Raw genomic sequence first — 55,895 nt, 5'->3', positions numbered from 1 at the left:
CTGGACGAACGGAACCGCCCGGTGGTCGCCCCACCGCGCCAATGCCCATGCCGCTAGGGCCGTTGTGCGGCCGGGCCGACCGATCAGCGCGGCGACCTCCTCCGACCAGCGGTGGGCGGCGTTTCCCGCCGCGGCGAGCAGATGCACGACGGCCGCCTGAAGGGCTTGCGGTCCGTCGAGAGCGGCTGCGACATCCGCGGCGAGTTCGGTCGTGGCCGAGCGCCAACGCCACATGACTGCTCCCACCTCGGCCAGTGGTTGCTGCTGCTGCGTTCGAAGCGCTTGACCGATCCCGATGCGAGCCAGCGCGATCCGGGCGGTGCGGTCGGTGCCGAGTTCGCGGCCCAGCCAGCCCACGGTTCGTTGCGGCACCGCATCGGCGTACGCGTCAAGCATGTGTTCAGCCGTCACTGCGTCGTGGCCGAACCGACGGGCGGCGACGAGGAATGTGAGCCGTCGAGGATCTCCGGGTGGCGGGGTGTGCTCGGACAGCCATGCTGCAACGGCAGCCCGTCGTCCTGGCGTCATGGCGGCGGCCGCGCCGAGCGTGCCCAAGGCGAGAACGTAGTCGGCCGCGACGTCGGCGTCCGCCTCGTCGGGTTGCCGGCGCGTCAGCTCGCCGGCAACCTGGTCGGCGCGCTCACCCAGCTCGATCAGGATCCGCGCCGCGCCGCGCCGAAGGGCAGGATCCGGCTCGTCGAGAAGGTGGACCAGGCTATCGAAGGCCGCGAGCAGCGCCGCCCGGCAGGTCAGGGCGTGCGGCTTGGACTTCCACGGCTCTTGCATCTGGTTGTGCAGCGCGGCGAACCGGCGCACCAGATCCAGGATGTCGGACCGGTCGGGAACCGCCGGGTCCCGAGCAAAGCGGATCAAGAACGGAACCACCGCGGCGCCTGCTGAGTACACCGCTCCGCCCTGGTGATAGACCGCCGAGTCGAGATCATCAAGCGCGTCGCCGCTGGTCGCCGGGTCCGTCATCGCCGCCAGCCAGGACGGCACCTTCCCCGCCGATCCGTACGCGTGCCGCAGCGTCGACCAATCGACCTCGCCAACCCCGTCCAACAACTCAGCCACGCCGTATCGTAGCCGCGCCGCGAGGAAGCCATGGCAGTCCTTGACACTGATTGGTGCTCGCACATGCCGCGATCCGCTCCTGAGGTCAGGGGTCTTCGGGTCTCTCGCCTCGCGGGATGGGCTGGCTCTGCAGGGCGAGTCGGACCTGCTCGGCGGTCTGCCGGGTGTCGTCGTCGAAGAGGACGAGACGGAGCAGTTCGATGCCAGGTGGTGGCGTGCGCATGGCGGTCAGCGCCTGGGCGATGGCGTCCTGTTTCGGCCATCGGTAGACGCCGGACGACATCAGCGGGAAGGCGACCGATGTCGCGCCGAGTTCGGCGGCGACGGCGAGGGAGTTCTCGTAGCAGCGGCGCAGTAGCGGCGAGCGGTCCTCCATGGTGCTCCATACCGGCCCGACGGTGTGGATGACCCAACGGACCGGCAGGCGCCCCGCGGTCGTCGCCACGGCGTGTCCGACTGGTAGCCCGCGGCCATAGCGGCTGGCCCGCAGTGCGCGGCACTCGTCGAGGATCGCGGGCCCGCCCTTGCGGTGGATCGCGCCGTCCACCCCTCCGCCACCCAGCAGTGACGAGTTCGCCGCGTTGACGATCGCGTCCACACGCTCCGCGGTGATGTCGCCGGTGACAAGCTCAATCTGCACGAGCGACATCATGACCCACGACCGAGCCACCGGCCGAGCAAGATATCGCCGGCGAACTGCTTGATCACGTGCACACTCATGCCGCTGCGGCAGCGCGGCAGCCAGTGCATCCCCGACGGTGGGCGGGCCTGCTGTGACCGGACATCCGGTCGTCGATGTGCGGACGTTGGCGCCACGATGTCGACTTGTCGATGAGCAATCGACACATGCTGTGCTGTACTGCCGATATGAAGCGACGGACGGGTCTGACGCTGAGCGTGGCGATCCTCCTCGCTGGAACGGCCGGCGTGGCCGGCTGGCGCTGGCGGCACAACCGGCCGCCGTACGGGCCCGACGCGCTGAGCGCCCAAGCGACGCTGCAACTCGTTGACCAGGCCATAGCAGACGCCGCGCTCAAACCGGTCAACGCGATCGTGGCCGGTGACGGCGACCAGATGTTCCTCGGCCGCGTCACCTGGACCCGGCCGCCAAACCCGCAGAACCACAGTTCCTTCCGCATCGTCCTGCTGGACAAGCGCAGCCACCTCATGCCTAGCTTCCTCGCCGTGACCTCCGCCCAGCCGGACCGGGTCACCGCAGGGTCGGACGAATCCCTCGACATCGCCCAGCAGCGCTACCCGTGGCTGCAAGGCATCGGCACCCGGAAGATCAACGGATCGTTCACCAGTACCGGCACTGCCGTCTGCGTTTGGTCGGCAGACGCATCACCAGTGACGTTCCAGACCGTACTCCACCCAGCGCACCCGGGAACACTGCCCGAGCAAACGATGCCGACGGCGCCCACGGCAACGGAAGACCTGCTCATTGCCCTGATCAGCGTCGGTCCCGACGGCCAGGTCTATTGGGCCCAACGGCTTCTGCACTGACAAACGCCGGCCAGCGTCGGGCGTCGAGCATGGTGACCGCACCTGCCGCGATGTGGTTATCGCTGACGTTCGCCATACATCGAACCACAGCGTGCTTCGACACCGTCGCATCGGCGGATGCCCAGGAGTGGGACGATCGTCGGCGTGCCGGTACTGCCCCAGCCCCAGGATCGGAGCTCGCTCATCCTACGAACCGACTTCACCAATGACGCCGCCTGGGCCGAACTCCAGGCCGCCATCGGCACCGAGGGAGCCACCTACATCAGCGACGTCAGCCACACCGACGTCACCATCCAGTCCCTCATCGACGCGGATACGGCCGCGGCCGACGAGCACAAGCTGACCTACCTGTTCCTCGCCGACGCGACGACCATGACCGACGCCGAGCACACACTGCTTGCTGTCGACCTGTACCAGGAGCCCGGTCGAACGTTCCGGCTTCCACCCCGCCGGTATGCCGACGTTTCGGCCAATCTCAGCATCTCGAACATGGACTTTCACGAGTTCGCCGACGCCGTGGACGAGTCGGGCACCTATCGCGGCTTCGACGACGAGTAGCCCAAGGTCACATGCGCGGATCTGCCGCTACGGGCTCGCAGCTCGCGTCCCAGTGATCGCCACGGACGGTAGCCGGCCCGAGGACGTCAAGGCTTCCTGTCGTGTCGATGTCCGTAACGTGATCTTGCTGGTTGTGACCGTGTTGAGGGGTTTGGTGTCGGACGGCGAGTCGGATCATCGTGGGGTCCGGCGACCTTCAGGGGAGTCGCCCGCGGGCATGTGGTAGCCCACTATTGTGCCGGATCATGCAGCGCATCGAGGAACGTTTACGGACCTCCGCACCAGGCGAACCGGCCCGGAGGCTGACCCGGCTGGTGGCGTATCGGGCTGCGTCCTTCAGGTGTGTCCGGTCCGCCGTGCTGCTCGAGCTGATCACGCGTCTGGCCGACCGCCTACGCGCCGACGGCGTCCTGGTGCGCGGATCCGGCACGAGCGTGTCCGACCTCGATGTGTGGGACCTGCTGGCCGCCGAGGGGATTTCCTTCGAGCATCCGCAGGCCCGGTTCTTCGGGCTCTCGGCCTGGTTCGATGACCAGGAACCGGGGCGGCGGTCGCTCTCGGCGCTGGCCGAGCATCCGGCATTCCGCGAGGAGTTCCGCCGCTCCTGCCTCGATGAGCTGAGCAGCAGCGGATTCGGGGCCGCGCGTTTCCCCGAGTCGCTGCACCCGAACTTGCTCGCTCTCGCCCGGTCGGTGCCCGGCGTCGCCGCCGCCCTCGACGCCGAGGTCGACGCGGTGACCGCGCGAGCGGCGACGGAGCCCAGCGCGGCCCTGGGCACCGCCCTGCGCCGACTCGAGCCACTGCGCTCCCCAGCCGGCTACGCGGCGTTCGCCGGCTACCTGGATCGGGTGGCCGCGCTGGACCCCGAGGCGGCACTGACGCGGACGCTGCGCGGCGGGCTGCCGGAGGAGCTCACGTGGCCCGAGTACGAGGCAGCGGTGTCCGCGCTCAACCCGCAGGAAACCCGCATCGAGCGCCAGTGGCCGCTGCTGGCGGTTCACGACGCACGGACCGCGGTCGTGTTCGACGCCTCGGGTCCGCTGGCCCGCTACGAACTGCGCGTGCCCGAGCGGCCCGGCCTGCCCGGCCGGTTCGCCGCCCGGTGCACCCCTGCACGCAGCGCGGCTGCTGGTCAGCTGGATGGACCAGGGCGGCGAGCGCGGCTACTGGGCCGACGAGCCGGGACCGGACTTCGCGCTCGCCGACGCCGGCGTCGACCTCGGCGGGTTGATGGTCGGCTCCGTGACCCGGCTGCCCGACCGCGACGACCACGTCGTGCCCGGCGGCCGGTTCGCGCCGACCCCCGGCGGTGCGGTGCGGCGCCGCTGGCGGCGCACCCTGCCGCACAGCGCGGCCGCGCTGTTCGGGGCCGCCGGCGGCGAGACCGGGTGGGACCTCGTTGACGGGCCCGACGGGCCGGTCGTCCGCGCGGTCGACGGGCGGCAGGTCCCGCTGCCGGAGGCGGCGTGGCCGACCGGCATCGTCGGCGTGCTCCGGCTGCCCGGGGGCGACCGCCTTCTCACCGCCGATCCGTTCGAGGAGCTAACGCTGTGGGATCCTCAGACCGCGACCCCGAGCTGGCGCTCCCGCCGGCCGGCCGTGCTGCCGCCGATCGGCTGGTGGGATCGAATGCGCCCCCGCGACCCGGCGGGATCGGCGGCGCTGCGCACGGGCGACCCGGCCGGCGTGAACGATCCCGTGCTGCGGGCCGCCGTCGAGCGGGAGGCAACCGCCGCCGCCGAGCTGGGCGTGGCGATCGCCGGGTTCCGGGCGCTGCTCGGAGAGCCGGCGCCGGCGCCGGTGTCCGCGCATGCCCACGACCACAACATCCGCAACAGCCTCTTCGGGCTGCTGCCACCGTGGGGCGGCTACATCGACACGCGGGTGTTACAGCCGCGTCAGACCAGCGGCTACGGCACGATCAGCTACCTCGTCACCCTGCCCGCGGTGCTCGCCGGCCCGACGAGCGCACAGCAGCGGCACGCGCGCCGGTGGAGCGCGCGGGTGTCCGGCTGGACCCAGGCGCTGCCCGGGCTCGGTGCCCTCGCCCTACGCGCGGCCCTGTCCACCACGCCGCGGTGGCAGCGGGCGGCGCTCGCCGCGCTGCTGACCGCCGTCACCGACGCCGGGCTGGCCGACGACGCGGTCGGCCTGACGGTCGTCACGGTCGTTACGAAGGGCGACCAAGCCCCCGATCCCGCCGTGGACCTCGGGCGCCCGGCCGACCTCGCCGAAGGCATCGCCAGCGGGTTCGGGCTGTCCTGCCAACGCATCGTGGTCGCCGGGGCCGTGCCGGCGCACGAACGGTATCGGGTCGTCGAGCGGGTACCGCTTGGCGGGTGGGGCGACGCCGGAACCGTGCGCCGGTTCGTGGCGCTGCTCGCGGAGCGCGGGCCGGTCGACTGGCGCCCCGAGTGGGTGCCCGCCGCTGTCGCGGCAGGCCTCGACCTGCCGGCCGACGCGGTCGAGGCCCTACTCACCGGTGCCCGCGACGTCGGGCCGCGCAGCCCGTGGGGAAACGGCGAGGACCGGGCCGCACCGGATGCCATCGCTGAGCTTCAGCCGGAGCGGCTGCTGCAGCTGCTCAATGCCTCGATGCCGGCGGAACCCGAACGACTGTGGGCGGCGGGGCCGGACGTCGCCGCCCTCGCGGAGGCCTGGCGGGCCGCGCCACCAGATCCGCCGTACGCGTTCACGCCGTGGACGGAAGACTGACCGCCTGCCCGCGACGCGCCCAATCTCGGGCCATCGCCCTACCGTGGAGCAGCGGCTCGCCGAATCAGGAAGGTCTCCGCAGCCGCAATCGACAGCCGGGATGTGTTCGCAACGAAACTGCGCCAACAACAGCTGCAAGTCGGTGCTGAGCTGCGCCCGGTCGCCCGCGGCACGACGCGGTCGCTCGCGGCACGACGCGGTCGCCGCAGACCGTGCGACTGCTATCCGCGGCAGTGGCGACGCCAGCGATGCTCCGCCGCGATCGGGGTGCTGCCCAACAGCGAGAGCTCAAGATCACGTTTACTGATCTGGCAACCCCTCTAGAGCCACTCCACGCCGCGGTGACCGGCAAGACGCACGCCACGAGAGAGCCACACCAAACTCCAGCGGGCAGCCGATGAGAGAGCGACCCTGCCGATCACCTCGACCCAGCCTGGCCGGGCTGCGGTCGCACCGCCAGTCAACAAGATGCCGATGAGCGTGCATGTCGCCTCCGGTGAAGATGAGACGCGACAGCGGTTTCGGCGATCGGCTCGAAGCCGGACCCGGCCACGAACGTCTCCTACCCAGGGAGGAGACGCCGCTCCGACCGCCGGCCGCAACCGGGGCCTGTGGTCGGGCGCATTCGGGGGAGCGGCTCACCAGCATCTACAGGTATGACTACTGCGCTGCGCGGGGCGGCAAACTGGCACCGCCCGTTGATGATTTTCGTCGCGACGATGGCGGTGCTCGCCGTCGTCTGTGCGGTCGGCGTCTTCGCCGACCCGCGCGTCCTCACCGGTGCGCCGATTTGGCTCAAACCGTTCAAGTTCTCGGTGTCCTTCGTGCTGTACGGCGTCACCCTCGCCTGGATGCTGTCCCTGCTGCCGCGGCGTAGCCGGGTCGCGGAGTGGGCGGGCACGGTCATCGCCGCGATGTCGTTGATCGAGATGGTGGTGATCGTCGGGCAGGTGATGCGCGGCACGACCAGCCACTTCAACGGCACCACCCCGCTGAACGCCGCCCTCTTCTCGGCAATGGGTGTGTCGATCATGGTGCTGTTCGTGGCGCACTTCGTCATCGGGATCGTGATGCTGCAACGGCGGATCGCGGACCGGGTCGCCGCCCGCGCGGTCGGGTGGGGGCTCGGTCTTTCCCTGCTGGGCATGCTGGCGGCGGTACCGATGGTGCTGCCGATGCAGGAGCCGGGGATCGAGGGGATCAGCGGGGCGCACAGCGTGGGCGTACTCGACGGCGGACCGGGGCTGCCGCTGGTTGGCTGGAGCACCACCGGCGGTGATCTGCGGATCGGGCACTTCGTGGGGCTGCACGCCCTACAGGCGCTGCCGATCCTCGCGATCCTGCTGAGCCGCTTCTTCGGGACCCGGCTGGACGAGCGCACTCGGGCCCGGCTGCTGGTCGTCGCCGGCGCGGCGTACGGCGTACTCACGGTGTTGTTGACCTGGCAGGCCCTGCGCGGACAGCCGCTGCTGCGTCCGGACGCGCTCACGCTGGCCGCCGTCGCGGCCCTGGTGGTCGCGACCGCGACCGCCACCGGCCTGGTGGTGGCTCGCCGGCGCAGCCCGGAACTGGTGCTGGCCGCATGACCGAGACGCTGTTCACCCTGACGTTCGCGCTGGCCGCGCCGTTCTGGGCGCTGATGATCCTGCTGCCGCGCTGGTCCTGGACCCTCCGGATCATCAGGTCGCCGTTGATCGTGCTGCCGGTCCTAACGATCTATGCGATCCTGGTGCTCGCGGCCGCCGGAGACGTGCTGCCGGCCGTGCTGTCGCCGACCCTGAGCGGCGTGCGTGACCTGCTCGGCACCGCGGACGGCGCGGCGGCGGCCTGGGCGCACATGATCGCGTTCGACCTGTTCGTCGGCCGGTGGACCTGGCTCGACAGCCGCGAGCGGGGGGTGCCCGCGCTGGTCGTGGCTCCGGTCCTGGTGCTGACCGTCCTGCTCGGGCCGCTCGGCCTGGCCGCCTACCTCGGGGTCCGGACCAGGTGGCGGCGACCGGCGGTCGTTCGTCTCCCCGAGCCGCAGCACCTAGGCTGACCCCGTGGGGTGGGCGCGACGACTGATCGACATGCGGGACACACTCGGGCGGATGGTGCTGCTCGACCTCAGCGGGGTGGGCTACCTGGTCATCGGCACCCAGGCGCGCCCCACGCCGACGGACACGCAGTGGATCCTCGCGGTGCTCGCGTTCGCAGTGGCACCGGTGTTCCACCGTCGGCCGCTGGTCAATCTGGTGATGCAGGCCGCGCTACTCGCGGTCGCGATCACGCTCATCGACGACCTCACGATCAACCAGGTGGGCGCCAGCTGGGCGTTGCTCGAGGTGACCATGCGGGCGCATCGAGCCCGCACCATCTGGCTGGCCACCGGGCTGCTGATCGTGGTCGATCTGACCGACTCGATCGGTGACCCGGTCGACCGGATCGTCTCCGGGGTCTTCGGGCTGATCGTGGAGGTCGGCGTACCGGTGCTGCTCGGTCTGGTCATCCGGACCAACCGGGAGCTCGGTCGGCAGGCCCTGGAGCGGGCCGCGGCGGAGCAGCGCCGGCACGAGTCGGAGAACCGCGCCGCGCGCGCCGATGAACGCAGCGCCATCGCCCGCGAGCTGCACGACGTGGTCGCGCATCACGTGGCGTCGATGGTGCTGCGGGTCGGCGTAGCCCGGCACGTACTTCCCGACCTGGATCCGCGGGTGGGCGAGGTGTTCGACGACGTGCACGGCACCGGGACCGCCGCCTTGGCGGATCTGCGCCAGCTGGTCGCGGTGCTGCGCAACCCCGATGGGGTGCGCGGTGACGCGGCACTGACCGCGATCGAGCCGTCGGCACTTCCGTCGGCACTCGGCGCGGCGGTCGATCGGGCCCGCCAAGCCGGTGTCACGGTGGAGGCCGACATCGACCCGGGAGTCGGTTCGCTCGACGCGGTTCGGGGCCTGGCGGTGTTGCGACTGACCCAGGAGGCGCTGACCAACGTGGCCAAGCATGCCGGCCCGTCCGCGCTGGCACGCCTGTCGGTTTCCGTGGACGACGGGGCCGTCCATTGGGAGGTCTCGGACAACGGGCGCGGATGGGCGCCGACGGCGGTGCCGCCCGGTGGCGGCCACGGCATCACCGGCATGCGCGAGCGGGTCGAAGTCCTCGACGGCCGACTGGAGGCAGGTCCGACCGGCGCGGGTTGGCGAGTCCGCACCGTCCTCCCGGTCCCCGCGCCCGCCGCCACGCCGACGGCTTCTTCCGCCTCGCCCGCCGTCACGCCGGCCTCGTCGGCGCCCCGCGGCCCCCGGGCCTCGGCCGGGCCGCACGCGCCGGAGCCGGCATGATCCGCGTCCTGCTGGTCGACGACCAGCACCTCATCCGCGCGGGCCTGCGCATGCTCTGCGACGCCCAGCCTGACATCGAGGTCGTCGGGGAGGCCACCAACGGCCGCGAAGCGATCTCCCTCGCTGCCCGGCTCACCCCCGACGTCGTCGTCATGGACCTGCGCATGCCCGGCGTCGACGGGATCACCGCGACCAGCCGCATCCTCGCCGACCGCCCCGCCACCCGGATCCTGGTGCTGACCACGTTCGGCGACGACGACCACCTCTATCCGGCCCTGACCGCCGGCGCCTGCGGGTTCCTGCTCAAGGACGCGCCGCCCGCCGATCTGCTGGACGGTGTCCGCCGGGCCGCCGCGGGCGACAGCCCGTTCAGTCAGGAGGTGCTGCAACGCCTGGTTCAGCGCGCGATGCACGCCCGCGCCGAGACGCCGCGGCCGGCCCAAGGACTGACCGCGCGCGAACGGGACGTGCTGAACCTGGTCGCCGCGGGCCTGTCCAACACCGAGATCGCCGATCGGCTTCACATCGGCGTCACCACGGTCAAGACCCACATCACCAGCCTGATGACCAAGACCGACAGCCCCAACCGGGTACGCCTGGCCCTGTTCGCCCGCGGCGCCTGAGGGTTCGCCCGCGCTCGCCAGCGGATCACCACTGATGGCCTGAAGCCTGTCTCGCGCTCATCCCAGTCCGGATCGGCGCGCAGGTCGCGGCGGGTTGGTACGTTGCGGGCGATGCTCGCGACCGGCAAGCTGACGCCCATGACCTGGTCGGCCGGCCGGTACAGAGGATCGCCAACCGTCGCTGGCGGGGACCGATGCCCCTATGTTTTGTCAAGCGGTTCGTGGGGTTGAGCCTGCGGTGTTGAGCTGTTGGATCAGTTGATAGACCTCGCGGGCGATGTAGCGCTTGAGGCAGCGGATGGCTTCGCGGCGGGTGTGGCCTTGGGTGGTGCGTCGGTCGAGGTAGTCGCGGGTGCGTTGGTCGGTGTGGGCTCTGCTGAGCGCGATGCGGTAGAGGGCGGCGTTGGCGCGTCGGTCACCGCCGCGGTTGAGTCGCCGGCGGCGGGTTTTGCCGGAGGAGGCTTCGACGGGGCTGACGCCGCAGAGGGCGGCGAAGGAGGCTTCGGTGTGCATCCGGTCGGGGTTGTCGCCGGCGGTGACCAGGAGCGCGGAGGCGCTGTCGGGGCCGATGCCGTTGCGTTGCAGCAGTTGCGGGGCGTGGGTGTCGAGCACTGCGGTGATCTGTTGCTGGAGTTCGCGTTCCTCGGTGGTGAGGGTTTGGATGCGTCGGGCGAGGCGGCGCAGCGTGTATCGGGTGGCGGTGGCAACGTCGGTGGGGGTGGTGTCTGGTAGGTCCGCGCAGCGGCGGATCAGGGCGGTGTTGGTGCAGCCGGTGAGCTGGTCGCGCAGGGCCGGGTCGGCGTTGACGATGACGGCCTTGAGCTGGTTGATCGTCTGGGTGCGGGACTTCACCGCGGAAGCTCGGGCGAGGCGGAGCAGGCGCAGGATCTCGACCGGTCCGTCGGCGGTCTTGGCGGCGGTCGTGGCCCGTTGGGACAGCACGGCGTGCGCAGCGGCGACCGCGTCGACGGTGTCGGTCTTTCCGTGGCGGCGGCGGGCGGCGCGGTCAGGACGGTTGACCTCGATCACAGCGATGTGGTGGCGGCGCAGGAACCGGGTCAGTGCGGCGCCGTAGGAGCCGGTGCCTTCCACACCGGCGCGGTTCAGGATGCCGAAGCTGCGGGCCCAGGCCAGCAGCTGGCGGTAGCCGGTGGCGGTGGTCGGGAAGGCGGCGTCGCCGAGCTGGACGCCGAGCGTGGTGATGACCGCGGCGACGTGGATGTCTTTGTGCGTGTCGACGCCGAGGAGCACCTGGTTCCGGTCCGGATCGGGCTGCCCGGCGGGGCCTGCATGGGGCATCCTGGACATGGCGTGTTCGTCCTTCCGATGGCTCGTGGGCGGATAGCCATCGCCGGACCGGTGGGGCGGTCAGAACTGTGACGGTGCGCTTGTTCGCAGCAAGGCCCCTATCGGGACACGCTCTACCGGTCCGGTGACAGCATGCGCTCCCGCCACCGACGGTCGACAGATCGGACCAAAGGCATCGACCGAGCCAGTTGCGTTGCGGGTCAGACCGCGGCAGCCGGAGCACGGCTCCAGACTCTCAAAGCCGCAAACCGAGACTCACAGTTGCGTTGTTTGATCGGGTGGCGTGGTGAACCCGCGCTCGCGCCTGACTCAGATAGCGCCGGCGAGTTCGGTGAACGCTTCGGCCACGCGGAGCCCGCGTGGGGCGTCGAGGCCGAGCTCGTAGTGTCCGCAGCGAAGGCTCTGGATGAAGGCGTGACCGGCGATGATCGTCTGTGCGGTCCAATCTGTGCGCAGCCCGCGCATCGGTCTGAGCCGGGGCTTCAGCTGGCTGTGGTCGGCCTCGATCCGATTATTGGCATGGCATTCGATGTGATGCCACGCCGACGGAACCACGTGCGCAAGCGACGCCTACACCTCAGTCGCAGTAGGGACCCGCGGTGGCGCTTGCCCAACGGGACGGAGGAGGCGCAGTCCCGTTCTCCGCTTCGTCGCGGCGGTGGATCTCGATCAGCTCTTCACGGTACCGGTGATCCGCTGAGGGCAGTTCGTCGCGCACTTGAGCGCCGTTGTCCCACCACTGCATCAGACCGCGCCCCAGTTCCTGACCGGCGCGTGTGTGCACGCAATGGGCGTAGTCAGGGACCTCGACCAGCGCTTCTCCGAGTGCGACCTTCGTGGCGACCCAATCGGCGTGCTCGGAACTGGTGCGGTCCTTGGGCGCAGAAGCGAGCAGACGCACGGCGTGACACGCCATCATCCAGTCCCCACCCGGGGTGGCATTGAAGTTACGGTGGAGGACGTCGATCAGCACAGGCCCGAGGGGCAGACCCATCCCCACGTCCTCAACCGCGATCAGCCGCAGGCGCCGCCATAGGTGCTGAGCGACATCCGTCGAGGTTGTGAACATCTCATAGGCGGCGAGTACGGCGTTGTCGATGCGACTGCGCCTGATCTCCTTCTGGAGGACAGCGACGAGATCGTCCACCGGAATGCCGTGGGGCGAAACGACTTGTGAGTAAGGGTCCTCGGTGAAGTGCCCGGGACCATAGAGACGTGGCATGATTTGCCACTCCTTCCGGATGACGACGGCAGACGCGTCCGACGCGCGGAAGGGGTCTCTAGCCCGCTCAACGTAGCACGGCACGAGGCACCCGACGCGACCGAACTCACGCTCATGGCACCCCTTTATGTCAAGGTGCCGCTGACACCAGGGTTTAGGGTGGTTGGTGGCGGGTCCGGGAAGTGGCTTGTCCGAAGGGCCGATGTCCGGGGTCAGGTCGGTCACGCTGGATTGCAGAGTCGTCCCCGATTGCCCTCCCGGGTCCGCCGCCTGCCTGCGTTTCTGGTCGGCGGCCATGCGGGCGTAGACGACGTTGCAGAGGCGTCGCTTCAGCGCGCGGATGGCTTCCATGGAGGTCTTCCCGGCGGCCTTCTTCGCGTCGAAGTAGGCGCGGCCTTCGGTGCGGTTGCGCAGCTGGACCACGGCCATGATGTGCAGCGTGCGGTTGATCCGCCGGTTACCGGCGCGGGAGAGCCGGTGACGCTTCTGGTCGCCGGAGGAGGCGTCCACGGGTGCGGTGCCGTTCCAGGAGGCGAACCGGTCGCGGTCGGCGAACCGGCTGATGTCTGCGACGTCTGCCAGTAGGCGGGCTGCGCCTGAGGGGCCGATGCCTTGCAGCTCCATGAGGGTGGAGCCGCGGGCGGCCACCAGCTCCTTGAGGTTCTTCTCCGCGGCTTTGATCTTCTTGTCGATGCCCTCGAGTTCACTGATCAGCTCGACGGCGAGGCGGCGTCTGGTCTTACCGACAATGTCGCGGGGTTTGACCGTCGCGATCAACGCGCGGGCCTGTGGCGCGGACAGGAACTTCTTCGCCCCGCCGGGTAGCAGTTCCAGCAGCAACCGGTGCAGCCGGTTGATGGTCTGGGTGCGGGCGCGGCCGAGCTCGTCACGCCGATCGGCGAGCATGCCCAGCACCTGCAGGTCCGCGTCGATCTGGACCTGCACCAGATCCGGGCTGCGGAGCGCCACCATCGCGACCGGGTGCGCATCCACCGGGTCGGTTTTGCGGCCGTTGCCGGTGGCGAACACCCGCACCTGCGCTGACCGTTTCGCGGGCACGTCGAGCACCGTCTCACCGTCGTGCACGAGTCGGTGGGCGATGTGTTTGCCGATGCCGTTGCAGCCTTCGACCGCCCAGACCCGATCGGCGTACTTGCGGCCAGCGGCGAGCATGTCGGCGTAGCCGGCCTTGTCTGTCCCAAAGCGGCCCACCGCGAGCACCCGGCCGCGTTCGTCGACGACCTCGATGGTGGCTGAGCGCTTGTGCGGGTCCATCCCGATGATCACGCTCATCGGCGCCTCCCTTGGCTGAACTGGACGCAGATATCAGCAAGGAGGGCACCGCTACATCGAGCAGGACAAACCCCTTTCCAGCCACTCCTCGCGCGGTACCGGCGAGGCCGCAGGCCATGAGCGAGCCACACCAATGACACCGGTGGGCAGCCGCAATGTGGGAGCGTCTCGCCGAGCACCTAGACCGAGTCTGGCCGGACGCCGGTCCTACAGGAAGTCTCTATGTAGCCGCTGCGGGCGCTCGGCGGCGGCCTAAAGATCGTCACCGACCGTGGGCAGCTCTTGGCAGTGTTGGGCTTCCGGTGGTGCCGATGACAGTGAACTTGAGTTCGGCCGGCCGGGCATGAGTCGTCCGTTCGGAGCGCGACAGGACGGGCGCTCGTGACGGGGTATTAGCCTCCGACCAGCACGGACGCAATTCTCGGCAGGCACGGTGTGCGGCGGGATCGCTAGCGTGGCCAAGACGCGGCGCCATGCCCGTCGTCCGCAATGCTTCGTGACGGGGGGCGCCGCGGTACGACGAGACCGACCTCGTACGCGACGACGACCGCCTGGGCTCGACTCGACAGGCTGAGCTTGGTCATGGTCCGATTGAGGTGGGTCTTGACCGTCGCTTCGCTCAGCATGAGGTCGGCTGCGATCTCGCCATTGGTCATGCCCTTGGCGACAAGGCGCAGCACCTCTGTTTCCCGGGTGGTAAGCGGGCTCAGGTCGGGGGGCGGGTCGGACTTGGGGAGTTCGCTGTGTGTGTACGCCTCGATGAGTCGGCGGGTCACGCTCGGTGCGAAAAGCATGTGTCCATCGGCAACCGTGTGGATCGCCGCGATCAGCCGCTCCGGTGAGGTCTCTTTGAGCAGAAAGCCGCTCGCTCCACCGCGCAACGCCGCGTACACGTACTCGTCGAGATCGAAGGTAGTGAGGATGAGGATCCGGGGCGGATGCCCGTCGGTCCTCGTGAGGATCCGCTCGGTGGCCTTCACGCCGTCGAGCCCGGGCATGCGGACGTCCATCAGGATGACATCCGGACGGCAGGTCGACGCCTGGGCTACCGCGTCATAACCGTCGGCGGCCTGGCCCACGACATCGAGCCCGGTCGCGGCACCGATGAGCGCCGCGAGCCCGGCGCGGATGAGCACCTGGTCATCAACGACGAGCACCCGTATCACGCGCTGCTCCCGGCCGTCGGCCCGCCTTCGTCCGCATCATCGGCATGCACGTCATCTATTGTGACCGATGTCGGCAAGGTGAAAACGACTTCGAACCCGCCGAGCGGCCGGTGGCCTGCGACGAGCGGGCCCGCACATCAGCACGCTGCGGGATCGTGTGCGGGAGACCCCGCGCCCGCAGCGACCGACGGTTCGCCTTGGATCCGTAGGCCTTGTCCGCGGTCCGATGGTCCAACCGCGTGCGATGCCGGTCGACCCCACTGGGCCGCAGGACGGCGACCGCGTCCGACAACGCCACCAACTCCTTCGTGTCCGCGGCCTGCCCGGCGGTCAGCCGCTTGACCAGACTCCGGCCACAACCCTCGGCAAGGAGATGCACCTTCGTGGTCAACCCGCCCCGGGACCGGCCGATCGCTTGCGCGGCACGTGACGCATCCGCACTCAGCCCCCTTGCGGGCGCCCGCCGGTGCACGCTGCCGCGCCACGAGCAGCACGCTGAGGAGGCAGGTCAGGGTGTAATCGGGCAGGTCAGGGTGTAATCGGGCAGATCCATGTCGCGTACACCGGTGCCCAACATCAGGCTGACCGTGGCCATCACGCCGGCCAGCGCCACGTCGACCAGCACGGGATGGCGGCCCGGCAGTTGCCGTGCGTACGCCAGCCAGGTTGTCGATCGAGCGAGCACGCGCACACGGTAACCCCACCCCCGTGCCCGTGTGGTCAGACCGCAGTGGGGTCTTCACTACCGCGGAAGTTGTACGACCGCCGGTTGCGCGCCTTCTGCGTCTACCCGCGGCGGTAGGCGTGCCACTGTCCGGACCCGCCAAAGTTTCGGAGAACGTCAATCAGTTGCCAGACGGTGCGCCGCTCTTATATCGGTATCGTGCGGAGCGGGATGTCAATTTGGCAGACCAGTAGAAATATCCGCTCGATGGTCCAATTTCCCAGTGAGGGGCAAAGCGTGAGAGTACGCAGATTGGTGACCGCCTTTCTCCTGGCCACGGTGGCGCTCGCCGCAGGATGGGCGAGCCCGGCACTGGCGGCACCCATTCCCGGGCAGCCCGCGCCGTCAGCCATGAGTCTCGATCCGGTACAATTGGCGGCGGCGGCCAGCCCGAACGTCTGGATCAAGAACCAGTATTCGGGCGCATGCCTGGACGTTCCAGGATGGAGCCAGTCGCCGATCCAGATCGACCAGTGGGGCTGCGTGCGGCAGGCCAACGAATACTGGGACTTCGTCTGGGTCGGCAACTACGGTAGCGCCGGCGCCTACCAGATCGTAAACAAGCACAGCCACCTGTGCCTCAATGTACAAGGGAATTCACACGCGGAGAACGCCGCTATCATCCAATGGCACTGCGGCGACTACGCGAACGAGCAGTTCCAGCTGCTCAATCACAGTGGGAAATATCAGCTGGTGCCCGTCTCCAGCCTGTTGTACGGCCGCGCGATGTGCCTCGACTTGGACAGCACCAGTCACGCCTGGGGCGTCAAAATCGTTCAGTGGCACTGCTACAACACCTCGACGCAGTTGTGGACGCTGTGGAGCGTGTGATGCGCACTCTCGTCCGGTCTCGCACATGAACTGAAGACCACGCCAGATCCCGATGACGACGATCCTGGAAAGGACCGTCGTCGTCGGGACAACGCGGTGCGAGAGCCACCGGCCGGCGAACACCGTGACCGGGCACGCAGCGTGCCCAGACGGGAGCGCAAGCGCCCAGTCCTGAAGCTTCCCGCGAGATGAGGTATCCCTCGCCGCGCACGACCGCGATGGTCGCCTGGCCCGAGGGCCGATCTATACCACGAAGTTGCACGGTCCGGTGACGTGGTCGTACTTCCACCTATAAGTTACGTGGAATCTGTCCATCCGCCGTGCAGGGCCGAAGCGGAGTCATCGCCCGGCGGGGTCGGATAGGGGGTGGGCAGCGCGAGGACGACCTCGAATCCGCCCTGGGGACGGGCACCGGCGGTCAGGGTGCCGCCGTAGAGCTTCGCGCGCCCCGCCATACCGATCAGCCCCTGTCCACTCGACGCCGTGGTCACCGGCCGGCGGCCATCGTCGGTCACCGTGGCGACGAATCCGTCGGCGGCGTAGTGCAGGGTCGCCGTGGCGCGGGCTGGCGCGGCGTGTTTGAGGACGTTCGTCAGACTTTCCTGAACGATCCGGTAAATGCAGCGGTCCACCCCGGAGTCGAGCGGCCGGGGTACCCCGGTCACCAGCAGCTCCACGGGCACCCCGGCGGCTCTGACACGATCCACGAGATCGCCGAGCCGATCCAAACCGGGCGCGGGATCGTACGACTCCTCATCCCGGTCCAGCCGAAGCACTGCCAGGATGCCTCGCATCTCCCTTAACGCCGCGCCGCTCATGTCCAGTACCGTGCCAAGCGCATCACGAGCGGTCGGCGGATCCGACTCGAGGACGTATCGCGCCAGCCCGGCCTGCACCGAGATCACCGACATGTGGTGGGCGACCACGTCGTGCATTTCCCGGGCGATCCGCATCCGCTCCTCAGTTACCGCGCGCTGCGCCCGCTCGTCTTGACTGCGGCGTAACTGGGCGGCCAGAACAGCCAGTTGCCGGCCGCGCTCGACCAGGCGGCGGGCGCTGTTGCCGAAGTAGCAGATGACCACCGACCACACGATGCTCTGTGCGACGACCGTGACGATCGCGTCCACCCCGCCGGAGACGCCGGCGTACACCCAAACCGCCGCACCGATCGCCGCGCCGGCCGCAGTGATCCGTAGCGGTCGACTGGCCGCCACCGTATAGCCCGCCAGCATCGCGCCGGAGGCGTTGACCACTGGCCAGTATCCGGCGGCGACATAACCGGCCCAAATCGCGTTGTACACGACGAGCACGGTGAAGGGCGCCCTCCGCCGGGCCACGAGCGTCAGGTTCACCACGCAGGTCAAGGCGAAGCCAAACGCATCGAGGTGGCGCCAGGCGCCGAGCGGGTCCTGCCGGCCCAGCACCAGACTCACCGCACCGGTTGCCGCCGCCAACACCACGTCGACCCGCCACGGGTGCCGGTCGCCGGCCTGCTGCAGCCGCACCAACGCCCGGATGAGGCCCGGCCACCGCAAACCGCCATCCATCCGCGCAGCGTATCGCTAACAGGGTGTAAACGGTGAACAGCAATCAGCAGTCGTGTACCGCGGAAGTTACCCACCAATTGCCGCAGGGGTCTCGGCCCGGTCCTCGACGGCCAGTGACAAGACGTCGAGCTGTGGAGCGAGGTTGCCGCCGGTTCGCTGTCCACCGTCACCACCGACGTCCGCGACCTCACCGGCCGCGACCCACGCATCTTCGACGCCTTCCTCGCGGCATCCACGTAGTTCCTTTTGGCCGGACACGGCGGCGCGGGCGGCGGGTCGTCGTGGATGAGGGGCAGATGGCCGAAGGCGTCGAGGACCGACTCGTAGACGGGGACTACCCCTTGTCCCGGGCCGCCCGCAGTGCGGTGTCGTGCGCCTCCGCCCATCTCCCGAGGGCGAACAGCTGTTCCCGCAGCGATTCGCCGAGTTCGGTCAACGCGTACTCGACGCGCATCGCTTTCGCGGCGGGGGTGCGGCGGCTGACGAAGCCCTCGTCCTCCAGTGTGCGCAACGTGCGGGTCAGCATGCGCCGGCTGATGCCCTCGATGGACCGGTCGAGTTCGTTGAAGCCATGCACGCCGGCGGCCAGCAGCCGAATGACGGCCGGGGTCCACTTGTCGCCGACGCGACGTAGTACCCGCGTTACGGGGCACGTTTCGTAGTCAGCCGCGGTGACGACGGTGCCTGCCGTTCGGTCAGTGGACATGGATGTGCCTTCTTTCTCGAGCCCCGGCGGACCGTCGAGGATCAGCCTATGCACACCATCGAGTTGGGCGATGTCTCGGTGACGCGGATCGGGCACTTCGACAACCGGCCGCTGTCGCCGGCCGAGTTCTTCCCCGGCACCGACCTCGAGCTGTGGGAGGCGAACCGGTCCTGGCTCGCACCGGCGCACTGGGACCCGCAAGCGGATCGGGTCCGCATCGCCGTCCAGACCTGGCTCCTTCGCAGCGGCGGCCGGGTCATCCTCATCGACACCGGGCTGAGCCCCGATCCCGCCCGCGCCGGTGTCCCGGCCGGTGGCGACCTGCCGGTCGGGCTGGCGGCGGCGGGGGTGGCGCCGGCCGACGTCGATCTGGTCATCTGCACGCACCTGCACGCCGACCATGTGGGGTGGAACACCCGCGTCGAGCCGAAGACCGGGCAGCGCGTCCCGACGTTCCCCAATGCCCGGTACCTGTTCTCCCGTCCCGACGTCGATTTCTTCCACCCCCGCAACCTCGCCGAGGGACCCGGCCGCAGCGCCGCCGTCTTCATCGAGTCGATCGAGCCGATTCTGCGGGCCGGTCAGGCGACCGTCTGGGACGGTTCGTACACGGTCGACGAAAACCTTCGGTTGTCGCTCGCCCCCGGTCACACGCCCGGGCTCGGTGTGCTGACCCTCGAATCGGGTGGCGCCCGGGCGGTATTTGTCGGCGATCTGCTGCACTCGCCGATCCAGGTGCTCGAGCCTGACGTGTCGAGCTGCTTCTGCCACGATCCGGCGGCCGCGGCCCGCTCCCGCCGTCAGGTCCTCGAGTGGGCGGCTGACCACAACGCGCTGGTCGTGCCAGCACACTTCGGCGGGACCCATGCGGTGGAGGTCGCGCGAAACGGGTCCGGCTTCACCGTATTGGCCGATGCGGAGCGGACGTGGCGATGAGCGACCGTCACTGCGCGGGCCAGCTCGGCCGCGGTGGCCAGGGTCTCGGCGGCGGCCAGGCGGACATCGGCGCCGCGGTCCGCGTCGTGGGCGGCCGCGCGGGTCAGCAGGCGGGTGGCGTCGAGGCGAATGCTCAGCTCGCTGAGCCGGAAGTGGCGGCTATCGGGTCGGTTCCGGGTACCACGTGGGTCGTGGACTGATCCTGACATCTCGGCACGTGGTGGGTGAGGCGTGATCGGCTATCCGCGATTCAGGAACCGGCCAACCCGTTCCTGGTCACGGAGTGGATGGACGCCTGCCCGTTCTGACCCGTTCCGACGCACGGACGCTCGGACCCGCCGCTGCCGGCCGCCAGCGTGGCCGGCCGGGCCCGCTCGGCAAGGGCCGACAACGGCCGGCCGTGCGGGTTCCCAGCCTTGACCGCTCGTTGGGTCGTGGCTAGCATATCAACGTTCATCGTTGCGTTGATGAGCAATGGATGGACGGATGCAGTTCAGGCAGGGCGCCTGGGATACCGGTTTCCCCGTTCCTCAGTTCCGGCGTATGCGGGTGCTTGGAGGGCGCTGCTTCGGTAATACGCAGTCCGAGGAGAACCGATTGTCGAACAGAGACGTTGGGCTGACCGCGGACTATTCCGGCGGCGGCGCCGACGCGGCATTGCGGGTTTCGGTTGTCGTGCCCACCCACAACCGCGCCGAAGACCTGCGCCTCACGCTCGAGAGTCTGTGCGGGCAAACGCTGCCGGTCGACCAGTATGAGGTGATCGTCGCGGACGACGGTTCGAGTGACGAGACGCGGGCGGTCGTGAACTCCTTCGCCGGCAGACTGCGACTCAAGTACCACTTCCAGGAGGATCTCGGGGCCCGAACCGCGCAGGTGCGCGACAACGGCGTCACGCGGGTGCGCAACGCCGGCGCGCGGCTGGCCGCCGCGCCACTGCTGGTGTTCCTGGACTGTGCCACGCTGGCCGGCCCGGATCTGCTCACAGCGCATCTGCTCGTGCACACACCGCCGACCGTGCCGGGCGTGGCGTGCGCCGGATACGTGTACGCATACCCCCCACGCAAGGTCGACGACCCGGACTACGCGTGCCCGGCCGGACTGGCCGAGGCCGTCAAAACTCTGACACCGCAGCAGGTGGTGGACCGCTATCGGGACGAGCCCAGGTTTCGCGACCCGCGGCACGGCGAGTTCGAGAAGGTCGGGTTCGACCTGAGCAACCGCATCTTCCCGGAGGAGCTGTTGTGGAGTTCGAACTGCTCGGTACCCGCCGCCGACTTCTGGATGGTCGGCGGATTCGACGAAAGCTTCCGCGGCTGGGGCCTTGACGACATCGACCTGGGCTACCGGCTGGCCCGTAACGGTACCGCGATCCGGCTGAGCATGGACGGGTGGGCGATCGAGGCACCGCACGAGCGGGACGGGGCGGTGAACTTCGCGGGCCTCCTCCGCAACGCCCAGAGCTTCTTTGACAAGTACCGGTTCGCCGAGCCGACGCTCGAGCTCGGCTGGCTGGTCATGCAGCCGCCCGGCCAGCCGGGGCTGTCCACATTGGAGACGCTCAATCGCAAGGTGGCCGACTGGACCCGCAAGTGCGCCGGACTGACCGTTACCGCGGAGCTGGAGAAGGCGTTCGAGTCCATCGCGTCCGACACACGCGTCGCGGTGTTCGGGGCCGGGGCCGTCGTGCCCGCAGTCGGGCAGTCGTGTGTTCTCGCCGATTTCGACCGGCAGGTCGTGGACCGGCTGCTCGCGGACGGCGCGGGGACGCGCCACGACGTGCGCCACAATGTGGGCATCCACACCGCGTTGCCGGACAAAGCGGTGGACACGGTGCTGATCACATCGAGGCTCGACGGGCTCTGGGGCGCCTTCGGTCCGGCGATTCTGGCCGAAGCCCACCGTATCGGCACGCACGTGTCCGTCCTCACGGCGGATTGCTAGCCCGACTGGTCTCCGGGGACCCGCGACACGAAGCGACGCGGACGCGCACGGGATCGGCGCGATCCAACAGGCCGTCCCGGATCCGGCCAGGGCACGACCGGATGCCAACTGATGCACGAGCTCATAGCACTGGTACGCGCGCGTGACGCCGGCCAGGTGCCTCCAACCGCAGCAGCGGCGCGCACTGGTGCCGAGATGAGCGCCCGGACACGGCGGACCGTGGCCGCGGTCCGTGCTTGCCGCTTGCCTTCAACCGGTCCTTCCCAGAACGACTGCCGCATCCGGCCCGGCGGACCGGGCTCCTCATACCGCCTCACTGGAAGTTCGCCTCGATCCACGCGCGGACCGCACTGGCCGCCTTTGCCGCATCGATGAGAACGACTGTGCAGTCGTCAATATGCGAGATGTCAGTGGCCCCGGCAGTAACGGCCTGATCAGCGAGCTTGGCGACGACGGAGTCGCCGATCTCCAGATCCTCACGCTCCCAATACGGCAGTGCTCCGTAGAACGTGTCGAGGGTCCGATACGTCGCCCACACCACCTCATCGCCTTTGCGTACTGGCATCTCGTACTCGTGATACCGCTTCCCTTCCACATCCGCGGTCGCCTCCGCGTAGTGACACAGCGTCAGGGATTTCAGGGGCGCACCGAGCATCAGGACTTGGCCACCTAGCCTGACCAATCCACCCAACGGGCCGAGCGGACCCCATGGGTCGCCGTCGTCGGGCTCGGCCAACAGCTCGGCGCTTCTGGGGCCCAACGCAACGAAGCTCGCCTCTGGATGCGAGCTTCGCTCGGCGGCGGGCCACGTTCGTAGTCGTTCCGGGAACCGTCCGAACTCCCGCCGCGCAGCCGAGATGTGAGGATCGAACGGCGGCTGGTCCCGGTATGCCTGGCGCCAAGGCTGAGGCCAGCTGGCGACATGGTATGGGCTGTCCTCCCAGCCGGACAGTGCCATCAACGTGCCTGCCTCGCCAATGGCGTCGCGGAGGGCGTGCACGACGGAGTCCATCCCCCCGACGACCCACCCGAAGGCTGAAAGCCTGACGTGCACCATCATCACTCCACCTTCGCTCACCCCGATCCGCCGCAGATGACTGGCGAGCCGGGTACGCGTAACGGGCTCGTAGTCGGGCCGGTTGAGTAGCTGCTTCGGGACCAGCACGTCGCCAGCCTGCCAGTGATCCAGGCGGCTGACGAAGGATTTTGGCCATGATCCGGACGGTGGCGATCTCGGCAGCCTCTCCGGCCAACCGCCCGTCGACGCTGCATACCAGCCCCCGGCAGCCCCACGGATGCCGGTCGAAGTTACGCCCAGTGTCAGCGATTGTGGCAAGCGCTCGGGTGTCGTCATGGGCTTCGCGGAGGCCGGGATGTGGCCGCGTTCGCGGCGACGGTACAACGGCGCGGTGTGGAACTGCCGCCGGGACGCGACAATCCGGCATCCGGGACACGCTCGGCTGGCACCTGGTCCCCAGCGACGAGCGCGCCGGCCGCCCGGTCCCGCCTTTCGTGGGACCGGGCGGCCAGCGACTTCGGCCGTCCGCGCAGGTGGGTTCCGCCCGGGCGCGGTGCTGGACCGACGCCGGTCAGCTCCGGGTGAAGCGCTGGTTGGCCTGGCCGTTGCAGGACCAGAGCTGCAGCCGGGTCCCGTTGGCCGTGCCGGGGGCGTCCACGCACAGCCCCGACTGCACCCCGGTGATGGTGCCGTTGGAGTTGACGTTCCACTGCTGGTTGGCCTGGCCGTTGCAGGTCCAGATGATGACCGCGGTGCCGTTGGTCGTGCCGCGGCCCGAGGCGTCCAGGCACATGCTGCCGTACACCTGCAACTGCTTGCTGGACGTGTAGTTCCACGCCTGATTCGCCTGGCCGTTGCAGTCCCACAGCTGTACCGCGGTGCCCGCCGTCTGGCTGGCGTTGGGCACGTCCACGCACCGGCCGGACTGGGCGCCGACGATCCGCTGGCCCGTGCCGCCGCCGGTGCCGATGCTGTAGGAGAAGTCGTTGACGGCGAGGCCGGTGCCGTTGACCCAGGGTTCGAAGCCGGCCTGCACGCTGGTGATGTACCAGGAGTTCTGGGCGTAGCCGCGGTTGACCATGTCGCGGTAGAAGGACGAGACGTTGAAGTTGATCGAGGAGACCGGGCTCTGCCGGACGTAGGAGACGACGTTCCAGCCGTAGTTGCCGTACCAGACGTCCCAGTTCGCGCCCGCGATGTTGACGGTGCCGACCTGTGAGCCGGCGGCGTGCACGGAACCGGTCTTGTTGAGCCAGACCATCAATTCGGCGCCGGTGTTCTGGCCGTCGGTGCGCGGGGTGGGGTCGAACCAGACGTCGTAGGAGGCGTCGTACACGCTGCCGTTGTTGGGGTACGACATCCCGACGCTTGTCGAGATCGTGCCGAACCGGCTGTCGCTGACCGCCAGCGGCAGGCCGCTGCCGGAGGTGCAGGCGCCGTAGTGGCAGCCGGCGTACACCGAGGGGTAGGCGGCCGGGGCGCCGTTCTGCGGCAGGTTGTGCACGGCCGAGGTGACCGCGAAGCCGGTGCTCGTGACGTTGATGCACTGGGTGGTGTCGTCGCCCCAGACGTTGTTCTGCACGATGTACTTGCCGCCCTGGATGGACGTCGACCCGTACTTGGCGCAGATCTGGGTGTCGGCGCTGGCGGGCGACGCCGCCACCCCGACGGCGACGGCCCCGGCAACCGCCAGGAGCGCGGCGGCGACGACGGAAAGTCGTCTCATGTATTCCTCCCATGCTGATTGCGAGCGACTTTGGAGACGCTTCCGAGCAGGACGCTGCTGGCCATCCAGTTTTCGCAGGTGTACTCGTGTGGAAGCGCTTCCGGATCTGTGTAACCGCAGGGCCATGCCGGCGCAACCGCGGATCTCGCCGCCCCTCGATCAGTCAGATGAATCGAGGTGGGAGCACGCGCCGGGCGCGGTCGGCGGTGAAAGTTTCTTCAGGCCGGCTCGCGCAGCACCAGGCGCGTGGGCAGGATGAGGTCGTTGGCCACGCGACGGTGGACCGTTGCCGCACAGCATTGGACGCGGGTGCCGATCCGGCAGGCCAGGGCGGGCGAGTTCGCCGCTGCGAGAGGGGCGCCGGCCGGCCAAGCTGACCGCGACGCCGGCCCGGCTCGGCGCGCAGGCCCCGGCGGCCGCGTCGTGCGGTCCGCGCAACCGAGCGGCCGCATGCCGGCCGAAGCGTGGAGCCGCGGCGCGCTGCGGTCCCGTCATTCAGATGGGGCGGCGAGGACCGTGAAGGACAACTTGGCCCGGTTGCTATGGCCGGTCGTACCGCCGAGTCGGTTGAACGCCGCGCCGAACTGCCTGCCCGTCCGGAAGTAGCCGCGATGAGGCTCACTACGGAACGTCACGCTCGTTGGTCGCCTCCGGCTTCCGCAAGATGCCGAAGCGGGCAGGTCATCATGCAGTCGGCGTGTGTGGCCGTGATGGCGGCGCACGGCTCCGGATCGGCCTCCCTGCCGATCGAAGCCGCTGGGTTCAGTCGCCGCTGTGGCCGACGAAGAAGATCACGTCGGGGTAGCCGATTATGTAAGTATCGCGGCGGCGGTCGAACAGGTCGACATTTCTGGGGGTCTCCCATGATTGACCTGTCGTGCGCTCCCATGCCATGTCCCACGTAGTTGCCGAGCGGTCGCGGCGGTGTCGTGGCGCGGGGATCCGCGCCCCGGTACTCGCCGCCGGCGACGGCGCGCTGCGGTTGCGGAAGGCGCTGCGTGAGGTCTCCCGACATCCGGGAGCAGCGCAGTTGTGGGTATGCGACCCGCGAATATGCGCGAGGGCTTCCGAAGTTCACGGACGGACCGGCCCGTGAGGTGCCACGGCTCTCGATATTGACGCCGGTCGAACGCGTCGATATTCTCGCCTCGAAAATTCTGCGGAAAGTTGCGAAAATTTCGGTACTCCGTACCGGAATCCATCACGCCACCTTCGAGGAGGCTCACGGTGCGATCACGCCGTCTGCTCACCGTCGCAGCCGCGCTCGCCGGGCTCGTCCTGACCGGAAGCACCGCTGCCAGCGCGGTGTCCAGCCAGTCGGACTTCCGGCCGCCGGCGGACTCGCTGCGCGTCCTGGCCGCACCGATCGGATTGCGCATAGGTACCGCCGCGGTCCCGTCCGAGCTGGCCAGCTACGGGCAGATCATCGGCGACCAGTTCTCCGTCGTGACGCCGGGCAACGAGATGAAATGGCAGCTCGTGGAGCCGACCCGGGGTACCTACGACTGGTCCGGCGGCGACAACCTGGTCGCGTTCGCCCGGGCGCACGACCAGCTCGTCCGGGGGCACACACTGGCCTGGCATAACCAGCTACCCACCTGGCTGACCGACGGCGTCACGAACGGGACGTACAGCAACGACCAGCTGCGGGCGTTGCTACACAAGCACGTCACCGACGAGGTCACCCACTTCAGGGGCAAGATCTGGCAGTGGGACGTGGCCAACGAGTTCTTCACCGACAGCACGCCGTCGCAGATGAACCCGAACGACTTCTGGGTGTCCCACCTGGGGACCGGCATTCTCGAGGACGTGTTCCGGTGGGCGCACGCGGCCGACCCGCACGCGATTCTGTGCTACAACGACTACAACATCGCGGGCGAAGACGGCAGCAACGCCAAGTCGGACGCGGTCTACGCGTGGGCCAAGCAGGCACTGGCCGACCGGGTGCCGCTGGACTGCATCGGCGACCAGGGCCACCTGGACACTCAGTACGGCTTCTCCGGCCCGCTCATGCAGCAGGATCTCCAGCGGTACGCGGACCTGGGCCTGAAGGTCGCCATCACCGAGGCCGACGTACGCACGTTCGTCAACAACGCCACCGACAACGTGCCCACCGACCACCTGGCGGTCTTCGCCCAGCCGTTCGAGTACGACCAGATGCTCAAGGCCTGCCTGTTCGTCCGCCAGTGCATCTCGTTCACGATCTGGGGCCTCACCGACGCCAGTTCCTGGATCCCCGCAGTCTTCGCGGGCGAGGGCTACGCGCTCATCTACGACGTCAATCTCAACCCCAAGCCGGCGTACACGGTCCTGCAGCAGGACCTGCGGCTGGCCACAGGCGGCGCGCCACGCCGCCCGGGCACCGGACACTGATCCCGGGCACGTCCCACACCTCGGTAGGACACGTGGCGATCGTGAACGGTGAGATCGGTGGCGGTGCTCGGTCCGCGATCGCGGGCCCACCGGGCAAGGGGCGGCCGTCGACTTGACCCATGTCGAGCGCATCGGCAATGGATTTCAGCGGCTGCCGGAGCCTGTGCCGCAGGGCAGTAACAGGGGGCCAAGGTCGCCGACGTGACCATCTCGTCGGCGACCGGCACCCTTGACAGCGGTACAACAGTCTATTGAACGCCTTCCATTTCTTCGCCTCCCGGTCCGGCGACTCACCCGGCCGGCGGATGAGCGGAAGTCTCCACCTTGGGGGAACCTTGCAGGGTCGACGTCAAGACCAACCGCACGCGTCCACTGATCCGCGAGAGCGAGGAGGCGCGAGCTTGTCGCGCCGGACGCTTCTGGGTGCGGGCGCAGTCGTGGTCGCCGGATTGCCGCTGAACTTGGCCGAACCGGCGTCAGCGGGGCCGCCGGCGCCGCGGGGCGAGGTCCCGTTCGGCCCCGTAGTCGTCACCGATCCGGGAAGCGGCGCCGCGTACGCCCGCGCGGTGCGACTCGAGGGCTCGCGCACCTGGCTGGCCTCGTACCAGCAGTTCGGCGCGGCTGGGTTCCCGATCTTCCGGAGCACCGACGACGGGCACACCTGGCATCACCTGAGCAATGTGCCGAGCACCGGCGATGTGGCCGGGTTCTGGCTGCAGCCTTCCTTGTACGAGCTGCCCCGCGCCTTCGCCGGGCTGCCCAAGGGCACGCTGTTGTTCGCCGGCAACGACCTTGGCGACTTCACCAGCACCAAAATCGAGCTGTACGCGAGCCGGGACCACGGGCTCACCTGGCGCCGCCTGAGCACCGTGGCGCAGGGCGGCCCGCCGAACCCGAACAACGGCGGCACGCCGGTGTGGGAGCCGTTCCTGCTGCTGCACGACAACCGGCTCGTCGTCTACTACTCCGACCAGCGGGACCCGGAGCACGGGCAGAAGCTGGCCCACCAGACCAGCACCGACCTGCGCACGTGGGGACCGGTCGTCAACGATGTGGCGGACCCCGACTACGACCTGCGCCCGGGAATGACCACCCTGGCCCAGATCAACCCGCACCTGTGGATCCTGACGTACGAGAACGGGAACGACAAGACCGGCAACCCTTACGCCGTCCACTACCGGCTGGCTCGGGACCCGGAGTTGTTCGACTCGGCCCCGGACTTCGTCCTACACGACCAGGACGGTTACATCCCGTCGGCCGCGCCGACCGTGTCCTGGTCGGACTCGGGCGGCCCCGCGGGCACGATCGTGGTCACCGCGAACAGCGACCAGGACTTCTTCGTCAACCGGCACCTCGGCGACCCGCGCCGGTGGACGCGGGTGACGTCGCCGATCCCCCGCGGCTACAGCCGGCAGACCATCCCCCTGGACGGGGCGGGCCCACGCCGGGAGCCGGGCCTCGTCTTCGTGGTGACCGGCCCGCCTTATGCCGTGGACGGCCCGATCCAAGCCGGCGTCGTACGGATCTGACGCGACCGGGCAGCCACCCGCGACCGTGGCCGGGCATCGGTGAGGCTTCAGAGGCCGTGCCGGTCAGACGGGCTGAGTGTCCCACCAGCGCGGCAGATCGACGTCCGGCGCTTCCGGGCTCGTGAAGTGGAACGGTACATCGAGATGTCGGGCTGTCGCCCCGCCCGGCTCCGTCGCCTGTCGTGCCTCGGGCCAGGGCGGTACCTGCCCGTTGAACAGGCGGATGTCGCCGCCGTGTTGAGGGCGCGGATCAAGCAAGATCATGGCTTGGTGCGCGCCACGCCGGCCAGGATCCAGGCGGCGGCCAGGACCGTCAGCCCACTCTCCACGGACAACGCACGGCGTCGCTTGAACACCGGCCCATTGTCGGCCTCCTCGGCAACCGGCTCGAGCTGGCGCCCGGCCGAACTCGAGCAAGCCGTCCCACCTGACCGGTTGGTTCCTGGAGCACGGCAGTCCCGCTCGTCCAGCGCCCTTCCTGGTGCCGTTTCCGTACAAGACGATCGCGGTGGCGCTTCGTACCATCGGCGTATTCGCTCGCCGCGGTTCGCCGGCGTGGCGTTGCAACCCGCTTGTCGATCTACATGGGCGACCTCGTCGCTTGACCATGAGGAGCACAGCACATGCGTGATCTGGTCTATACCGGGTTCATGTCGCTCGACGGCATTGTGGATTCCCCAGGCGGCGGGCCGGGCGAGGAGCACCGCAGCGGTGGCTGGGTGGTCAACGACATCGAATTCCTGCCCGAGGCCTTCTCGCTCAAGGGCGAGGAGCTCGAGGACACGACGGCGCTGATGTTCGGCCGGCGCAGCTACGAAGTGTTCGCGCCGCTCTGGCGCGACTCGGACGACCACGCTGCCTACAAGGAGCTGCCCAAGTACGTGGTCTCGACCACGCTGTCCGACGACGCCGTCGTCGAGGGATGGGGTCCGACGACGATCTTGCGCTCGACCGACGACGTCGTCGAGCTCAAGAAGAGCGAGGGTGGCGCAATCTTCATCCATGGGAGTGCGGAGCTCGCCCAGCGCCTGTCGGACGCAGGCCTGATCAACCGATACAACCTTCTCGTCTTCCCAGTGCTGCTCGCGGCCGGCAAGAGCCTGTTCAGCAACGCCGACAAGGACAAGCAGGTACTGAGCCTCCGAGCGTCCGCGGCCTACCCGAACGGTATCGTAAAGCTGATTTACGACGTCGTCAGCTGATCCAGATCCAGGGCGATCGCACCGCCGGTGCCCTCGCGGAGCTGTCGCGCCGTACGCCCGACGTACCGGCGCAGCGCATGGGCCAGGTGCGGCTCATCGAAGTACTCGAGCCTGCAGACGACATCGGCGACCGGGACGCGGGCGGCCAGGAGCGCCGAGGCCGTGCGTGCGCGTTCGATCTGCCATACGGCGCCCTGGGTGAGCCCGGTCGCCGCTCGAAACCGGCGTTCGACAGTGCGCCTCGAGACTGCTGGACGGTAGCCGCGGCGGACCTCGGTGACGAGCGGGTCACGGACCACAGCTCCGGAGCGTACGAGACGGTCGACCAGCGCCTCCGCGTCGTCGGGGCCGGGCGTCTCCCAGCGGATGCCGTCCAGCCGAAAGGTCCTACGCGTGGCGTCGGGGAGGTCGACACTCCCGTTGACGAGGGCCGGCGTGGGCACGGCCCGGAGCGACGTGCCCACGGCGAACTCGATGCCGACAAAGGACGCGCCCTCCGGCACCGGCACGGTGCCGGTCCCGGTCTCGGGGCCGGAAATGCCCGCGTACGCCGTGCCCTCGCGCTCCCAGAACACCAAGCCCCAGCACACCGCTGCAACGGAGGTCATCTGCGCGACCTGCTCGCTCGTACAGGTCCACACGGTGTCGACCCACGGCGAGTCGGACCCGCGCGTCTCGAACCGCAGTCCCACGGGAGAAGGATAGGCACAGTTCGCCGTACAACCTTGGCTTCCTCATCTGCCGCCGTCAACGCGCGTTGATCCCGGCCGTCGCCAGCTACTGCTGGGCGGGGCCGATGACGTGGCGGTGGTGCCGGTGCGGGTAGAACCGGCGGATGTCGGCGAGGAATTCGTCGAAGCGATGTTCGTCGGGTTCTTCGTTCTCGATGCGGGCGGCCAGGAACCCGGCCAGTTCGGCGTCGCCGAGCATGGCGGCAGCGAATGCTGCGGCCTGCAGCGGTCCGGTTCCTTGCGGCAGCACCGGCCGGTACCGGCCCCAGTGTCCCGGGCGCTCCTCGCCGGCGAATACCTGTTGTGCCCAGAGTGGTCGCTGCCCTTGAGTACTGATGTGGGCCAGCACTCCAGCGTCCGATCCTGCTGTTGACATCCGCTTCTGCCGCAGGTCTCGCGCGGCAGCCGCCCCGAATCGCCACACCCTGTGCCTACGGCTGAATCCCGCCGGCGCACGCTCTTGCCGAGAAAGCGGATGTCCGATCATGGCAGAGATGCGGGCCCGGCCTGGCGTTCAGCCAGGTCCGCATCGCACGTGGCTTACGAATGTTCAGTGCTGAGCGGGTTCCCACCACACCAGATTGGCGGCCACCTGGGTCACTGGCTCGATGATCTCCCACGCCTCGGCGATCAGGTCATCGTCAATCCGCCAGATGTCGACGACGGCGGTCTCCGGTCCTGCGCCGGGAAGCCAGCGCCGCGAGTACATCACGACGTGATCGCCGTCGGCCAGCACCTGATGGATCTCGACCTGCATGCCGGCGAGCGGTACCAGTGCTGCGCGGACGGCGGCGAGCCATTCCACCTTGGTCGAGGTGGTTGTACCCGGTCTGTGGTGGATGAAGTCATCACTCAGGAACGGTGCGAGCGCATCAACGTCACCCGTCTCGATCAGTCCTGCCAGCGCCCGTTGGACGATGCTCTTGTTCTCCGCGGTCATGGACGCAGTGTTTCCGCGGCCGCTTCGATTGTCGATGAACTCGGACTTCATGGCGTCCGGCTCAACGTTGAGTACCCTTCATGATCGTGTACACGGTCGGGGGACTCTTGCGGCAATGGCGGCATCGCTGGGGACTCAGCCAACTGGACCTTGCGATCGCGGCGGACGTCTCGGCTCGTCACGTCAGCCTGGTTGAGACCGGTAAATCCAAGCCGAGCGCCGACATGATCCTTCGACTCGCGGATCAACTCCACGTGCCGCTACGTGATCGCAACCGGCTCTTGCTCGCCGGGGGCTTCGCACCCCGGTACGCCGAGCGTCCGCTCGCCGACAACGCGCTGTCGGCCGTCCACGACGCGATTCACAGGGTCCTTCGCGCCCACGAGCCCTATCCGGCGGTGGTCTTCGACCGGCGGTGGAACATCGTGATGACCAATCGCGCTGTCGACCCGTTCTTCGCACAGGTGGCTCCCGATCTGCTGCGGCCGCCGGTCAACCTGGTACGGCTGGGACTGGACCCGCGCGGATTCGCTCCCATGGTCGTCAACCTGGCCGACGTGCGCGCGGTGTTCCGCACCCGGATCTCACGCCAGCTCGCCACGGCTCCCGACCCTGAACTCACCGCACTCTACGAGGAACTGTTGGCGCCCGAACCGGAGAATGCGTTGAGTCAACGGATCGAACCGGACGTCGTGATACCGATGATCCTTCGCGTCGGCGGACGAGAGCTGCGGCTGTTCTCGACCATCACTACATTCGGTACCCCGATGGACATCACGATCGACGAAATCGCGATCGAGTCCTACTACCCGGCCGACGCGGAGAGTGCCGCCTACTTCAGGGAGTAGCCCACTGTCATGCCGCCGCGGGCGCTCTGGTGTTCATGGGCGTCGGTGACGCACGGTGATACACCGGCTGACTACGTCCGCCGATCATCGATGATGTGAAGGTCTCCTGGAGGATTGCTGGTCGAGCCTACTGACTGTCGCCGCCGCGGCGGCGGCGAGCTCGACATCCGCTGGAGCCACTGGCTTGCTGGTCGAACGAGCTGTTGGAATGTTTGTGTCACCGTAAGGAGGAAACTGTTCGGCCCTGGCGCCACGGTAGAAGGCGCAAGCCGGAGGTGGCCGTAGGTGGAACCTCCGTTTGGCTGCCAACAGAGGCCAACAACCCTAGAAGAAGGTGACGTGCGTGGCGAAGTACTTGTTTCAAACCACCTACACGACCGAAGGCGTTCGTGGCCTCCTCGACGAAGGCGGCAGCGGCCGCGTTACGCAGACTGAGAACTTGATCGCCCGTCTCGGAGGCCGACTGGAGTCGTTCTACTTTGCCTTCGGTGGTGCGGACGTATACCTCATCGCGGATCTGCCCGACAACGCGACGGCCGCCGCCGTCGGCTATGCCGCCACCGCCTCCGGCGCGGTCAGGACGAAGACGGTTGTACTACTGACGCCAGAAGAGATTGATCGAGCCGCCCAGCAAAAGGTCAGTTACCGACCGCCCGGTGTCCACTAGGGCGGAATCCAGGGCCGCTCCGATCCACTGATACGCAGGGCGCTCTGCCCGGCGTTTGCCACCCGTGCCGACCCTGTGCGCTTTCCCGTGCGACGTGGACACCCTGGCACTGGATGGTCACGTGCGCACAGCTGCCGCCGACCGTTCGGCAACATTTGCACGCTCGATAGGCTGCTGTGGCGGCGCTGATCGGCGCTCCGAGTTGTGCGATCGCGCCGACGGCTGGCGTGGGTTCAATCAGGTATAGCCTGAGATCTATGCCTAAGATGCCGCAGGAGTTGTGGTTCGCAGCGATCGCTACGGCTTCTTCGGTAGGGTCCGCATCCGCGACCTCAGCCGCCAGTGGCGTACCGGCTTCTTCGCAGGCGGCCGCACCGTCGCCTGCGCCGGCGGCGATGTCCGCTCGTTGCAGGCCGAGGGCCGCGATGATGCCACTACCGGTGGCGTCGCCGTCGTCAGCCAGGGCGATGGCGCCTCGGTCGAACCAGACTTCGACGCCTTCGCGACGGCGGATGGCCGTCGTGGCGAAGGCGCGGCCTGCGGTGCGCTGGCGCCCCGCGGTGCTCGGTGGCGCCGCTGCGGTGCAGCAGGACGGCTTGCGCGGCGATGGTGCCATGGCCGCAGTTCGTGAGTTCCCCGGCGCTGGTGAAGAAGCGCACCGTGGGCGCATCCGCTGTGCCGGTGTCGATGAACGCGGTGTGGGAGGTGCCGGTCGTACGGGCGATGGCGTGACGGTCGTCGTCGGTGAGCGTGGCGTTGTCGATCACGACCGCGGTGGGGCTGCCGCCCTGCCCGTCGCGGGTGCAGGCGTTCACCACTGCCACCGGTGGGCCGGCCATCAGGTGGGTGTGACGTCGGCGAAGCGGGGAGCACCGGGCTCGAGTTCGACGTGAGCGGTGCGGGCGGCGAAACAGATTGCGTGGTACCACCCGCACAGCAGTGGCAAGTCGAGCAGTTGCCGCTCGTCGAACAATTCCTGCGCGGACCGCCACAGTTCGTCGTTGATGTCGCACGAGTCGTGCAGGGCGTCCACCATCCGGATGAGCGTGGCTTCGCGGCCGGCCGTCCAGCAGGGATCGTCAGGGCACCCGTGGGTGAGCGAGGTGACCTCGGCCGGTGTGAGCTCGGCGCGGTTGGCGAAGACCATCACGTGGACGCCCCACTCGTATTCGCAGCCGCAGCGCGCGCAGGTTCGCAGGATGACGATCTCCCGCTCGCGGAGTGTCAGGGACAGGAAGCGGCCGAGTTCGTACCTGCCCCAGTGGCTCATCGCGATGGTCATCGGCAAGTTCCTGGCGAACGTTCGGAACAGGCCGATAGGAGGCATACCAGCCGGCATCATCGTGGCGAGTTGTGCCGCCACGTCTGGCGTGAATGGCGGTTCGAGCGCTGGGATACGGGCCATAACCCCTCCAGGTGATTCGGATTCAGAAGCACCGTACCGATTCGGTTTCCGAAGCGCCAGGGGGCGGTGCTTCAGGGGTTCAGTGTTCGCCGTCCTCGCCCAGGGCCGAGGCCCACGCGTCGGACCAGCGGGCGAGCGGGCGCAATGCCTGGTAGGCGCCGCGGCCCAGCTCGGTGAGCGTGTAGGCCGCGTCCGGCTGCTGGGCGACGAGCTGGGCGTCAAGGAGCTCGGTCAGCCGTTGCCGCAGGACGCTGGAGGACATGTTGTCGCAGTGCTGCTGCAACGCGCGGAACCCGACCGGCCCGTGCCGCAGCTCCCAGACGATGCGCAGGTTCCAGCGGCGGCCGAACAGGTCGAGGGCGGCCATGAGGGGTCGTCCGGTGCTCGATCCGCGTACCGGCCGGCCTGGCCTGGGTACCGTCATCGCCTGTGCCGCCCCTCTTGATGCTTCGAACTTCGATACAGTACCGTCCGCTGTGGTGATTCGATTTCCGAAGCGGCAGGGGTGGCTTCATGAGGCGACTGCGCAGCGTGGCGGTGCGATGACGCTCCCGCCGCTGCCGGAGAAGGACCACCACTGCGAATCGTGTGGTCGGCGATACGGCGAACTGACCCCGTCGGCGGCCCTCGGGCTGATCCGCAGCCATCCCGCGCAGTACCGCCGCCGGCTGCAACACCTGTCCGTCGATGTCCTGCGTCGGCGGCCCGCAACCGTAACCAAAGGAACCGAACGATTCGATCTGATCGTCGCCGATGCGGGCCGTTGGCTCCGTGCCCGCGATCCGCGCCGCCCAACCGAGGCTCACACCGCAGTCGTCGAAGGCAGCCGGTGTTTGCGGTGGTACCCGTACAGGCGACGGCCAACTACTCAACGGAGGTTCTCATGCACAAGCTGGTGGTCCTGTACCCCCACCCCGCCGATCCCGACCACTTCCGCGACTACTACGTGACCAACCACCTTCCCCTGGTCACCCGCATGCCGGGCCTGCTCGCGTGGCGCTACAGCTTCGACGTCGCAGCCACACAGGGACAAGCGCCATACTTCGCGATCTTCGAAGCCGAGTTCGCTGACGCTGCGACCATGAACGCGGCGAGAGCGTCGCCGCACGGCCAGCAGGTGGCCGCCGATGTCGCCAACTACGCCACCGGTGGTGCGGTCGTCATCCACTACACGGTGCAACACGGCACCGGCTGAGCCTGAACCCGGACGAAGCGCCCCACGTCCAAAGAGCGCCACGTCGGCCTCAACACCAACGGCGACAGCCCCGGCGGGTCAACACCGCGACCGTCATCACCGCCGTGACCGCGAGCGTGCGCCGAGGCCGCGTGGGTCGGCTGGCACCGCGCGCAGCGACCGGAGATGTCCGTGTCGAATACTCCTGACCGACTTCGGCAACACCAACTTGAAGATTGCGTGGGGCGGGGCATCGAATGCCACGGTCTCAATGAGCCCGTTGGCGGCGTCGCGCGATGAGTACGACGCCGCCTGCGAGGAAGAGCGGCCCGATGGTGAGCACTCGCAGCCACCACGGCCACGGGCCGCGATCGATGCCGGTATCGCGTACCTGAAGGTCGCTGGTACGGGCGGTCGCGAATTGTACCGTGTCGATGAATTGGTCGTCGCCGGGTTGGAGCCGGGCGAGGAGCCGGGCCGACCCCGTCGGCGGCACTGAGACGATCGTGTCGTGGTTGGTTGCCAACAGGTCGGCGCCCTGCCAACCGAGAACCGCGGTCGCGTCGGTGTCGAGCGGCGTGGACGCCCTGGTGGACAGGTCGAGGACCGCCAACCCGTCCGGATACCAATACCCAGCGGCCCAGGACGGGCTGCCCGCGGCCATCCGATAGAGCGCAAGCCGGCTGCCGTCTGGTGACCAGGCGGCTGGCCCGCCGAGCCGGTGCCTGTCCGGCAGCGGGAGGACCGTGCTCCCGCCACCGGTGAGTAGGCGCAGCTCGGTGCCGACCTGGACGGCCAGCGTTCTGCCGTCGGGAGAGAACGCCGCGTCGAGCACCCCGCGCTGCCCGGCGACCGTGGACGTGACGCCGGTGGCCAGGTCGAGCAGTGTCAGTTCGCCGTCGGCGGCGAGCGCGACCCGGGGATCGCCATGGCTGTCCGGCCGATACGGCGCGACGGCGTACGCAAGCCGCATCGAGTCCGGCGACCAGGCGAGTAGCTGTACCGCCGAGCCGGCAGGTACTGGGTGGCTGCGGGTACGGCCGGTGGTCAGGTCCACGATCGCCACATCCTGGACCGGCCCCAGCGCGTCGGAGACGGCGACCCCGCTGCCGTCGGGAGACAGCAGGGCGTCGACGGGCCAACCGCGCTTACTGGCGATGTCGATCTCGCGGTAGGTGCGCCCGTCTATCCCGACGGCGACGAGCTGCGGGGTCTGGAAGGGCATGTCGCCTTGCCCGTACCCGTAGATGGCGATTGCGGGCCCGGCAGGCGCGGCGGATACGGTGGCGGTGAGGTAGGAATGGTCGGCGAAGACGCGCGGTAGCGTGGCGGGACCAGCGGCAGGTGCGCCAGGCGCCGCCGGCAAGCGCGCCAGCCCCACCGCGAGCAGCAACATTACGACGGCGGCGGCCGCGAGCACGGGCCGCCATGACCGGCGAGAGGCCACCAGCATGACGGGCGGCGCCACCGTGGGCACGGGGATCGCCTCGACGAGTTCGTGGATGGCGGCGCGCAGGCGTTGGTCAGTGGTCATCGAGGTGCTCCCGCAGTGCGGAGTGGGCCCGGTTTAGCAGGGACTTGACGGTGCCCGGCCGACAGTTCAGCGCGTCGGCGATGTCGGCCTCGGACAGGTCGAGGTAGTAGCGCAGAAAGATGGCCGCCCGGTGCCGCGGACGCAGCCGGGCGAGGCCGGCGCGGACGGCGATCGCGTCGGGCCCCAGCGGCACGAGCGGTTCAGGCTCAGGCTGGCCGGCATGACGGCGTTCCAGCCGACGACGACGCACCCAGGAGGTGCACCTGGACACGACGGCGCGGCGCAGCCATGCGGTCGGTTCGCGGACGTCCGGACGGTGCAGCAACGCCAGGAACACCTCCTGCACGACGTCCTCCGCCGCCGGTACGCTGCCGGTCGTCACGCAGGCCAGCCGCACCATGGGGGCGAACTGCGCCGCGTAGAGCGCGTCGAAGTCGCCCCGGACGGCCGGTTCGGAGAGCACGGTCACTTCCTGCAGGCGCACAGCAGCCGCGATCGGTTCCACCCGGCCCAGAATCGCCCACCTCAGCCCGCGACACCACGCCCCCGAAGCGCGGGCAGTGAAGCCGCGCCGCAGCTGTCAGGGCGTGCCGAAGATTACTTGTGGTTGCCAGATCGACGGTCCTTCATCGATACGGCCCCAGCTGAACATCCGCACATGCCGCCGTTGGTGCGCGGTGGCGGCTCGACCTCGTCACCGACTGTGACCAGCCTCGGCCGTCCGCTCCTCGTGAAGGATCTCATTGAGCAGCCTGTCGGCCAGCCGGCGCCCGTGCACACGGCAGGGCCGCCGCTCGCGTCATGGCGCGGTTCCGGTTGCGCGAACGAGCACAGTTGGAGATAGCCTGTGTCACATATGGCTACCTTTCGCAGTGCATCAACACTCCTCTCCTCGGACGGCACCAGAACCCCCGGCACCGCTGCGCTGTTCACTGAGCCCGGGCGCAAGGGCGGAACCCCGCCGTGGGCCGGCGACTTCCGGCTCGCAAACGGCGCCGGCAACGGCCCTAAGGACGCGGTCGGACGGACCTTCACTTTGGAGCTGCCCGACGGCCGCACCGGCAAGGTCGTGGTTCAAAGCCTCAAGAGCGGAAAAGGGGGCGTCACGTTGGCGTTGATGGGCCAGGACGCACCCCCCTTCTGATCAGGGAAAGAGCTGCGGCAGGCGGCCCACGGCGGTGGAGCACGAGCTGAGCTCTGGGCGATGGGCGAAGAAAACGACGCGCGGCGTCGAACTCCTCGACGTGTCCGTCGCCTGCACCGGCACGGTATTCGGCCGACATGGCTACCGAGTCAGCCGCGGCTGGTTACCGGGGCGACGAGCAACTGGCCGCCGCCTGCATCGACGCTCGCGGTCAACGGCAGCCCGGGAACCAGCCGGGGAGAACCGGTCTACCAGCCAGTCCGCCGTGTCCTGGGCGCTTGGACAGCGGGCCACCAGTTCGGGCCGCCCTTGGGTTCACCGCCGGGCGCGCACGTTCACGCTCATGCCGCCGATCGTGCGCGCCGCTGTGCCACTACGGCTGGTCGATCTCGACAGATCAACACGACCCTCGAAAACGACCGCGAAGGATGTCACGCACTGGTCGACCCGGTCCCTCACGGCTGGGTTTGGCTCGTCGCAGACCGCGATCTCGCGGATCTGGCGGGCGTTCGGGCTGCAGCCGCACCGCCAGGACGTATGGAAACTGTCGAAGGATCCGCTGCTCATTGACGAGGTCGCGACGTCGTCGGGCTGTACTTGGACCCGCCAGAACGCGCCGTGGTGCTGTGCGTGAATCCATCGCCCGTTATCGCACACGCATTCATGACTCACGACACGAGGGACATCCCGGCAGCGGCGGCCGTGATATGAACTGCACCGTGGCTGAACCGGAGATCATCGAAGACGGCGACAACGACGAGCCGCTTCCGGGCGGCGGGCGGCCCTTTCCCATCTTGCTCGTCGCTGGTGCCGTCGCGTTCGTGGTGCTCGCGTTCGCTGCGGTCTACATCGGCATCCAGGTGTACTCCGGCCATCAGGCGGAGGCTGAGCGGGCGGCCGAGGACGCTGCGCCGCGGTCGCCTGCCCCGAGCCGGTCGTCCTGTCTGGACCTGCACGACTACGGGTGTGACCCGGCTCGGCGGCTGCCGGTCACGCTCGATCAGCTGATGGAGGCGCAGCGTTTCAGCGCGAGCCTCGAGTGGGTCAACACCTCCGGCACGCACACGCTCAACCTGCCGACGCTCACCGACCAGCCCGGCACCGCCGCCGGGCGGCTCACCGTCGAACATGCCCACCAGGTCGTGTACTCGGTCCGGTGCGAGGCCAACTCGACCGGGACGACCCCACTGACCCCCGTCGAAATCGGCTACCTAAAGCTGTGTGGCAATGCCGCCCTCCCCGGCGACGACCCGGCGTACAGCGGCGCGGTCCAGTGGCTGGCGAACAATATCCATGTGGCCCCGAACGGGCTGGTCGCGCGGTACCAGTGCAGCGGGATCACGTTCTCGCTGAAGATCAGCTCATTGCAGTCCGAACTCGACATCGCCGTCCCGGACGAGCGCAAGGACTGCGGCGCGGCCTGAGTGTTCCGGCCGGTAGACGGTTGCTGGGTTTGACGTGCGGTGACCCGACGTCTGCCGCGCGCGAGCGTGTGTGCGTGGTCGGCCTCCAGATGCAGCACGAACGATCTGCCACTCGGCGGGCCACCCGGTCAGTCGCCGCGACGGCACCTGACCATGGGTACTTCGCGGCATCGTCTAATCACTTTGCCGGAGTCCTGGGTGTCCATCGGGCTGCTCAAGGTAGTGGGAGTGGTCTCGCGGGATGCGGGCGGCGGCTGCGGCGACGGTTGCCAGGTCTTCGCTGGAGAAGCCGGCGCGGCTCAGCACCGCCAGGGATTTGTTCGTTGCCAGCGTGCACAGCGCCAGCTCTGCCGCCTCCTGCTCGCCGGCCCCGGCCGCCAGCAACGCCTGCTTCAGCATCGCCCGCAAACCGTCGATCATGGCGCGGACCGTCGCCTGGCTCTCCGCGTCGAGGGTCGGGAGTTGCGCTGCCGACAGCGTGAGCAGGCAGCCGTCCGGGACCGTCGGGTCGGCGATGCGGTTCAGAGTGACCTGCAGGTAGGCGGCCACAACGGTGCTCGGGCCCGGGTGCGGGCCGGACAGTGCCTGGTCGTACAGCGGGTGGTAGGTCTGCGCGTACCGTTGCAGGCTTTTCCGGAAGAGGGTGCTCTTGTCGCCGAAGGTGCTGTAGAGCGAGCTGCGGCCCAGGCCCGTGTCCTCGGTCAGGCGGTCGATCGAAGCCTCCGCATAGCCCCAGCGCCAGAAGACGTACATCGCGCGTCGTAGCGCCTCGTCCACGTCGAATTGCTTACGCCCCGCCATGGTTCGTCAGCCTACACCCATCTTGCACCGATCGTTTCAAGATGTGTATGGTCACCGGCATGAGAAGTTGGACTGATCGTTCCATGATGGGTACGGCCGACGGTACGACACGCTTGCGTTCGCTGCGCCTGCCCGACGGGTTCACCGACGTCTTCACCAGCCGGCTCGTGGAACTCGACGGGCTGCGGCTGCACGCGGTCACCGGCGGGGACGGCCCGCCGCTGCTGCTGGTCGGCGGGTGGCCACAGACCTGGTACGCCTGGCGGGAAGTAATGCCCGCGCTCGCCCGCACGCGCACCGTCGTCGCTGTCGACTCGCGCGGGTCAGGCCTCTCCGACAAGCCCGACGCCGGTTACGACGCCGGCACGCTGGCCGCCGATCTCGTCGCGCTGATGGCCGCGCTCGGGCACGACCGGTTTGACGTGGTCGGCCACGACATCGGCATGTGGACCGCATACGCCCTCGCTGCCGATCACCCCGAGCGGGTGGGCCGGCTCGCCGTCGTCGACGCCATCATCCCCGGCCTCACGCCGACCCCGTCGGTCTTCAGCCCGGCCGCGGTCAACCAGCGGCTCTGGCACTTCGGCTTCAACCGGCTCACCGACCTCAACGAGGAACTGGTCCGGGGGCGGGAGCGGCTCTTCTTCGGCTACCAGTTCGCCAAGAAGGCCGCCACCCCGGACGCGATCCCCGCCTACGCCGTCGACGTCTACGTCGATGCGATCGTCGCGGATCCGCGCGGGCTACGGGCGAGCTTCGCGTACTACCGGGCGCTGGACGAGACGATCGCGCAGAACGAGCAGCGCGGGAAGACCCGGCTGACGCTGCCGGTGCTCGCCGTCGGCGGCGCGCGGTACAGCGGCGCGCTCGTCGCCGAGACGATGCGACTCGCGGCCGACGACGTCACCGAGACGGTCCTCGACGACTGCGGCCATTACGTGGCCGAGGAGCAGCCGGCGCGGTTCACCGAGGTCCTGGAGGACTTCCTCGATGGCGAACCAGTAGCAGGCGTGCCGCACAGCTGACACCTTCATGGCGGAGCTTCGCCCTGCCGGTCTTGCGCCTCCGCTCGTTCACGGTGCGGCGCCTCTCACGAGCCAAGCATCGACGGCGACCCGTGTGTTGGCGATGGTGCGCGACGAGCAATGGCGATGTCCGCAGACGCCTGCCGCACGGTCTCGGCCGCGATGATCGCGGCGTCGCCCTGGTCGAGTCACCCCGACCAGGGCGACGGCCGCCGCCATCCGCGGTCACGGTCGCCGAGAGATCCGCGCTCTGCATCGACCTCCCGCATGCCGTCCAAGCGCTGCAGATCCGCCGCCGAGGACGCCGGATCGACCAGCCGAACGCCTCACCACTGAACCGGCAACTCCGATCGAGTTCGATCGGGTGCGCTGTCAGCGCCGGATGGTGGCTGCGAGGTGCTGCTTCTCGAGCCAGTCGACGCAGGTTGCCGCCACGGCCTGCCAGCCGCTGTCGATGGTGAGGCTGTGGCCGCGGTCAGGGAACTCGTGTAGTTCGGTGACGGCGGTGGAATGGCGGTACTGCTTGAGCGTCGCCTTGGTGATGGTCTCCGGCACGGTGTGGTCCTGGCCGCCCATGATCAGCAGGAGCGGTCCCCGATCGTCGTTGTCGGTGTCGACGGCGGCGGCTCACCTGTTCGGCCGCGACGACGAGCTGCGCGCCCTGACCGGGCTGATCGATACGGCGGCGGACGGCGGCGGCGCGCTGGTCGTGCGCGGCGAACCGGGCATCGGCAAGTCGGCGCTGTTGCAGGCGGCCTGCACCTACGGCCGCGCGACCGGCGTCGAGGTGCTGCGCACGACCGGAGTTGAGGCCGAGGCGCAGCTGCCGTTCGCGTGCCTGCACCAGCTGCTGCGGCCGCTGCTCGGCCGGGCCGACCGGCTGCCGGCGATGCAGCGCCGGGCGCTGCTGGCCGCGTTCGGCATGGACGACGCCGCCACGCCGGAGCCCTTCATGATCGCCCTGGCCACACTGAACCTGCTGGCCGACGCCGCCGGAGACCGCCCGGTGCTGGTCGCCGCCGACGACGTACAGTGGCTGGACCGGCCCACCCACGATGCACTGGCGTTCGTCGGCCGCCGCATCGGCGCCGACCCCGTCGTCGTCATCGGCACCGTGCGCGCCGGGCACGACGGACCCCTGCTCGACGCGGGACTGCCCGTCCTGGACCTCAGTGGACTCGACGACACCGCGGCCCGGCAGCTCATCGCGGTCTCCGGGGCGACGCTGCCGGCCGTCACCCAGGAACGGATCCTGTTCGAGTCACTCGGCAACCCCCTCGCCCTGGTCGAGCTGCCGGCTGCATGGCGGCGCACCACCGAGCTCACGGCCGAGCACGTCGCCGGGCAACTGCCGCTGACCGCCCGGCTGGAGCAGGCGTTCGCCGGCCGCCTGCCCGACCTGCCGTCCGACACGCGCGACGCGCTGCTGGTCGCGGCGGTCGACCACACCGACGAACTGCCGGAGATCCTCGCCGCGGCCGGCGCGCTCACGGGCCGGGCCGCCACCACCCACGTGTGGACGTCGGCGGCCGATGCCGGGCTGGTCCACGTTGACGAGGCCCGGGTCGTGTTCCGCCACCCGCTCGTGCGCTCCGCGATCCTGCACGCCGAACCGCTGGCCCGCCGCCAGGCCGCCAACGCCGCCCTCGCCGAGGTCCTGGCCGGCGAGCCGTATCGGCGCGTCTGGCACCGCGCCCAATCCATCGTCGGACCCGACGATGCCGTCGCCGACGAACTCGAGGCCACCCACACCATCCCGCTGCGCCGCGGCGCCATCCTGGCCGCCATCTCCTCGCTGCACCGCTCCGCCCAGCTGACCGGCGACGCCGCCCGTCGCGGTCACCGCCTGCTCCTGGCCGCCGAGCACGCCTTCGGCGTCGGCCGCGCCGACCTCGTCGACCGGCTCACCACCGCGGCCGAAGGCTGCCCGCTCTCCACGCTCGACCGGGCTCGGCTCGCCTGGCTGCGGGAGATCTTCAACGACGGCGTGCCCGGCGACGCCGGACGTATCGGCCAGCTGTGCGACACCGCGCTCACCGCGGCCGCCGCCGGCGACCGCGCCCTCGCGCTGAACCTGCTGCACGGAGCGTCCCTGCGCACCTGGTGGGCCTCGGCCGGCCGCAGCGCCCAGGACCGCATCGTGGCCACCGTGCGCAGCCTGGCCGACGCGGCCGCCGAGCCGCGAGCCATCGCCACGATCGCCGTGGCCCACCCGTGCACCGAGGCGGCGCCCGTCCTGGCCGCGCTGACCCGCATCGCACCGGAGGACATCGGTGACCCGGCCGCGCTGCACCTCTACGGCATGGCCGCCCACGCCGTCGGCGACCCGGAGTCGGCGATCGACTGCTTCCAGCGCGCCGAACGCCACCTGCGCGAGCAGGGCCGTCTCGCGCTGCTGTCGCAGGTGCTCACCATGCAGGTGCTCAACCGGCTCGAACTCGGCGAGTGGGACCGCGCGGTCGCCGCGGTCGAGGAGGGCCGACGCCTCGCCGCCGACACCGGCCAACCCATCTGGGACACCGGTTCCCTGTCGCTCAACGCCGTGTCGAGAGCCTGCGTGGCGACCCCGACGCCGCCCACGCGATGGCCGGCCGGGCCGAACAGGCCGCCGGCACGCAACGCCTCAACAACCTGCTCGCCTGCGTTCAGCTCGCCCGCGGGCTCGGCCTGATCCGCACCGGCCGGCACACCGACGCCTACCACGCGCTGCGCCGGATGTTCGACCCCACGGACCCGGCATTCCACGAGTCCGAGCGCTACCACGCCCTGGCCCCCCTGGTCGAGGCCGCCCGCAATGCCTGCCTCGACGACGACGTCCGGCCGATCGTCGCGGACATGGCTCGGCTGGCCGTGGCGACCCAGGCTCCGACTCTGCTGGTCCACCTGGGCTATGCCGAGGCAGTGCTCGCGGCCGACGAGGACGCCGAACCGCTGTACCGGGCGGCCCTGGCCCGTGACCTCACCAGGTGGCCGTGGCACCGGGCCCGGCTCGAGCTCGCCTACGGCTCCTGGCTGCGCCGCCAACGACGGATGACCGAATCACGGATCCCGCTGCGCGCCGCCCACACGACCCTCGAGCTCATCGGCGCCGACACCTGGGCCCAGCAGGCCGCGATCGAACTCCGCGCGGCCGGCGAGCGACCGACGACAGCGGCCCCGGCCCTGCACGACGTGCTCAGCCCGCAGGAGTTGCAGGTTGCCCGGCTCGCCGCGACCGGCCTGTCCAACCGCGAGATCGGCGAACGGCCCTACCTCTCGCCCCGCACCATCGGCTCGATCCTCTACCGCATGTTCCCGAAGCTCAACATCACCTCCCGCGGCCAGCTCGCCGCCCGGCTGGGCCGCGACGCAGTCACCGACTGACCCGCACGGCGCCGCCAACGGCAGTCGAACGACCGCAGCACCCGCCGCTGCGTACCCGCCAGGCTCTTGGCCATGGACGACATCGCATCCACCGCGAACACGGCCGGCGAACCGGTCCCGGACCAGCTGCGCTTGCTGTTCAACAACCCCGACGACGTCCGGGTGCGGCACCTGCCCTGCGCACTGCCCGGACTGGGCTCCCTCGCGGTGCACTTCGGTGCCGGCGCCCGCACCCGGCCGCACATCCACCACCACGGCCAGCACCTCGTCGTCGTCGAGGGCGTCGGCGTCGTCGCCGACGACGACGGACTGCACCTCGTCCGCGCCGGCGACGTGATCAGCAACCCGCCCGGCACCTGGCAATGGCACGGCGCCGTCCCCAGCGAGGCCATGACCCACGTGACGTTCGAGGCCCCCGGCGACTTCGACACCAACGTCGACCGCCGCGACTGGAACACCACCTACCCCGACACCCTCGGCGCCTGAGCGCCCGACCCGGGAAGGACCGCACCATGTCCCACCACCTCGACTCGCCCCAGGCCCGCCAGGACCCGCGGCTCAACATCACCGACCAGTACCTCTTCGACGCCGACGGCGCCACCGTCCTCGTGATGAACGTGCGCACCTCGCTTGCAGGCGACACCTTCACCGACCCGTTCCACCCCGAGGCCCGCTACGAGTTCAAGATCCACCTCGCCGGCCGCGGCCGGGAGGACCTCACCTACCGGTTCGCCTTCGGCGCCGAGCAGGACGGCGCCCAGCCCTACACCCTGGAACTGCTCACCGGACCGGACGCCGGCGACGACGCGGCCCGCGGCACCGTCGTCGCCCAGGGCCGTACCGGTGAGCGGGCCACGACCACGCAGGGCGGCGCCGTCTGGGCCGGGCACGCCGTCGAGCCGTTCTACCTCGACCTGACGCTGCTCGACGCCGTCGACCGCACCGTGCTGCGCGGCGGCGACGAGGACCTCACGCACTGGGTGACCGGCGTCGCCCAGGACACCTTCGCCGGCTCGACCGTGCGCTCCATCGTGCTGCAGCTGCCGGTCGGCGGCAGCACGCTGTACCGCGGACGCCGCATCGCCACCTGGAGCACCACCAAACTGGCCACCGACGCCGGCGGCTGGCGGCAGATCGGCCGCACCGGACTGCCGATGATCTGGCCCATCTTCCGCAACGCCGACAGCCACGAGGCCAGCCACGCCAACGAGACCCACCCCGCCGACGACGCCGCCAACTACGCCGCCGCGATCGGCGAACTCGTCGCCTCCGTCGTGCGCCGCCGTGGCACCGCCGACCGGCCCGACGTCCACGCCGCCAGCCTCGTCGAGCGGATCGTGCCCGACCTGCTCGGCTACGTCGTCGGCAGCCCCGCCCAGTTCGTCTTCGCCGCGTTCAACGGCCGGCGCCTGGCCGAGAACGCCCCCGAGATCATGTTCTCCCTCGCCACCAACTCGGCGATCCCCGGCGGCCTGCGCGCCGCGGACCGCAAACGCAGCCAGGACTCGTTCCCGTACGTCATCCCGGCCGCCTGACCGATCGAAAGGGGTGCGACATGTCCGCCGCCACCATCCGGACCGAACTCGTCGCCGCGCTGACCGCGGTGGCCCTGCTCGCACCCGAGACCGTCGCGTTCGCCCAGATCGCGGGCGTCCCCCCGGCCCAGGGACTGGCCGCGGCACCGCTGTGCGTTCTCGCCTACGCGGTGCTCGGCCGGTCCCCGCGCCTCATCGTCGGCGCCACCGCCGCCACCGCGGTCATCACCTCCGCCGCGGTGGCCGGCCTCACCGCCGACCCCGACCGGCGGGCCCGGCTCGCCGTCGCCCTCACCCTGCTCACCGGCGGCATCCTGCTCATCACCGGCCTGCTGCGCGGCGGCTTCATCGCCCGATTCCTCGCCCCCGAAGCCCTGCGCGGCTTCCTCTTCGGCCTCGCCGTCGTCATCGTCGTCCGCCAGGCCGCCGTCATCGTCGACGTACCGACCCGCACCACCAACGTCTTCGTCCGCGGCTGGGACATCGCCGGCGCCGTGCCGCACTGGCACCTGCCGTCGCTCGCCATCGGCGCCGCCGCCCTCATCGCCCTGCTCCTGCTGGAGACCCGGCTCCCACGCATCCCGGCGACTCTGCTCGTCCTCGCCGCCGCGGCGGCCGCCTCGGCCCGGCTGCGCCTGCGCTCGCACGGCGTCGCGCACGTGCCGCGGGTGCCGGCCGGTGTACCGCGTTTCCTCGTGCCCGACCTGGATGCTGCCGCCTGGCTACACCTGCTGCCCACCGCGGCCGGGATGGCCCTCATTGTCCTCGTCCTCGGCCACGGCGTCGCCGAACGCGTCCGCGACCCTGACGACCCACCCCTCGAACCGAACCGTGAGCTCGCTGGCCTCGGCGTCGCCAACCTGCTGACCGGCGCCGTCGGCGGGCTCGCCGTCAGCGGCAGCCCGTCAGTCAGCCTCGCCGCTCGCGCCGTCGGCGGCCGCACCCGCTGGCTACCCATGGTGACCGCGGCGCTGGTCCTCGTCGTTGGTCTCGCCCTGACGCCGGCGTTCACGTTGTTGCCCGAGCCGGTCCTGGCCGCGGTTGTCATCATGGCCGTCCGTCCGTTCCTGACCGTCCGGCCGCTGCGCACCTACCTCGCCCGCGATCCGCGCGCGTTCGCGGTCGCCGCGACGGCGATCCTCGGCGTCACTACCCTTACGCTCATCCCCGGCCTGCTCATCGCCGTCGCCCTGTCACTGATCATCTTCATCGCCGACGCGAGCCACCTGCACGTCTCCGAACTCGGCCGGGCACCGGACGGGTCGGCCTACCTGGCCCTCGACCGCGTCCCCGGCTTGACCCGCCTTGACGGCGTGACCGTCCTGCGCCCCGATGGCCAACTGTTCTTCGCCAACATCGACCGGCTCGCCGCCGCCGTCGACGCCGTGCCGAGCCAACCCGGCAGCACGATCGTGCTCGACCTGTCCGCCAGCTTCGACCTCCGGCTCAGCGTCCTCAACGCCCTGAGGACCATCCGGCGCCGCACCGAACAATCGGGTCGCGCACTGGCCTTCGCCCACCTCTACCGGGCCGCCCGCGACGCCGTCGCCGCCAGCGACCTCGCCGACGTCGCGACCTACCAAACGCTGGACCAGGCCACTGCCCCCGGTGCTGCCGATCCCGGAACGCCGACGCTGGCCACCCGGTAGGCGCGGACGCCGCTTCGATTTCGGCTCCGGGACTGCCTGCTGCGGTCGACCGAGTTTGCGCCCGACCCGACCGGGTACGACCGCGCTGCGTCTACTCTGCGAAGCCATTGGACATCTCGTACCGGACGACGTCGTTGGACTGGTCCGCGACCTGGGCAGACACTGGGCGCAACCATGCTGGTCGGCACAGGCCGTGCGGCACGGTGACACGATCTAGGTGTCCGGACAGTTCTCACGCCGAGGTCTGATGCCACTCGCACCGGCGAACCAATGCTGTGTGGGCGAGGACTGGGTGAGGGAGGTTCCGGGTGAAGGCGATCGTGGTGAGGGACCGGGCTGCGGGGACGGCCGGGATGGCGCTGGCGGAGCGGCCCGAGCCGCCGGCAGCGATTAATGACGTCGTCGTTCAGGTTCATGCGTCGGGATTCGTCCCGACTGAGACGGAGTGGCCCTCGACCTGGACCGATCGCGCCGACCGTGACCGAACACCGTCGATCCCCGGGCACGAGATGGCCGGTGTGGTCATCACGCTCGGATACGGCACGACCGGTCTGACGGTGGGGCAGCGGGTCTTCGGCATCACCGACTGGCATCGCGACGGCACTTTGGCGGAGTATGTGGCCGTCGAGGCACGCAACCTTGCGCCGTTGCCGGGCGACGTTGGCTTCACGGTGGCCGCGAGCCTGCCGATCTCGGGCCTGACCGCGTGGCAAGGGCTGTTTCAGCACGGCCGCCTTCAGGCTGGGCAGAGTGTGCTCGCGCACGGCGCGGCCGGCGCAGTCGGGACGATGGTGACACAACTCGCGCGCGAGGCCGGCGCGTATGTCATCGGTACGGGGCGCGCTGCCGACCGTCAGAAGGCGCTCGACTTCGGCGCGCAGGAGTTCGTCGACCTCGACAACGACGTCCTGGAGGACGTCGGCGGCGTCGATCTGGTGTTCGATGTCATCGGCGGCGACATCCAGCATCGGTCCGCAGGCCTGATTCGTGCCGGAGGAACGCTGGTGACCGTCGTCGGGCCATCCGAGGCCCGGCCCGACGACGGGTTGACGGTCGACTTCGTCGTCGAGTCCGATCGCGCCCAACTGAGTGAGATCGTCCAGCGGGTGCGGGACGGTCGACTACGGACAAACATCGGCAACGTCGCAACCCTCGACGACGCCGTCGCTGCCCTCAACCCGACCGAGCGGATCAACGGGAAGACAATCATCCGCGTACGTCCGTGAGGACTTCGGGACGCGATCGTCGGGCGTTCGTTAGGAAGGCCGTGGTGCACGCCGTTCGCGGCGCTGTTCGAGTTCCTCATCGCTCACCAGCGTTTGCATCGGCTGACCCGGCACCATGATCATGGTGGCCAGGAAGCGCAGCCAGGTGTCCGGCCGGGGGTTGGCGGTTTGGTAGTGGATGACGTCGCCGCCCGGTTCGAAGACCGCCTCGCCGGCCCGGACCAATCGCTCCGGCTGGCCCTCCAGTTCGAAGATCATCTCGCCTTCGAGGACGTAGGCGGAAAGCGGGCCGGAATGCCGGTGCGGCGCGACGCCCTCGCCCGGCGGCACCTCGATCAGCACCGTCATGAACTCCGGCGAATCGGGAATGAACGGCGGCGACTCGTCGAGCAGCGTCGTCCGCGTGATGAGATCCTCGCGCATCGCCATCCTCCAACGTTCCTGAGGTGTCCGTAGCAACTGGTTACAGACACCCATGGTTGCCCGGCCGTGCCCTACCACCCCCATCCGGGCGAGGTGACCGGGGTGTGCCGGACCGCGAGGCGCCAGGGATGGCTCGCCGGAGCTCGCACTCCGCCGCGAACGGCGCACCCAAGCCTGGGCGGATTCCAAATCCTGGCTATGGATCTGACCTGCCCTCAGGCGGCGATCAGTTCTACGTGGGTGAAGCCCAGCCGCGCCGGCCGAGGTCCGCATCTGGCCGCCGACCGCGAGTTAGGTCGGCGACCTCCCGTCACGTGAGGCCGGCCTGGTGGGCGGCGATGGCTGCGTGTACCCGGTCGCGGAGGCCCAGTTTCATCAGGACGCGGGCCACGTGGGTCTTCACTGTGGTCTCGCCGATGAAGAGTTCGCGGGCAATTTCGGCGTTGGACATGCCGCGGCCCACGAGGCGCAGCACGTCGAGCTCGCGGGCGGTCAGTTGGGCGAGGCCGGCGGCCGGCGGGTGCGGGGGCGCGGCAGCGAAGCGTTCGATGAGCCGTCTGGTCACGGCCGGGGCCAGGAGTGCGTCGGCGCCGCGCGCGACCTGCCGTACCGCGGAGACGATGTCCTCGCCGGGCATATCCTTGAGCAGGAAGCCTGCGGCGCCGGCGCGCATGGTGCGATAGACGTACTCGTCGAGGTCGAACGTCGTCAGCATCAGCACGCGCGTCGCGACGTTGCGGACCGCGATCCGCTGCATCGCGGTGATCCCGTCGATGCCCGGCATCTGCACGTCGAGGAGGAGCACGTCCGGTTCGTGGGTCAGGACGAGCGCGACCGCCTCGTCTCCGTCGGCCGCCTCGCCCACGACCGAGATGTCGGGTTCACCCTCGAGGATCATCCGGATCCCGCTGCGGACCAGCGGCTGGTCGTCGGCGATCACGAGGTGGATCACGGCTGGGCCTCGGCGTCCGCCGGCGCGGCCAGCGGCAGGACGGCCCGCACCTCGAAGCCGCCGTCGTCGCGGCGGCCCCAGGTCACCTCTCCGTCGACGGCGGCGACCCGCTCCCGGATGCCGGCCAGGCCGCGGCCCATGACGGGGCCGCTGCCCGGCCGGGTGGGCGCCGAGTTCGTAACCTGCACCCGCACCTGTTGTCCCTTCTGGTGTACTGCAACCGTCGCCCGCGATCCGGGTCCGTGCCGCAGCACGTTGGTGAGCGCCTCCTGCACGACCCGCAGCACCACCGCTCGATGCGGGTGTCCGATGGCGGCCGCCTCGGCGATGTCCGCGTCCACCGGCAGGCCCGTGGCGCGGGTCCGATCGATGATCGCGGCGAGGCTCGGTTCGGTGTCCGCGGGCTCGAGCGCGGCCACGCCCTCCCGCGCGGCGGCGGCGATCGTCCGCATCACGGCGGGTACGCGCGCCGGGTCCGTGCCCGCCAGCCGCCGCGCGGCTCCGGCCTGCAGCGCGACGACCGTCAGGCTGTGACCGATCACGTCGTGGAGCTCGCGGGCCATACGCACGCGCTCACGGAGGACCGCGCGCCGGGCCGCCGCCGCCTCCTGCCCGGCGAGGAGCACGTTGTTGGCCCTGGTCTGCTCCACCAGGCGGCTCCCCTCGTTGACAGCGAGCCCGCCGAGCCAGAACACCAGCAGCGCCGCCTCGTCGCCCAGCAGCCCGGGGTTGGCCGCCGTTGCGGCGTGCCCGGCCCAGCACACGACGAGGCCCACCACCGCCGTCGGGCGGCGCGACAGCGCACCGACCGCGAACGACGTGGCGAAGCAGATTCCGGTCTCCGACAGCGTGCCACCGAGCGGCGTGCTGAGGTGGGAGTACGCCGCAGTGGCCAGCCACGCCAGCGCGGCCGCGGTCACCGGCAGCCGCCAGGCCGCCACCAGCGGTAAGCCGACCGCGATGCTCGCGAGGACGGCGACCCACCCGGCGGCGGGGACGGCCAGGACGCCGGCCGACTCGATGGCGAGGCCGGCCGCGAGCGCGCCCGCCGCGAGGGTCACCCACGGCTGGGCGGCGGCGCGCAGTGCCGGCAGATGGTCGGCGCCGGACGTCACCACATGGGCGGCCTCGTCGGCGGGGGCGGTCAGCGCGACCACTTCCTCGCGGGTCCGGGTGAGCAGTTCCCGGGCGGCCTCCTCGATCGCGCGCGGGCCGGTGCCCGACTCGGCGTCGTCAGAGAGCGCGCGCAGGCCGTGCAGCAGCGTCGGCCGCAACCGCTCGAGCATGTGCAGCCGCTCGGCCAGCATCGCCGACTCCGCGTTGGCGCGCTGCTCGCGCTCGATCCGCTCACGCTGCTCGCGCAGCATCGACAGCCGCTGTTGCCGCGCCCGCACGGCCCGGCCGACGAGCATCGGCACGAGCCCCAGAAACAGGGTGACGAACAGGACGCCGTTGAGCAGCGGCCAGCCGCGCATCGGCCCGGTGACGTCGGAGGCGAGCACGACCGCCAGCGGAAGCAGGACGCCGAGCGCCAATGCCACGCGGAGGCGGGCGTGCACGCCGAGGGAGTACGACGCCACCATGAGCGCGAGCATCGGCACGGTCATCTCACCGCTGGGCGGCGACCACAGCAAGTGTGGTACCACCGCCACGAGCACGCCCGCGAGCGCGACACCGACGATGGCCAGCACCGGCCGTCGCCGGCGCACGGCGAGCACCGCGAGCAGGAGCGCGCCGGCCACGTTCAGCGGCAGATGCCCGCGCACCCGGGCCGCCTCGGCGACGCCGGCCAGGACGAGGCCGGCGGCCACCGCGGCGTCGAGCCTCGAAATGCGCTGCACGCGACCCAGGGTAGGAGGAGCGCGGTGCGGGTGGCGTCCTCCCCGCGAACGACCTCCTCCGACGGACGACTCGGGGCCGCGACCGTTCGTAGCGTCGTTGCCGGCATGCATCTCACCGGAAAGGACACGGCCATGACTACCGACGCGAAATTGGTCCGCGCACTCCAAGTCACGCTCGGCATCGGCATCGTCACGCTGATCGGGTTCGCGATCGTCGCCACGTTCTGGACGACGGTCGACGGCGGCGAGTTCAAATACGCCGCCGACTACTGGTACACCGCGGCCGGGGTGCCGATCGCCCTCGTCGGCATCGTGCACGCATTCGTGGTACACCGGCTGCAGCACGGCCGCGACGGACGGCTCGGCGCGGTCGGCACCTGGCTCAACGCAGCCGCCTGCACGGTGCTGGCCGCCCAGTGCGCCGCGTCGGCTCTCGCCGGGGCCGAGCAACGCTGGGGCCCCACGTACCTGTTGTGCTCCGCCCTCACGCTTGTCGCACTCGCCCTGCTCGCAGCCGGTTCGTGGCGCACCGGCCTGCTCCCGAGGTGGGTCCTCGGCGTGTGGCCGATGGTCTGGCTGCTCGGCTCGTTCTTCGCCATCGGCCCGGGCCCGCTGCTGCTCGTTGCCCTCTACATCGCGTTTCTGGTCGTACTGCCGCGCCGCGTCGCCGAGCACGCACAGCGTCGAGGCGACTCGCTACCCGCCACGGCAGTCCGCTAAAGGCTGATCCGAGCCCGCATTCAAGCAGACCCCGTCGTGGGCTGGGGGCACGGAGGGTGGTTGTGGTAACGGCCGCCGGCAGCGGTATCAGGCCGGCGGCCGACGACCCGGGGACGTCTCGACGGCACCGAAGGGCTGCGGCAGGTGCTGACCACGGTCGGGCCCGCCCTGGCCGGGGCGGGCCGGTGCGCGGCTTGTTGCGGCGTTGGGTCTGCCGGCCGGCCGTCACCGCCTGGTCCGGCTGGTGCGGGCTTTGCCGGATCATGCCGCTTTCACCGCGTGTTGATCGCCTGGCCGCGAGGTGGTCAGACGTCCACTCACTTCGAACCGATCTCTAATCCCTCACAAGATGCAACAGCCAGTCCGACGCTGTTCTGATCAGCGCGTACGTTCGCGGGGCGCCCCGGCCATGCAGTGTGAAGACAATGCGCTTGTCGTTGCGATCCACCTCCTGCCACCAGCCGATATCGGCGATCTCTTTGTCGGCGTCGGTGTAGGTCAGGTGCTCGAGGTTGTGATCGGGGACCGGGACCGCCAGTCGGTTGTGCCTTGGGTCCTCCGGCAAGCCGCGAGGCACCGCCCACGACCGCAGGACGCCGTCCTCTTCCAGACGCAGGTCGAAGTGGTGCCGCGGTTTGTGGTGCTCGTGCAGCACAAACGTCGCCCGCCCCTGATCGTCCACGCCTCTCAGTTTGCCCCATTCGGATGTTCAGACCACACCGATGCCGAGGCGGAACAGCGCCTCGTCCATGCGGTCGACCACGTCGTGACGCCGAAGCCCTGAGCCTCTCCCAAGTGCGCGGTCACCGCAGGAGCTCCGCCTTGTGGCGCTGGAACTCCGCCTCGCTCAGGGTGCCGGCGAGGCGCTGTTCGTTGAGCTCCGCGAGCCGGTCGAGCGGGTCCACCGGCGGTGCGGCGGCGGCGCGGGTCTGGGCATCCACCCGATCGCGGAGCCGGCCTACGTCGTCGGGGACCTCCTCGCCGGCGTTGACGAGGGTGAACCGGTCGGGCTCGGCCGGGTCGTAGTACGCCGCGAACCGCTGGCCGGGCACCGGCACGCTCACCCGCGACACGGGGAAGGTCCGGGCCGTCTCGAAGGCCGGGCCGCCGTCGACTGGCTCCATCCGCACCCGGATCAGCGTCACCGGGTTGTCGTTGACTGAGCCGCCGGTGTCGGTCAGCGACAGCAACGTCGCTACCGCCGGCCGTCCCGTCGCGTAGAGGGCGGCGCTGCCGTCGGTGGTGTCGACGTTGCGGGTGAACCACCAGATCGCGACGCCGCCGGCGGCCAGGAGCAGGGAGCCGCCGCCGATGAAGTATCCGGCAGACGATGCGCCGGGGGAGCTTGCGGTACCGGCGATGTACCCGACGCCGACGGCGCACAGCAGCGTGAGGAAGACGATGTTGGCGGAGCCGACGGCACAGGCCAGCAACGCCACCGGGAGCCCTACGCCGAACAGCCACAGCTGCGGGGGGCAGCTGCTGGAGCAGGAGTCGATGGGGGCGAGGTAGAAGGAACCGATGCCGGTCATGACTGAGGCGACGACCCCGATGCCGGTACCGATGGATCGAAGCCAGCGCACGACCGGCAGCGTATGCGCCGATGTCAAGCCGGCCGCCGCTCTACAGGTCCAGCTTCGCCTTCTGCCGCTGGAACTCCTCCTCGGTCAGGGCGCCGGCGAGGCGCAGCGCGTTGAGCTTGCCGAGCCGCTCGACCGGATCCACCGTCGGCGCGGCGGCTCGTACGGACTCGGCCCGCAGCCGCTCGAGTAGCCGGCGCGCCTCGTCCGGCGCCTCGGTGTCGGCTTCGGTGACCAGGACGAAGCGGTCGGGATCGGCTGGGTCGTAGTACACCGCGAGCCGCTGGCCCGGACGCGGTACGGCCAGCCGGGAGACCAGCAACGTCCGGGTGCTGTCGAACGCCGGGCTCCCGTCGGCAGGCTCGATCCGTACCCGCATGATCACCTCGGGGTTGTCGTTGACGGAGCCGCCGGTGTCGGTCAGCGACAGCAAGGTCGCGAGCCCGGGGCGGCCGGTCGCGAACAGCGCGGCGCGCCCGTCGGTGCTGTCGAGGTTGCGTACGGCGAACCACACCACGTTCCCGCCCAGCCCGATGAGCAGGAAGATGCCGCCGGGGAAGTACGACTGGACCGACTGGTGCCCGTTGCCGACAGCGGCGGCGACGAGTCCGAGCCCGACCGCGGCGAAGGCCGTGAACAGCATGATCGGGCTCGTGGCGACGATGCCGGCCACCACCGCCGTCGGCGCCCCGAGCCCGATCAGCCACCCGGGAGCGACGCAGACGGGCGGGCACGGGGCGCCGCCGGCGAGCGCGTAGGCGCCGGTGCCGGTGGCGGCCGCCCCCGTGAGGCCGACCACGAACGCGATGATCCGGCCTGTCCGCATGGCGCCACCGTAGGCGTACCCCGCAACGTTCCGGCGCCGGCCTACCGCGATGCCAGGAACGTCCGCGTGTGAACTGGGACATGTCGGCGCCTGGTCACCTGAACGCGGCGAACAGCACTGGCTACGCCCGGGTGGTGCTGGCCGGCGGCGCGGACGTCGAGCCGGTCAAGGAAGCCGCCGAGGCGGTGAGCACAGCAGGCGCGTGAGGTACAAACCAGCGGGCAGGCATCCCATGGATGCGCCATCATGGAGGTCGTGATCCGCCGACCGCCCTCGTTCCGCCCGTTCAGGGACCACACGGCCGAGATCGTAGAGACGGGCAGTCAGGTCTGCCTCGGCCTGGTCTTCGCCGGGGTCGGCCTGGCCCTCGGGCTGGGTGCCGGTCTGGACGGCGTGACCGGCTGGGTCTGGCTGAGCGTCTTCAGCGGTACCGGTCTGGCCTGGGCGGTGTGGTCGGCGGTCCGGCTCGGGCGCCGGCTGATCCACACCCGCAGGCTGCGCTCCGCCGTGGCCGGTACCGCGACGGTGACCGTCCTGCGGGCGACCGGCTTCTACGCGGACGAGTGGCACCGAAGGGAGTTCGTCGACATCGCCCTCTCCGTCACGACAGGCGACGGGGCACCTCGGACGATGGTGACCCGCGAGGCCCTGACCGGCGACCAGCGGGCCGGCCTCACCGTCGGGACCGTCGTGGGCGTCCACGCGCATCCGCGGCGGCCTGCGGTACGGATCGACTGGGATACCTCGGCTTGAACGTCCTCGCGGG

The 55,895-nt window shown here is 69.7% G+C and carries 58 protein-coding genes and 1 pseudogene (1 of these 59 running past the window's edge); 30 read left to right on the top strand and 29 right to left on the bottom strand.

Features of this window, described 5'->3' with window-relative positions:
- Both ACPPVO_RS34820 and ACPPVO_RS34815 read right to left on the bottom strand, forming a co-directional pair.
- On the bottom strand, positions 1-1,074 hold the 5' portion of the coding sequence (locus tag ACPPVO_RS34820) for a hypothetical protein (RefSeq protein ID WP_426502790.1). It extends 861 nt beyond the left edge of the window; only the first 1,074 of its 1,935 coding nucleotides appear in the window; the start codon lies at positions 1,072-1,074; its stop codon lies off the left edge, out of view.
- Between the two features lie 85 nt (positions 1,075-1,159).
- A complete protein-coding gene (locus ACPPVO_RS34815; RefSeq protein ID WP_426502789.1) occupies positions 1,160-1,714 on the bottom strand; it encodes an O-acetyl-ADP-ribose deacetylase in 555 nt (184 codons plus the stop codon).
- 185 nt (positions 1,715-1,899) lie between these two features.
- On the opposite strand from ACPPVO_RS34815, the gene ACPPVO_RS34810 reads away from it, so the two are divergent.
- From ACPPVO_RS34810 to ACPPVO_RS34780, 7 genes are all read left to right on the top strand, one after another.
- The gene (locus tag ACPPVO_RS34810; protein ID WP_426502788.1) at positions 1,900-2,580 is read left to right on the top strand and encodes a hypothetical protein; all 681 of its coding nucleotides are present in this window, start codon (positions 1,900-1,902) and stop codon (positions 2,578-2,580) included.
- A gap of 117 nt (positions 2,581-2,697) precedes the next feature.
- Entirely contained in the window at positions 2,698-3,138 is a 441-nt protein-coding gene (locus ACPPVO_RS34805) for a DUF6924 domain-containing protein (RefSeq protein ID WP_426502787.1), read from the top strand.
- 1,140 nt (positions 3,139-4,278) lie between these two features.
- Positions 4,279-5,853 (top strand): hypothetical protein, encoded by a 1,575-nt coding sequence (locus ACPPVO_RS34800; RefSeq protein WP_426502786.1) that lies wholly within the window; start codon positions 4,279-4,281, stop codon positions 5,851-5,853.
- Positions 5,854-6,509: 656 nt separating this feature from the next.
- Positions 6,510-7,439, top strand: a complete 930-nt coding sequence (locus ACPPVO_RS34795) for a hypothetical protein (protein WP_426502785.1) — start codon at positions 6,510-6,512, stop codon at positions 7,437-7,439.
- A complete protein-coding gene (locus ACPPVO_RS34790) occupies positions 7,436-7,891 on the top strand; it encodes an ABA4-like family protein (RefSeq protein ID WP_426502784.1) in 456 nt (151 codons plus the stop codon). Before ACPPVO_RS34795 ends, ACPPVO_RS34790 begins: the two co-directional genes overlap by 4 nt.
- Positions 7,892-7,943: 52 nt before the next feature.
- A complete protein-coding gene (locus ACPPVO_RS34785) occupies positions 7,944-9,173 on the top strand; it encodes a sensor histidine kinase (protein WP_426502783.1) in 1,230 nt (409 codons plus the stop codon).
- Positions 9,170-9,796, top strand: coding sequence for a response regulator (locus tag ACPPVO_RS34780; protein ID WP_426502782.1), 627 nt, complete (start codon positions 9,170-9,172; stop codon positions 9,794-9,796). The genes ACPPVO_RS34785 and ACPPVO_RS34780 overlap by 4 nt, the downstream gene beginning before the upstream one ends.
- A gap of 210 nt (positions 9,797-10,006) precedes the next feature.
- On the opposite strand, the gene ACPPVO_RS34775 is transcribed toward ACPPVO_RS34780, so the two are convergent.
- The 6 genes from ACPPVO_RS34775 to ACPPVO_RS34750 form a co-directional block, all read right to left on the bottom strand.
- Positions 10,007-11,095 carry an IS110 family transposase gene (locus tag ACPPVO_RS34775; protein ID WP_426502781.1) on the bottom strand — a complete coding sequence of 363 codons (1,089 nt, stop codon included), beginning with the start codon at positions 11,093-11,095 and terminating at the stop codon, positions 10,007-10,009.
- Positions 11,096-11,413: 318 nt separating this feature from the next.
- Positions 11,414-11,659 (bottom strand): DDE-type integrase/transposase/recombinase, encoded by a 246-nt coding sequence (locus ACPPVO_RS34770; RefSeq protein ID WP_426502780.1) that lies wholly within the window; start codon positions 11,657-11,659, stop codon positions 11,414-11,416.
- Positions 11,660-11,681: 22 nt separating this feature from the next.
- Complete coding sequence (locus ACPPVO_RS34765; protein WP_426502779.1) at positions 11,682-13,619, bottom strand: IS110 family transposase; 1,938 nt, start codon at positions 13,617-13,619, stop codon at positions 11,682-11,684.
- A 449-nt stretch (positions 13,620-14,068) separates the two neighbouring features.
- Positions 14,069-14,785, bottom strand: coding sequence for a response regulator (locus ACPPVO_RS34760; protein WP_426502778.1), 717 nt, complete (start codon positions 14,783-14,785; stop codon positions 14,069-14,071).
- Between the two features lie 55 nt (positions 14,786-14,840).
- Positions 14,841-15,257: a transposase gene (locus ACPPVO_RS34755; protein ID WP_426502777.1), complete on the bottom strand. Its 417-nt coding sequence runs from the start codon at positions 15,255-15,257 to the stop codon at positions 14,841-14,843.
- A gap of 36 nt (positions 15,258-15,293) precedes the next feature.
- Complete coding sequence (locus tag ACPPVO_RS34750; protein WP_426502776.1) at positions 15,294-15,476, bottom strand: hypothetical protein; 183 nt, start codon at positions 15,474-15,476, stop codon at positions 15,294-15,296.
- 288 nt (positions 15,477-15,764) lie between these two features.
- Between ACPPVO_RS34750 and ACPPVO_RS34745 the strand changes: the two genes are divergently transcribed.
- Positions 15,765-16,340, top strand: a complete 576-nt coding sequence (locus ACPPVO_RS34745; RefSeq protein WP_426502775.1) for an RICIN domain-containing protein — start codon at positions 15,765-15,767, stop codon at positions 16,338-16,340.
- A 296-nt stretch (positions 16,341-16,636) separates the two neighbouring features.
- Here ACPPVO_RS34745 and ACPPVO_RS34740 read toward each other — a convergent pair whose 3' ends face one another.
- Both ACPPVO_RS34740 and ACPPVO_RS34735 read right to left on the bottom strand, forming a co-directional pair.
- Entirely contained in the window at positions 16,637-17,887 is a 1,251-nt protein-coding gene (locus ACPPVO_RS34740; RefSeq protein WP_426502774.1) for a sensor histidine kinase, read from the bottom strand.
- Positions 17,888-18,221: 334 nt separating this feature from the next.
- Positions 18,222-18,647, bottom strand: a complete 426-nt coding sequence (locus tag ACPPVO_RS34735; RefSeq protein WP_426502773.1) for a winged helix-turn-helix transcriptional regulator — start codon at positions 18,645-18,647, stop codon at positions 18,222-18,224.
- Here ACPPVO_RS34735 and ACPPVO_RS34730 point away from each other — a divergent pair.
- The 3 genes from ACPPVO_RS34730 (at position 18,642) to ACPPVO_RS34720 (ending at position 21,473) form a co-directional block, all read left to right on the top strand.
- On the top strand, positions 18,642-19,529 hold the full coding sequence (locus ACPPVO_RS34730; RefSeq protein ID WP_426502772.1) for an MBL fold metallo-hydrolase: 888 nt from the start codon (positions 18,642-18,644) through the stop codon (positions 19,527-19,529). The genes ACPPVO_RS34735 and ACPPVO_RS34730 overlap by 6 nt on opposite strands.
- Positions 19,520-19,729 carry a hypothetical protein gene (locus ACPPVO_RS34725; protein ID WP_426502771.1) on the top strand — a complete coding sequence of 70 codons (210 nt, stop codon included), beginning with the start codon at positions 19,520-19,522 and terminating at the stop codon, positions 19,727-19,729. Before ACPPVO_RS34730 ends, ACPPVO_RS34725 begins: the two co-directional genes overlap by 10 nt.
- A 286-nt stretch (positions 19,730-20,015) precedes the next feature.
- Positions 20,016-21,473: a glycosyltransferase gene (locus ACPPVO_RS34720; protein ID WP_426502770.1), complete on the top strand. Its 1,458-nt coding sequence runs from the start codon at positions 20,016-20,018 to the stop codon at positions 21,471-21,473.
- Positions 21,474-21,786: 313 nt separating this feature from the next.
- Here ACPPVO_RS34720 and ACPPVO_RS34715 read toward each other — a convergent pair whose 3' ends face one another.
- The 3 genes from ACPPVO_RS34715 to ACPPVO_RS34705 form a co-directional block, all read right to left on the bottom strand.
- Positions 21,787-22,533: an aminoglycoside N(3)-acetyltransferase gene (locus ACPPVO_RS34715; RefSeq protein ID WP_426502769.1), complete on the bottom strand. Its 747-nt coding sequence runs from the start codon at positions 22,531-22,533 to the stop codon at positions 21,787-21,789.
- 529 nt (positions 22,534-23,062) lie between these two features.
- A complete protein-coding gene (locus tag ACPPVO_RS34710) occupies positions 23,063-24,217 on the bottom strand; it encodes a GH12 family glycosyl hydrolase domain-containing protein (RefSeq protein ID WP_426502768.1) in 1,155 nt (384 codons plus the stop codon).
- Positions 24,218-24,979: 762 nt separating this feature from the next.
- A complete protein-coding gene (locus tag ACPPVO_RS34705; protein WP_426502767.1) occupies positions 24,980-25,111 on the bottom strand; it encodes a hypothetical protein in 132 nt (43 codons plus the stop codon).
- Positions 25,112-25,444: 333 nt separating this feature from the next.
- Between ACPPVO_RS34705 and ACPPVO_RS34700 the strand changes: the two genes are divergently transcribed.
- The 3 genes from ACPPVO_RS34700 (at position 25,445) to ACPPVO_RS34690 (ending at position 29,321) form a co-directional block, all read left to right on the top strand.
- The gene (locus ACPPVO_RS34700; RefSeq protein ID WP_426502766.1) at positions 25,445-26,590 is read left to right on the top strand and encodes an endo-1,4-beta-xylanase; all 1,146 of its coding nucleotides are present in this window, start codon (positions 25,445-25,447) and stop codon (positions 26,588-26,590) included.
- 566 nt (positions 26,591-27,156) lie between these two features.
- Complete coding sequence (locus tag ACPPVO_RS34695; RefSeq protein ID WP_426502765.1) at positions 27,157-28,119, top strand: sialidase family protein; 963 nt, start codon at positions 27,157-27,159, stop codon at positions 28,117-28,119.
- Between the two features lie 623 nt (positions 28,120-28,742).
- Positions 28,743-29,321: a dihydrofolate reductase family protein gene (locus ACPPVO_RS34690; protein WP_426502764.1), complete on the top strand. Its 579-nt coding sequence runs from the start codon at positions 28,743-28,745 to the stop codon at positions 29,319-29,321.
- Here the strand turns inward: ACPPVO_RS34690 and ACPPVO_RS34685 are convergent.
- The 3 genes from ACPPVO_RS34685 to ACPPVO_RS34675 all read right to left on the bottom strand — a co-directional run bounded on the left by ACPPVO_RS34685 (position 29,303) and on the right by ACPPVO_RS34675 (position 30,992).
- On the bottom strand, positions 29,303-30,013 hold the full coding sequence (locus tag ACPPVO_RS34685; protein WP_426502763.1) for a helix-turn-helix domain-containing protein: 711 nt from the start codon (positions 30,011-30,013) through the stop codon (positions 29,303-29,305). The genes ACPPVO_RS34690 and ACPPVO_RS34685 overlap by 19 nt on opposite strands.
- Positions 30,014-30,098: 85 nt before the next feature.
- The gene (locus ACPPVO_RS34680) at positions 30,099-30,401 is read right to left on the bottom strand and encodes a hypothetical protein (protein WP_426502762.1); all 303 of its coding nucleotides are present in this window, start codon (positions 30,399-30,401) and stop codon (positions 30,099-30,101) included.
- Between the two features lie 201 nt (positions 30,402-30,602).
- A complete protein-coding gene (locus ACPPVO_RS34675) occupies positions 30,603-30,992 on the bottom strand; it encodes a nuclear transport factor 2 family protein (RefSeq protein WP_426502761.1) in 390 nt (129 codons plus the stop codon).
- An 80-nt stretch (positions 30,993-31,072) separates the two neighbouring features.
- On the opposite strand from ACPPVO_RS34675, the gene ACPPVO_RS34670 reads away from it, so the two are divergent.
- Complete coding sequence (locus ACPPVO_RS34670; RefSeq protein ID WP_426502760.1) at positions 31,073-31,840, top strand: helix-turn-helix domain-containing protein; 768 nt, start codon at positions 31,073-31,075, stop codon at positions 31,838-31,840.
- Between the two features lie 343 nt (positions 31,841-32,183).
- Positions 32,184-32,507, top strand: a complete 324-nt coding sequence (locus tag ACPPVO_RS34665; protein ID WP_426502759.1) for a GYD domain-containing protein — start codon at positions 32,184-32,186, stop codon at positions 32,505-32,507.
- A gap of 455 nt (positions 32,508-32,962) precedes the next feature.
- On the opposite strand, the gene ACPPVO_RS34660 is transcribed toward ACPPVO_RS34665, so the two are convergent.
- From ACPPVO_RS34660 to ACPPVO_RS34650, 3 genes are all read right to left on the bottom strand, one after another.
- Positions 32,963-33,322: a PhzF family phenazine biosynthesis protein gene (locus tag ACPPVO_RS34660; RefSeq protein ID WP_426502758.1), complete on the bottom strand. Its 360-nt coding sequence runs from the start codon at positions 33,320-33,322 to the stop codon at positions 32,963-32,965.
- Between the two features lie 23 nt (positions 33,323-33,345).
- Positions 33,346-33,789, bottom strand: a complete 444-nt coding sequence (locus ACPPVO_RS34655; protein ID WP_426502757.1) for a carboxymuconolactone decarboxylase family protein — start codon at positions 33,787-33,789, stop codon at positions 33,346-33,348.
- Between the two features lie 202 nt (positions 33,790-33,991).
- Positions 33,992-34,279 (bottom strand): winged helix-turn-helix transcriptional regulator, encoded by a 288-nt coding sequence (locus ACPPVO_RS34650; protein WP_426502756.1) that lies wholly within the window; start codon positions 34,277-34,279, stop codon positions 33,992-33,994.
- Between the two features lie 516 nt (positions 34,280-34,795).
- On the opposite strand from ACPPVO_RS34650, the gene ACPPVO_RS34645 reads away from it, so the two are divergent.
- Positions 34,796-35,107, top strand: coding sequence for an EthD family reductase (locus tag ACPPVO_RS34645; protein ID WP_426502755.1), 312 nt, complete (start codon positions 34,796-34,798; stop codon positions 35,105-35,107).
- Between the two features lie 247 nt (positions 35,108-35,354).
- Here the strand turns inward: ACPPVO_RS34645 and ACPPVO_RS34640 are convergent, their stop codons facing one another.
- Both ACPPVO_RS34640 and ACPPVO_RS34635 read right to left on the bottom strand, forming a co-directional pair.
- Complete coding sequence (locus ACPPVO_RS34640; protein ID WP_426502754.1) at positions 35,355-36,620, bottom strand: hypothetical protein; 1,266 nt, start codon at positions 36,618-36,620, stop codon at positions 35,355-35,357.
- Entirely contained in the window at positions 36,610-37,125 is a 516-nt protein-coding gene (locus tag ACPPVO_RS34635; protein ID WP_426502753.1) for an RNA polymerase sigma factor, read from the bottom strand. The genes ACPPVO_RS34640 and ACPPVO_RS34635 overlap by 11 nt, the downstream gene beginning before the upstream one ends.
- 351 nt (positions 37,126-37,476) lie before the next feature.
- Between ACPPVO_RS34635 and ACPPVO_RS34630 the strand changes: the two genes are divergently transcribed.
- The 3 genes and pseudogenes from ACPPVO_RS34630 to ACPPVO_RS34620 all read left to right on the top strand — a co-directional run bounded on the left by ACPPVO_RS34630 (position 37,477) and on the right by ACPPVO_RS34620 (position 39,188).
- Entirely contained in the window at positions 37,477-37,764 is a 288-nt protein-coding gene (locus ACPPVO_RS34630) for a hypothetical protein (RefSeq protein ID WP_426502752.1), read from the top strand.
- A gap of 400 nt (positions 37,765-38,164) precedes the next feature.
- Positions 38,165-38,400: pseudogene (locus ACPPVO_RS34625) on the top strand (IS630 family transposase); the annotation flags it as partial.
- Positions 38,391-39,188 (top strand): hypothetical protein, encoded by a 798-nt coding sequence (locus ACPPVO_RS34620; RefSeq protein WP_426502751.1) that lies wholly within the window; start codon positions 38,391-38,393, stop codon positions 39,186-39,188. The pseudogene ACPPVO_RS34625 and the gene ACPPVO_RS34620, both read left to right, overlap by 10 nt.
- Before the next feature lie 174 nt (positions 39,189-39,362).
- Here the strand turns inward: ACPPVO_RS34620 and ACPPVO_RS34615 are convergent, their stop codons facing one another.
- Entirely contained in the window at positions 39,363-39,989 is a 627-nt protein-coding gene (locus ACPPVO_RS34615; RefSeq protein WP_426502750.1) for a TetR/AcrR family transcriptional regulator, read from the bottom strand.
- Between the two features lie 113 nt (positions 39,990-40,102).
- Between ACPPVO_RS34615 and ACPPVO_RS34610 the strand changes: the two genes are divergently transcribed.
- On the top strand, positions 40,103-41,014 hold the full coding sequence (locus ACPPVO_RS34610; protein WP_426502749.1) for an alpha/beta fold hydrolase: 912 nt from the start codon (positions 40,103-40,105) through the stop codon (positions 41,012-41,014).
- Positions 41,015-41,386: 372 nt separating this feature from the next.
- On the opposite strand, the gene ACPPVO_RS34605 is transcribed toward ACPPVO_RS34610, so the two are convergent.
- A complete protein-coding gene (locus ACPPVO_RS34605; RefSeq protein ID WP_426502748.1) occupies positions 41,387-41,569 on the bottom strand; it encodes a hypothetical protein in 183 nt (60 codons plus the stop codon).
- A 55-nt stretch (positions 41,570-41,624) separates the two neighbouring features.
- Here ACPPVO_RS34605 and ACPPVO_RS34600 point away from each other — a divergent pair, with 55 nt between their 5' ends.
- The 6 genes from ACPPVO_RS34600 (at position 41,625) to ACPPVO_RS34575 (ending at position 48,787) form a co-directional block, all read left to right on the top strand.
- Positions 41,625-43,685, top strand: coding sequence for an AAA family ATPase (locus tag ACPPVO_RS34600; protein WP_426502747.1), 2,061 nt, complete (start codon positions 41,625-41,627; stop codon positions 43,683-43,685).
- Positions 43,598-44,377, top strand: a complete 780-nt coding sequence (locus ACPPVO_RS34595) for a helix-turn-helix transcriptional regulator (RefSeq protein WP_426502746.1) — start codon at positions 43,598-43,600, stop codon at positions 44,375-44,377. The genes ACPPVO_RS34600 and ACPPVO_RS34595 overlap by 88 nt, the downstream gene beginning before the upstream one ends.
- Before the next feature lie 72 nt (positions 44,378-44,449).
- On the top strand, positions 44,450-44,863 hold the full coding sequence (locus ACPPVO_RS34590) for a cupin domain-containing protein (RefSeq protein WP_426502745.1): 414 nt from the start codon (positions 44,450-44,452) through the stop codon (positions 44,861-44,863).
- Positions 44,864-44,889: 26 nt separating this feature from the next.
- Positions 44,890-45,912, top strand: a complete 1,023-nt coding sequence (locus ACPPVO_RS34585) for a DUF4331 family protein (protein WP_426502744.1) — start codon at positions 44,890-44,892, stop codon at positions 45,910-45,912.
- Positions 45,913-45,932: 20 nt separating this feature from the next.
- A complete protein-coding gene (locus tag ACPPVO_RS34580) occupies positions 45,933-47,561 on the top strand; it encodes a SulP family inorganic anion transporter (protein WP_426502743.1) in 1,629 nt (542 codons plus the stop codon).
- Between the two features lie 308 nt (positions 47,562-47,869).
- Entirely contained in the window at positions 47,870-48,787 is a 918-nt protein-coding gene (locus ACPPVO_RS34575; RefSeq protein WP_426502742.1) for an NADP-dependent oxidoreductase, read from the top strand.
- 30 nt (positions 48,788-48,817) lie between these two features.
- Here ACPPVO_RS34575 and ACPPVO_RS34570 read toward each other — a convergent pair whose 3' ends face one another.
- The 3 genes from ACPPVO_RS34570 to ACPPVO_RS34560 form a co-directional block, all read right to left on the bottom strand.
- Positions 48,818-49,216 carry a cupin domain-containing protein gene (locus ACPPVO_RS34570; RefSeq protein ID WP_426502741.1) on the bottom strand — a complete coding sequence of 133 codons (399 nt, stop codon included), beginning with the start codon at positions 49,214-49,216 and terminating at the stop codon, positions 48,818-48,820.
- Between the two features lie 304 nt (positions 49,217-49,520).
- On the bottom strand, positions 49,521-50,162 hold the full coding sequence (locus ACPPVO_RS34565) for a response regulator (protein ID WP_426502740.1): 642 nt from the start codon (positions 50,160-50,162) through the stop codon (positions 49,521-49,523).
- Positions 50,159-52,003, bottom strand: coding sequence for a sensor histidine kinase (locus ACPPVO_RS34560; RefSeq protein ID WP_426502739.1), 1,845 nt, complete (start codon positions 52,001-52,003; stop codon positions 50,159-50,161). Before ACPPVO_RS34560 ends, ACPPVO_RS34565 begins: the two co-directional genes overlap by 4 nt.
- A 132-nt stretch (positions 52,004-52,135) precedes the next feature.
- Between ACPPVO_RS34560 and ACPPVO_RS34555 the strand changes: the two genes are divergently transcribed.
- Entirely contained in the window at positions 52,136-52,723 is a 588-nt protein-coding gene (locus tag ACPPVO_RS34555) for a hypothetical protein (protein WP_426502738.1), read from the top strand.
- A 334-nt stretch (positions 52,724-53,057) separates the two neighbouring features.
- Here ACPPVO_RS34555 and ACPPVO_RS34550 read toward each other — a convergent pair whose 3' ends face one another.
- The 3 genes from ACPPVO_RS34550 to ACPPVO_RS34540 all read right to left on the bottom strand — a co-directional run bounded on the left by ACPPVO_RS34550 (position 53,058) and on the right by ACPPVO_RS34540 (position 55,129).
- A complete protein-coding gene (locus ACPPVO_RS34550) occupies positions 53,058-53,405 on the bottom strand; it encodes a DNA polymerase ligase N-terminal domain-containing protein (protein WP_426502737.1) in 348 nt (115 codons plus the stop codon).
- A 121-nt stretch (positions 53,406-53,526) separates the two neighbouring features.
- Positions 53,527-54,306 (bottom strand): SHOCT domain-containing protein, encoded by a 780-nt coding sequence (locus ACPPVO_RS34545; RefSeq protein WP_426502736.1) that lies wholly within the window; start codon positions 54,304-54,306, stop codon positions 53,527-53,529.
- Positions 54,307-54,346: 40 nt separating this feature from the next.
- Positions 54,347-55,129: an SHOCT domain-containing protein gene (locus ACPPVO_RS34540; protein WP_426502735.1), complete on the bottom strand. Its 783-nt coding sequence runs from the start codon at positions 55,127-55,129 to the stop codon at positions 54,347-54,349.
- A gap of 68 nt (positions 55,130-55,197) precedes the next feature.
- Here ACPPVO_RS34540 and ACPPVO_RS34535 point away from each other — a divergent pair, with 68 nt between their 5' ends.
- Both ACPPVO_RS34535 and ACPPVO_RS34530 read left to right on the top strand, forming a co-directional pair.
- Positions 55,198-55,335 carry a hypothetical protein gene (locus ACPPVO_RS34535; RefSeq protein WP_426502734.1) on the top strand — a complete coding sequence of 46 codons (138 nt, stop codon included), beginning with the start codon at positions 55,198-55,200 and terminating at the stop codon, positions 55,333-55,335.
- Between the two features lie 40 nt (positions 55,336-55,375).
- Positions 55,376-55,882 carry a hypothetical protein gene (locus ACPPVO_RS34530; protein WP_426502733.1) on the top strand — a complete coding sequence of 169 codons (507 nt, stop codon included), beginning with the start codon at positions 55,376-55,378 and terminating at the stop codon, positions 55,880-55,882.
- The last annotated feature ends 13 nt before the right edge of the window (positions 55,883-55,895 follow it).

Source organism: Dactylosporangium sp. McL0621 (genome assembly GCF_049995355.1).
Classification (GTDB): domain Bacteria; phylum Actinomycetota; class Actinomycetes; order Mycobacteriales; family Micromonosporaceae; genus Dactylosporangium.
Note: the sequence above shows the minus strand (reverse complement) of the source record. Positions and strands in the feature narration are given on the sequence as shown.

Coding starts and splice junctions, on each gene's coding strand:
- ACPPVO_RS34590 (WP_426502745.1), top strand. CDS start 44,450: ATGGACGACATCGCATCCACCGCGAACACGGCCGGCGAACCGGTCCCG.
- ACPPVO_RS34630 (WP_426502752.1), top strand. CDS start 37,477: ATGGCTACCTTTCGCAGTGCATCAACACTCCTCTCCTCGGACGGCACC.
- ACPPVO_RS34740 (WP_426502774.1), bottom strand. CDS start 17,887: ATGGATGGCGGTTTGCGGTGGCCGGGCCTCATCCGGGCGTTGGTGCGG.
- ACPPVO_RS34765 (WP_426502779.1), bottom strand. CDS start 13,619: ATGAGCGTGATCATCGGGATGGACCCGCACAAGCGCTCAGCCACCATC.
- ACPPVO_RS34720 (WP_426502770.1), top strand. CDS start 20,016: ATGCAGTTCAGGCAGGGCGCCTGGGATACCGGTTTCCCCGTTCCTCAG.
- ACPPVO_RS34775 (WP_426502781.1), bottom strand. CDS start 11,095: ATGCCCCATGCAGGCCCCGCCGGGCAGCCCGATCCGGACCGGAACCAG.
- ACPPVO_RS34675 (WP_426502761.1), bottom strand. CDS start 30,992: ATGACCGCGGAGAACAAGAGCATCGTCCAACGGGCGCTGGCAGGACTG.
- ACPPVO_RS34640 (WP_426502754.1), bottom strand. CDS start 36,620: ATGACCACTGACCAACGCCTGCGCGCCGCCATCCACGAACTCGTCGAG.
- ACPPVO_RS34650 (WP_426502756.1), bottom strand. CDS start 34,279: ATGGCCGCCCTCGACCTGTTCGGCCGCCGCTGGAACCTGCGCATCGTC.
- ACPPVO_RS34570 (WP_426502741.1), bottom strand. CDS start 49,216: ATGGCGATGCGCGAGGATCTCATCACGCGGACGACGCTGCTCGACGAG.
- ACPPVO_RS34655 (WP_426502757.1), bottom strand. CDS start 33,789: ATGACCATCGCGATGAGCCACTGGGGCAGGTACGAACTCGGCCGCTTC.
- ACPPVO_RS34790 (WP_426502784.1), top strand. CDS start 7,436: ATGACCGAGACGCTGTTCACCCTGACGTTCGCGCTGGCCGCGCCGTTC.
- ACPPVO_RS34595 (WP_426502746.1), top strand. CDS start 43,598: ATGGCCGGCCGGGCCGAACAGGCCGCCGGCACGCAACGCCTCAACAAC.
- ACPPVO_RS34530 (WP_426502733.1), top strand. CDS start 55,376: ATGGAGGTCGTGATCCGCCGACCGCCCTCGTTCCGCCCGTTCAGGGAC.
- ACPPVO_RS34645 (WP_426502755.1), top strand. CDS start 34,796: ATGCACAAGCTGGTGGTCCTGTACCCCCACCCCGCCGATCCCGACCAC.
- ACPPVO_RS34615 (WP_426502750.1), bottom strand. CDS start 39,989: ATGGCGGGGCGTAAGCAATTCGACGTGGACGAGGCGCTACGACGCGCG.
- ACPPVO_RS34795 (WP_426502785.1), top strand. CDS start 6,510: ATGACTACTGCGCTGCGCGGGGCGGCAAACTGGCACCGCCCGTTGATG.
- ACPPVO_RS34585 (WP_426502744.1), top strand. CDS start 44,890: ATGTCCCACCACCTCGACTCGCCCCAGGCCCGCCAGGACCCGCGGCTC.
- ACPPVO_RS34730 (WP_426502772.1), top strand. CDS start 18,642: ATGCACACCATCGAGTTGGGCGATGTCTCGGTGACGCGGATCGGGCAC.
- ACPPVO_RS34715 (WP_426502769.1), bottom strand. CDS start 22,533: ATGATGGTGCACGTCAGGCTTTCAGCCTTCGGGTGGGTCGTCGGGGGG.
- ACPPVO_RS34690 (WP_426502764.1), top strand. CDS start 28,743: ATGCGTGATCTGGTCTATACCGGGTTCATGTCGCTCGACGGCATTGTG.
- ACPPVO_RS34710 (WP_426502768.1), bottom strand. CDS start 24,217: ATGAGACGACTTTCCGTCGTCGCCGCCGCGCTCCTGGCGGTTGCCGGG.
- ACPPVO_RS34805 (WP_426502787.1), top strand. CDS start 2,698: ATGCCCAGGAGTGGGACGATCGTCGGCGTGCCGGTACTGCCCCAGCCC.
- ACPPVO_RS34555 (WP_426502738.1), top strand. CDS start 52,136: ATGACTACCGACGCGAAATTGGTCCGCGCACTCCAAGTCACGCTCGGC.
- ACPPVO_RS34785 (WP_426502783.1), top strand. CDS start 7,944: ATGGTGCTGCTCGACCTCAGCGGGGTGGGCTACCTGGTCATCGGCACC.
- ACPPVO_RS34800 (WP_426502786.1), top strand. CDS start 4,279: ATGGACCAGGGCGGCGAGCGCGGCTACTGGGCCGACGAGCCGGGACCG.
- ACPPVO_RS34540 (WP_426502735.1), bottom strand. CDS start 55,129: ATGCGGACAGGCCGGATCATCGCGTTCGTGGTCGGCCTCACGGGGGCG.
- ACPPVO_RS34580 (WP_426502743.1), top strand. CDS start 45,933: ATGTCCGCCGCCACCATCCGGACCGAACTCGTCGCCGCGCTGACCGCG.
- ACPPVO_RS34705 (WP_426502767.1), bottom strand. CDS start 25,111: ATGGCATGGGAGCGCACGACAGGTCAATCATGGGAGACCCCCAGAAAT.
- ACPPVO_RS34780 (WP_426502782.1), top strand. CDS start 9,170: ATGATCCGCGTCCTGCTGGTCGACGACCAGCACCTCATCCGCGCGGGC.
- ACPPVO_RS34670 (WP_426502760.1), top strand. CDS start 31,073: ATGATCGTGTACACGGTCGGGGGACTCTTGCGGCAATGGCGGCATCGC.